Below are 55,208 nucleotides of genomic sequence, written 5' to 3' on the forward strand. Positions count from 1 at the left end.
CGGATCGTCGAGCTGATGAAGCGGTATCGGGCTCGAAAGCGGTAGTGGTAGTGGTGGTGGCGGCCACTCGGTCCAGTACGAGCATGGCGTGCTCGTCGTCGCCGTGCCGCACCGTTCCGGTGCGTTGGAAGCCGAGTTTCTCCAACAGCCGTACTGAGCCTGTGTTTTCGATGAAGGGGTCGGCGTGGAGAGGGCGTGCTCTCTCCCGTTGGAGGAAGAGGGTGAGGGCCTTGGTGCCTGTTCCCCGGCCCCAGTGCTGTCGGTCGAGCCAGTAGCCGATGAAGCGCCGGTCCCCTTCCCACCAGGCCACGATGTGGCCCGCCGGCTCGCCGGCCACGGTGACCGTCTGTACGAAGACGGTGTCGTCCGCCAGGATCTTCGTGGCCCAGTGGGTCATGAATCTCTCCCGCTCGCGCGGCGTGAACCTCGATCGGCGGACCGCCTCCGGGTCGTGCTCCTGCGTGAAGAAGACCTCCAGATCGTCCTCCTCGACATCCCTCAGCCGTACGTCCGGCCGCACGTCTTCGCCCATACGCCGAGTCTGGCACCCGGCACTGACACTCCCCATGACGAAGGGCCCCGGCGATCTCACCGGGGCCCTTCCTCGTCGTACGTTTTCAGCCGCACTGGCAGGGATTGCCGGACTGGCATCCGCAGCCGCAGCCCGAGCCGCAGCCGCATGCGCCGAAGAGCGGGAGGTTCTTGATCTCGGCGGGGCGGTCCGTCTCGCGCTCCTGCGTCGGGTCGGGTGTGCTGGGGGTTTCGGCCATGGGTCCTCCTGGAGGCTCGTGCCTTTGCCCATTGCATGCCCGTTCCGCCGGGCGCGTCAACGGCGCACGGGGGCGCCCCCTCCCGGACGCCCCACCCGCCGCGAGGCCTACGCCTCCTCGACCGCCGTCGCCGGCTGGATGTCCGGCTGGATGTCGGGCTGGAGGTCGTCCGCGTGTTCGCCGGTGACCAGGAAGACGACGCGCTTGGCGACGGCCACCGCGTGGTCGGCGAAGCGCTCGTAGTAGCGGCCGAGGAGGGTGACGTCGACCGCCGTCTCGATGCCGTGCTTCCAGCGGTCGTCCAGGAGGTGCTGGAAGAGCGTGCGGTGCAGCAGGTCCATCTCGTCGTCGTCCGACTCCAGCTGGAGCGCGAGGTCGACGTCCTTGGTGATGATGACCTCGGCCGCCTTCGCCATCAGACGCTGCGCGAGCTGGCCCATCTCCAGGATGGTCGCGTGCAGGTCGTGGGGGATGGCGCGGTCCGGGAAGCGCAGCCGGGCGAGCTTCGCCACGTGCTGGGCGAGGTCGCCCGAGCGCTCCAGGTCGGCGGACATCCGCAGCGACGTCACGACGATACGAAGGTCGGTCGCCACCGGCTGCTGGCGGGCCAGCAGGGCTATCGCCTTGGCCTCCAGGTCGTGCTGGAGCTCGTCGACCTTCTTGTCGCCCTCGATGACGCTCTCGGCCAGCTTCAGGTCGGAGTCGAGTATGGCGGTCGTGGCGCGCCCGATCGCCGAACCGACCAGCCGGGCCATCTCCACCAGACCGTCGCCGATCGAATCAAGTTCCTCGTGGTACGCGTCCCGCATCAGGGTTCCCTCTCGTACGTATTCTTCGGGGCTGCCGGGGCAGGGGCCCGTGCGTCAGGTTTCCGAAAACCGGCGCTTCGCACCCACGCTCCCACGATCTGGCTTGTACGCGTCCGTTTCCGCCCTCTCAAATGAATCACCCCTAGCTCCTAGGTGAACTCTGGGCGACGAGTGTTCGAGGTCGCACCTCGATGGCTGTGGGGATGTCGTACCGCATGCCTAACCTGGGTGCATGGACGTGAACGCGGCGGTCGCCGCAGCAGCAGCGATCGCCGGGGTGCTCACCGGCGTCATCGCCATGCTGGCGTTCCGCTGGAGCGAGCGGGAGCAGAAACGCCCCACTCGCACCTCTCTGCACACGGACCCGGTGCTTCCGCCGGGCGTGGACACCGTCCTGTCCGTGCTCCGCTCCTCGGCCGTCGTCCTGGACGAGGCCGACGCCGTCGTCAAGGCCAGCTCCGCGGCGTACGCCCTGGGACTGGTGCGCGGTGGCAGGCTCTCGGTCGAGCCGATGCTGCAGATGGCGCGGGACACCAGGAGAGACGGAGAGATACGGCAGGTCGAGCTGGATCTGCCCAGACGGGGCACCGGGCGGGGGGAGGCGCTCGCCGTCTCCGCGCGCGTGGCACCCCTCGGGTCGCGGCTGGTACTGCTGCTCGTCGAGGACCTCACCGAGGCCCGACGGATAGAGGCGGTACGCCGCGACTTCGTCGCGAATGTCAGCCATGAGCTGAAGACGCCCGTCGGCGCGCTCTCCCTCCTGTCCGAGGCCGTCATGGACGCCTCCGACGACCCGGAGGCCGTGGAGCGCTTCGCCGGGCGCATGCAGATCGAGGCGACCCGGCTGACCAACCTGGTCCAGGAGCTCATCGACCTCTCCCGGGTGCAGAACGACGACCCGCTGGAGGACGCCGAGCCGGTCCGGGTCGACGAACTGGTCGCCGAGGCCATCGACCGCTGCCGGCACGCGGCCGGCACCAAGCAGATCACCATGGCCGCCGGCGGCACCGCCGACCTGCACGTCTACGGGAACCGGGGCCAGCTCGCCGCCGCCCTCGGCAACCTCGTGGAGAACGCCGTGAACTACTCCCCGGCCCGCACCCGGGTGGGCATAGCCGCCCGCCGGGTCACCGCGCCCGGCGGCGACCACATCGAAGTGGCCGTCACCGACCAGGGAATCGGCATCACCGACAAGGACAAGGAGCGCATCTTCGAGCGCTTCTACCGGGTCGACCCGGCCCGCTCCCGTGCCACCGGCGGCACGGGTCTGGGCCTGGCGATCGTCAAGCACGTGGCCGCCTCGCACGGCGGGGAGGTCACGGTGTGGAGTTCTGAGGGACAGGGCTCCACGTTCACCCTGCGGCTGCCGGAGGCGGGGGCTGCCCGCGACCGCGCACAGCAGCACCCGGACCTCGACGACGAGGCCGGTCAGCCGGACTCACACCCAGAGTCATCCCCGTATGAACCGCTTCCCGCCCCGGAGGTCCTTCCGTGACCCGAGTGCTCGTCGTCGAGGACGAGGAGTCCTTCTCCGACGCCCTGTCGTACATGCTCCGCAAGGAGGGCTTCGAGGTCGCCGTCGCGACCACCGGGCCCGACGGACTCGACGAGTTCGAGCGCAATGGCGCCGACCTCGTCCTCCTCGACCTGATGCTGCCGGGCCTGCCCGGCACGGAGGTCTGCCGCCAGCTGCGCGGTCGCTCCAACGTCCCGGTGATCATGGTCACCGCCAAGGACAGCGAGATCGACAAGGTCGTCGGCCTGGAAATAGGAGCCGATGACTACGTCACCAAGCCCTTCTCGTCCCGTGAACTGGTCGCCCGTATCCGGGCCGTCCTGCGCCGCCGCGGCGAGCCCGAAGAGGTCACCCCGGCCGCCCTCGAGGCCGGTCCGGTCCGTATGGACGTGGATCGTCACGTGGTCACCGTCTCCGGCTCCAAGGTCGACCTGCCTCTCAAGGAGTTCGACCTCCTGGAGATGCTGCTGCGCAACGCGGGCCGAGTCCTGACCCGCATGCAGCTCATCGACCGGGTCTGGGGCGCCGACTACGTCGGCGACACCAAGACCCTCGACGTCCACGTCAAGCGCCTCCGCGCCAAGATCGAACCGGACCCGGGCGCGCCCAGGTACCTGGTGACGGTGAGGGGGCTCGGCTACAAGTTCGAGCCGTAGACCGACAGCTGTAAGCCGACGGCCGACGGACGGCAGCCGACCGCTGTCAGCCGTTTGGCCCAAGGCGTACGCCGTAAAGAGCGAAGGGCGGGTCCTCCCGGAGGAGGCCCGCCCTTCGGCGTACGTACGGACGGCTCAGTTGCCGGAGGCCGTCGCGCTGGCCGAGGCCGCGTCCGTCGGCGTGCCGCCCTCGGGCGTGGTCGCCGTCGCGCTCGCGGAGTCGGTCGGCGTGGCCGACGTGTCGTCGCCCGGCTTCGAGGTGGCCGAGTCCGTGGCCGTGGGCGTGGAACCGGGGGCCGAGGGGATCTCGGTCGGGCCCCACTTGCTGAAGTAGCTCTCGGCGGGCAGGACGAAGGCGCGCAGGCTCACGTCGCCGGTCGTGCTGAAGGTGAAGGTGACCTTCTGCGCGTTGCCGTCCTGCACGGACTCCCGGCTGCTGGCCAGGACCGCGGAGGCGTTGCCCTTGCCGCCGAGCACGATGTGGCCGCCGGCCGGGACCGTCAGCGGGCCGTTGCCCTTGGCCGGCTTGAGCTCGGCGGTCTTGCCGGAGCCGGGGAGGGTGATCGAGTCCAGGGTCTGGGCGGTACGGCCGTTGTTGAACAGGGTCGCGGAGATCACGGCGGGCCCGGTCGACTCGAGGTCGGGCTGGGTGATGACGACGGCGTTCTGGACCTTGATGTCGCCCACCGTCGTCGCCGCGTTGTCCGGCTTGACCTCCAGGGTCTGGGCGTCGTTGCCGGCGGCGCACGCGGCGAGCGAGGCGATCGAGAACGCGATGGCGGTGGCGGCGAGTGCGCCCCGTCGAAGGCTGCTGCTCACGGCGGCGGCAACTCCTTGACTCGAACGTGGCGGCCCATAAAGCCGCCCTAAGTGTCTGTCAGCGGGCTTAGGTTACCGAGCCGTTCCCACACCACCGCACCCGACCCTCCCCCGCGGAGCGTCGACGTCCCCCGGCAGGGGGTAGGGGCTGCCGTTTGGATCAGCCCGGCGTCGCGGGCCCTGGCACGCACATCTGCCGCGTTGTCGTCACTCGCCATGGCTCCGCCATGACTCCCTCCTCCGCCTTGCAGCTGCACGCACCAGACCCCGCTCGACCCGACCAAGACGCACCGAGCCTCACAGCCGGCCTGATCCAAACGGCAGCCCCTGGCCCGCACGTTCGTCCGGCATTCACATAAGCCGTTCCCGCGTTACGCCGGATACGCCAGAGCACGGCGCGCAAATTTTCCGTGAAGGAATAGACGGCGTGCCCGGAATTGATCACGTGAAGGATCTGGAGCGACGCAACAACCCGTCGATCAACCCGCCGTGAACCCACCCGTGAACCCACGCATGAACCCGCCATCAACCGACCGCACAGTCCGACCGTGATCAATTCCGGAATCGACGCGGAAGCGTCTCCCGCGCACCGAACGGAGTAGCGGAAGTCGCACACGTGGAACCGGACATATGGGGACGTTAGTCCACTTGGCGAGGGCTCCGGATGTGTGTAACGTGCGCGTTTCTCCTCGCCCGGAGAGCCGCTCCGACCTGCGAATACCTTCTTCCGCTCGGCCTCCGCAGCACGTTCCTGTTGCAGTTGTCAAGCCCCGAGATATGCCCTGACCTGCGAAAACGCCATTCAGAACCCGCCGTTTCCGTGTTACCCTGGATAGCCACGGAAGGGGTACCTGTCACATGACGTTCAAGGTTGGCGACACCGTGGTCTATCCCCATCACGGGGCCGCGCTGATCGAGGCTATCGAAACTCGCCAGATCAAAGGCGTGGACAAGACCTACTTGGTGCTGAAGGTCGCCCAGGGTGACCTGACGGTACGTGTGCCAGCGGACAATGCGGAGTTCGTCGGCGTACGTGATGTGGTCGGTCAGGACGGGCTGGACCGGGTCTTCGAGGTGCTGCGCGCGCCGTATGCCGAGGAGCCCACGAACTGGTCCCGTCGTTACAAGGCAAATCTGGAGAAGCTCGCCTCCGGCGATGTCATCAAGGTCGCGGAAGTCGTACGTGACCTGTGGCGTCGTGAGCGTGAGCGCGGACTGTCCGCGGGTGAGAAGCGGATGCTCGCCAAGGCCCGCCAGATCCTGGTGAGCGAACTCGCCCTCGCGGAGAACACGAACGAGGACAAGGCCGAGGCTCTGCTCGACGAGGTCCTCGCGTCCTGAACCGACTGTTCTGAACTGACGTAGGCGCAGGCCGACTTCAGCACTCAGTACACAGCGGTCAGTACATCGAAATGCCGCGGTGCCCGATGACGTATTAACTGTCGCCGGGCGCTGCGGCATGTTCATGCCCGAGCGCCTTCGCGTACCTCCGCATACGACTTCCGCGACTTCTTCCACGGCTTTCGTACGCCTGCGTACGTCCCACTCGGGGAGGTTCCCCCGATACTTGGCGTGCCGGGCCCGGGCAGCTGGCTCGACCGGGGTCACGGAAGGGTCCGGTCAGGGCCGTCGCGCCCGGCACTCCCCAGGCCATACCCACGTAGGCCGAGCACACAAACCTGACAGGAACCGATGTCTGACGATTCGTGCACTTCGCCCGCGGGAGCCCGGACGGCTGCCGTGATTCCGGCCGCCGGCCGGGGCGTACGCCTTGGTCCGGGCGCCCCCAAGGCGCTCCGTGCGCTGGGCGGAACCCCGATGCTCATCCACGCGGTGCGCGCGATGGCCGCGTCCCGCGCCGTCTCTCTGGTCGTCGTCGTGGCTCCGCCGGACGGCTCGCCCGAGGTCAAGTCGCTCCTCGACGCGCACGCGCTGCCCGACCGGACCGACTTCCTCGTCGTTCCGGGCGGAGAGAGCCGCCAGGAGTCGGTGAAGCTCGGCCTCGACGCGCTGCCGCCCGACTACGACATCGTGCTGGTCCACGACGCCGCCCGGCCGCTGGTCCCCGTGGACACGGTGGACGCGGTGATCGAGGCGGTACGGGCCGGCGCGCCGGCCGTCGTGCCCGCGCTGCCGCTGGCCGACACCGTCAAGGAGGTCGAGCCGGCCGGCACCCCGGGCGAGCCGGAGCCGGTCGTCGCCACCCCGGTGCGGGCCCGCCTGCGCGCGGTGCAGACGCCCCAGGGTTTCGACCGGGCCACGCTGATCCGCGCCCACGAGACGGTCACCGAGGACGTCACCGACGACGCGAGCATGGTCGAGAAGCTCGGCAAGACCGTCCTGCTGGTGCCCGGGCACGAGGAGGCCTTCAAGGTGACGCGCCCGCTCGACCTGGTCCTCGCGGAGGCGGTCCTGGCCCGCAGGAGGCTCAACGATGGCTTCTGAGACCACCCCGCTGCCGTACGTGCTGCCCCAGGTCGGCATCGGTACCGACATCCACGCCTTCGAGGAGGGCCGCGAGCTGTGGTGCGCGGGCCTGAAGTGGGAGGGCGAGGGGCCGGGCCTGGCCGGTCACTCCGACGCGGACGTCGTCGCGCACGCCGCGTGCAACGCGCTCTTCTCCGCCGCCGGCCTCGGTGACCTGGGACAGCACTTCGGCACCGGCCGCCCCGAGTGGTCCGGCGCCTCCGGTGTCACGCTGCTGACGGAGGCCGCCCGCATCGTCCGCGAGGCCGGCTTCCACGTCGGGAACATCGCCGTCCAGGTCGTAGGACCGCGTCCGAAGATCGGCAAGCGGCGTGACGAGGCCCAGAAGCTGCTGTCGGAGGCGGCCGGAGCGCCGGTCTCCGTGTCGGGGGCGACGACGGACGGGCTCGGTTTCCCGGGGCGCGAGGAAGGGCTGATGGCGGTGGCCACCGCCTTGGTGGTGCGCACCGGCTGAGTGTCGATCACCGGCGCCGGCCGGGTCGCTCGTGGGCGCGCGCGATGTTACAAGTCCGGTGCAACGCATCGCCTCCGGCCCACTACCCTGGAGTCGTGACTATTCGCCTGTACGACACCGGTGCCCGGCAGATTCGCGACTTCGTCCCGCTCACCCAGGGCTGTGTCTCGATCTACCTGTGTGGCGCCACCGTGCAGGCCGCCCCGCACATCGGGCACATCCGTTCGGGCCTCAACTTCGACATCATGCGCCGCTGGTTCGACTACCGCGGCTACGAGGTGACGTTCGTCAGGAACGTGACGGACATCGACGACAAGATCATCACGAAGGCGGCCGAGCAGGGCCGCCCGTGGTGGTCCATCGGCTACGAGAACGAGCGCGCGTTCAACGACGGCTACTCCGCCCTCGGCTGCCTGCCGCCCACCTACGAGCCGCGCGCCACCGGGCACGTGACCGAGATGGTCGAGATGATGCAGGGCCTGATCGAGCGCGGTCACGCCTACGAGGTGGACGGCAGCGTCTACTTCGACGTGCGCTCCTTCCCGGGCTACCTCCAGCTGTCCCGGCAGGAGCTCGACAACCTGCTCCAGCCCTCCGCCGAGGGCGAGACCGGCAAGCGCGACTCCCGCGACTTCGCCATGTGGAAGGCCGCGAAACCGGGCGAGCCGACCTGGGCGACCCCGTGGGGCCGCGGCCGGCCCGGCTGGCACCTGGAGTGCTCGGCCATGGCGCACAAGTACCTGGGCCCCGCCTTCGACATCCACGGCGGCGGCCTCGACCTGATCTTCCCGCACCACGAGAACGAGATCGCCCAGGCCAAGGGCTACGGCGACGACTTCGCGCAGTACTGGGTGCACAACGCCTGGGTGACCATGGCCGGCGACAAGATGTCCAAGTCGCTGGGCAACAGCGTCCTGGTCAGCGAGATGGTCAAGGCCTGGCGCCCGATCGTGCTGCGCTACTACCTGGGCACCCCGCACTACCGCTCGATGATCGAGTACAGCGAGGAGTCGCTGCGCGAGGCCGAGTCGGCGTTCGCGCGGATCGAGGGCTTCATGCAGCGCGTGGTGGAGAAGGCCGGCTCCGTCGAGCCGTCCGCCGAGGTGCCGCCCGCGTTCGCCGAGGCGATGGACGACGACCTGGGCGTCCCGCAGGCCCTCGCGGTCGTGCACACCACCGTCCGGCAGGGCAACAGCGCGCTGGCCGCCGACGACAAGGAAGCCGCCGTGGCCCGCCTCGCCGAGGTGCGCGCCATGCTCGGCGTCCTCGGCCTCGACCCGTTCGACCCGCACTGGGCCGGCGAGAGCGACCGCGGCGAGGACCTGCACGGGGTGGTCGACAGCCTCGTACGACTCGTGCTGGATCAGCGGGAGGCGGCGCGGGCCCGTAAGGACTGGGGCACCGCGGACGCCATCCGGGACCAGCTCGCGCAGTCCGGGCTGGCCATCGAGGACGGGCCGCAGGGCCCTCGTTGGAGCCTCGGCCCGCGCTGACGCGGCACCCGACCTCCCGACCGATCTCTTGATCGATTGTGCCGTCCGGGCCACCGGGCGGCACAATCCATATACGTACGTCCGCACGCTTCATACAGACAGGTAGGTCATGGCCACTAACAACCGCCGCATGTCCGGCAAGAAGGGCGCGCAGGTCGGCAGTGGTGGCCAGCGGCGCAAGGGTCTCGAGGGCAAGGGCCCGACCCCGCCCGCCGAGGCACGCAAGGGCCACAAGAAGAACCGCGTCGCCAACGCCAAGGCGAAGCAGGCCGTACGCCGTCCCACGGCGCGCGGCCGGGGCGGCCGGTCCACCTCCGAACTGGTCGTCGGCCGCAACCCGGTCGTCGAGGCGCTGCGCGAGGGCGTGCCCGCGTCCATGCTCTACGTCCAGCAGTTCATCGACAACGACGAGCGGGTGCGCGAGGCCCTCCAGCTCGCCGCCGAGCGCGGCGGGATCAACCTCATGGAGGCCCCCCGCCCCGAGCTCGACCGCATGACCAACGGCCTCAACCACCAGGGCCTGGTCCTCCAGGTCCCGCCGTACGAGTACGCGCACCCCGAGGAACTGGCGAACACCGCCTACGACGCCGGTGAGGACCCGCTGATCGTCGCCCTCGACGGCGTCACCGACCCGCGCAACCTGGGCGCCGTCGTCCGCTCGGTCTCCGCGTTCGCCGGCCACGGCGTCGTCGTACCGGAGCGGCGCGCGGCCGGGATGACGGCCGGGGCCTGGAAGACGTCCGCCGGCGCCGCCGCCCGTACGCCCGTCGCCCGTGCCACCAACCTCACCCGCGCCCTCGAGGCGTACAAGAAGCAGGGCATCGCGATCGTCGGTCTCGCCGCCGACGGCGAGCACGAGATCGGTGAACTGGCCGCCCTGGGCGGCCCGGTGGTCATCGTGGTCGGCAGCGAGGGCAAGGGCCTGTCCCGGCTGGTCGGCGAGACCTGCGACTACCGTGTCCGCATCCCGATGCCGGGTGGCGCCGAGTCGCTCAACGCCGGTGTGGCGGCGGGGATCGTCCTCTACGAGGCGGCGCGCCGCAGGGTCTGACGGCAGGCGGTCCGCCGGTTCCGAGCAGGCGGGCCGCAGGGCCTGAACAGGCGTGCCGCAGGGCCTGAACAGGCGTGCCCCTCCTCACCCTTGCGGGTCAATCCGGGCGAGGAGGGCAACCTTGACGGAGTCCGGACAGATCCGCCCCAGTCAAAGCAGTGTCCTAAACTCACGTCACTCGGTTAGATGAGTGTGGACACCAGAACACCCCGCACACCCACGGGGGACGGCCCGTCGGGATTCGACGACGCTCCCGCGCTGAGCATGGTGAAGGTGCCGAGCGATCCGGCGCAGGTCATCGTCAATCATGCGAGCTTCCGCGTGCAGTTGGGCGCCTCGACCCGAGGTCCCCAATCGCCGCGGATCGCACGGCACTTGGGCCCCGCCGACGACAACAACCGGATCCCCGCCGCAGGTCGCGCGCCGCGCCGCCGTCCCGTCGTGTGGAGCGGCAGCGCCGCCCCCGACGACACCGGCGCCCACCGCCTGCTCCAGGCCGTGCGCAGCGGCAGCGTCGGCCATCCGGACGAGTCCTCGGGCGACGCCGGAGCCACCCAGGTCATCCCCCGCGTGGACGTAGGCGGTTACGACGACGTCTACGACTCGCTCGACCAGACCGTAGAGACCCCGGTCGTCGGCGCCCAGCGCAGTCGCGAGGACACCGGCGGCACCCGCCTGTTGCCCGACATGCGGCCCGTCGGCAGCGCCTACGACGAGGAACCCGCCTACGGGGACGAGGAGTTCGAGGACTTCGAGGACGGCACCGGCGAGGGCCGCCCGGCCCGGCGCGGTGTGGACCCGGCGCGGCACGCCTACTACCCCGGCCGCCGCATGAACCTGGGCGTCGTCCTCCTCCCGATGCGCATCTTCCTCGGCTTCATCTCCATCTACGCCGGCATGGGCAAGCTGTGCGACCCCGTCTACTTCGACGGCGGCAAGCGCGGCTCCATGGTCAAGTGGCTCAACACCCTGCACCCGTGGGAAGTCGCCGAGCCACTGCGCCAGTTCGCCCTCCACCACCCGGTCGGCTCCGGCCTCGTCATCGCCTTCGCGCAGGTCGTCGTCGGCGTCCTGACGGTGCTGGGCTGCTGGCAGCGGGTCGCCGCCGTCTTCGGCGCGCTGCTGTCGGCCGCGCTCATCGTCACCGTCAGCTGGAAGACCGTCCCCGCCTACGACGCCCCCGACATCATCTACCTCGCCGCCTGGTCCCCGCTGATCATCGCGGGCGCCCCCGTCTACTCCGTGGACGGCCGCCTCGCGGGCAGTGCCTGGCGCCGCCTCGGACCCCGCGCCGACATCTGGGAGCTGCGCCAGTACGTGCTGCGCCGCGGCATCCTCGTCACCGCGATCGTCACCGGCCTCACCCTGCTGCTCGGCTCCCTGCTGGGCGGCGCGGTCCGCGACGCCGACCGCGTGGTCGTCCCCGGCCCCGGCGAGGCCCCGCGCAACGAACTGCCCGGCTCCCCGCTCCCGGAGAAGCCCGGCAAGAAGCACAGCGAGTCGCCGAAGGCCTCGACGACTCCCAGCCAGGCCGCCACCCCCGGCGCCACGCCGTCCGGCAAGGCGACCACCCCCGGCGCGACCCGGGGCACCACCGGTGGCGGCGCCCCGAGCCAGACCCAGGGCACCGGCGGCCAGGCCCCGCCCCAGCAGTCCTCGCCCGCCGGCGGCGGCGCCCCGAGCACCAGCTCAGGACCCACCTCCGGCGGCACCAGCGGCGGCACCGGCTCGACAGGCGGCACCGGCACCGGGGGCACCTCCTCCGGCCAACCGGGCCTGGTGGGCGGCCTGTTGGGGTAGCCGAGCCGGTGGGCAAGATCCTGGGCACGCCCGCCGGCTGAACGATCGCCCGCAGAACGGAAACACGAGGGGTCCCGCACCAAGTCTCAGGTGCGGGACCCCTTTTGGCTTCCTGGCTGCTGGCTCGTAGCTCGTAGCTCGTGGCTTACGTGGTCTCTCAGCGCCCCAGAGCGGCCAGCTCCTTCGCCGCCTCGGTCAGGTCCTTCGCCGTGTCGATGGCCCGCCAGTACGCCCCGTGCGGGATCGGGAACCCGGCCAGCCGCCGCTCGCGCGCCAGATGCGGGAACGTCGTCCGCTCGTGATCCCCGCGCTCCGGCAACAGCTCCGAGAACCCGGGCGCGAACACGTACACACCCGCATTGATCTCGTACGTCGTCGGCGGGGCCTCGATGAAGTCCGTGATGTGCCCGAAGCCGTCCGTCTTCACGGCTCCCCAGGGGATGCGGGGCCGGGCCAGGGCGAGGGTCGCGACGGCGTCGCGCTCGGCGTGGAAGTCCGCCATGTCCCGCAGGGAGAAGCGGGTCCAGATGTCGCCGTTGGTGGCGTACCAGGGCCGGTCGGGGTGGGGGAGATGCGCGGCCGCGTACTTCAGGCCGCCGCCCCGGCCCAGCGGCTCGGTCTCTATGACCGTCTTGACGTTCACCGGCAGGTCCGCGGTGGCCAGCCACTTCTCCAGGACGTCGGCGAGATGGCCGCAGCTGACCACGACGTCCGTCACGCCCTCCTCGGCCAGCCAGGACAGCTGATGGCCGATGATCGGAGTCCCCGTACCGGGGATCTCGACCATCGGCTTGGGCCGGTCGTCGGTGTACGGACGCAGCCGGGAGCCCTGGCCACCGGCCAGGACGACGGCTTGAACAGGGCGTACGGCGGCGTTCGGATCGGTCATGACTCGAACTGTACGACGCGCCCGGCGGGCGGCCGGAGTCGGCAACCGATCCGTGATGAGCCGTAGCCCTCCTCCGCACCTGACCGGTCCGGAGGAGGGCCGGGAACCCTCGTGTGCCTCAGCTGTGGACCGCGGCGACCCCCGAGGCGAAGGACGTGTCGCAGACGGGGCGGGCGTACGACTGCGCCTTGGAGGGCCCGTACACGCGCACCGCGGCCTTGCCGAGGGCGCGCGCGATGGACACGCAGTGCTCGGCGAGCGAGGGGCGCTCGGTGACCGCCTGCTGGAGGTGCGTCAGGACCTCGCCCGGGTTCTCCTCCTGGAGCTCGGCGAGGAGCTGGTCGCGCAGTACGTCCTGGGGGGCGCGGTGGACCGCCGCGGCGCCCTTGGCGTCGTCGATCGCGTCGGAGGCGGTGAGCACCGAGGACGAGGAGTTCCCCGACCAGTTGACTCGGGTGACCGCGAGGGTCCCGGAGAGCACCAGGACGACGGGCAGGACAAGGGCGAGCGTGCGGCCGATCCGGCGGGCGGGGCCCCGGCCGCGTCGCGTCTGTTGGTTAGTGGAGTGCTTCACGCTCGTGAGGGTAGCGCCCGGTGATGATTTGGCGACATTTAGTCACCGGTTCGGGGGATGAAGTGGTGCCTCTTTTTGGGTAACGGGTTGACGGGGCTGCTCGAAACGTCCGGAGTGCCGGGGTATCCGCGATGCGGGGGCCGGGGTGTCCGGGAGACGGGGCCGGGGTGTCCGGGACACGGAGAGGGGCCCTCGCGGTGCGCCCGCGAGGGCCCCTCTGCGTATCGCTGTCGGGTCAGTCGGTGAGGCGCTCGCCCGTGGAGGTCGAGAACACGTGGGTCTCGCCCGGCCGCGGGACCACGTGCAGCGTGGTGCCCTTCTCCGGGACGCGGCGGCCCTCGACGCGGACGACGAGGTCCTTGGTCTCGCCGCCGACCTCGGCGCTGCCGTAGACGTAACCGTCGGCGCCCAGCTCCTCGACGACGTTCACGGAGACCGCGAGACCGGCCGGGGCGTCCTCGGAGTGCTTCGTCAGGGACGAGGCGGCCTCGCCGCCTTCCTCGACGATGTCGAAGTGCTCCGGACGGACGCCGACGGTCACCGTCTTGTCGCCCTTGTCGGTGGCGGCCTTCAGGGCGTCACGGTTGACCGGGACGACGCTGTTGCCGAACTTCACACCGCCGTCGGTGATCGGGACCTCGACCAGGTTCATGGCCGGGGAGCCGATGAAGCCGGCGACGAAGAGGTTGGCGGGGCGGTCGTACATGTTGCGCGGGGAGTCGACCTGCTGGAGCAGCCCGTCCTTGAGGACGGCCACGCGGTCGCCCATCGTCATGGCCTCGACCTGGTCGTGGGTGACGTAGACGGTGGTGATGCCGAGGCGGCGCTGCAGCGAGGCGATCTGCGTACGGGTGGAGACGCGGAGCTTGGCGTCCAGGTTGGACAGCGGCTCGTCCATGAGGAAGACCTGGGGCTCACGCACGATGGCGCGGCCCATCGCGACACGCTGGCGCTGACCACCGGACAGGGCCTTCGGCTTGCGGTCCAGGTAGTCGGTGAGGTCGAGGATCTTCGCGGCCTCTTCGACCTTCTTGCGGATGTCCGCCTTGTTCACGCCGGCGATCTTGAGGGCGAAGCCCATGTTGTCGGCGACGCTCATGTGCGGGTACAGCGCGTAGTTCTGGAACACCATGGCGATGTCCCGGTCCTTGGGCGGCAGGTGCGTGACGTCGCGCTCACCGATGCGGATGGCGCCGGCGTTCACGTCCTCGAGCCCCGCGAGCATGCGGAGCGAGGTGGACTTGCCGCAGCCGGACGGACCGACGAGGACGAGGAACTCGCCGTCCCCGACCTCGATCTCCAGTCCATCGACGGCGGGCTTCTCGGTGCCCGGGTAGATCCGGGTCGCCTTGTCGAACGAGACAGTGGCCATGGTGAAGGCCCCCTTCTACCGGCAGGAACGTGCCGGACGATCCGTTGTAGGAAGGTGGTGTAGTCCACAAGAGCGGACTGAATCTGGACGGTACCTGGCGTTCGCCTGGCTGTCAGTACCTGTGGGCATGTGAACTTCGCGGAAATTTTCGACAGGGCGGTCCTGTGAGCTGGGTACACTGCACGGGCACGTACGCCTGTGGGCGCGTGCAGGCCTCCTTAGCTCAGATGGCCAGAGCAACGCACTTGTAATGCGTAGGTCGTCGGTTCGAATCCGACAGGGGGCTCCACGCATACGGGCGGGTCCTCTCGATGGGCCCGCCCTTTTCGCTGCCCGGAGACGCCGCGGCTCGAACCCGCGCTGCGGATCCTGCCCATGCGGTTCGCGGTCGACGACATCACGCTCCCCGACGGGCAGGTCATCGCCCGGGGCGAGGCGGTCCTCGCCTCCTACGGCGCCGCGCCCGGTCGCTTCCGGACACCGAGGACCTTCGTCGTCACGTTCACGCGCCCACGGTAGGCATCCCCGGCCAGGCGCACAGCATCCGTTCGTCGCACCCGGGGACGACGAAAGTCGCGCGGTTCGGGGGCCGGGCGGCATCGGCCCCTGCTACGTCTAAGCTCCGGGCCATGCGCGTATTGGTCTTGGAGGACGATCCCGAGCTGGGGCCCGTCGTCGCAGCTCAGCTGCGGGACGCGGGGTTCGCGGTCGACCTCGCGCGGACCCTGGCCGAGGCGGATCTCAAGCTCTCCGTCAACGGTTACGACTGTGTCGTGGCCGACCGCTCGGTACCGGACGGCGACTCGCTCACCCTGCTCGCCGCGCGGCGCCGGGCCGGATCGGTGCTGCCCTTCCTCCTCCTGACCGCGCTGGACGGGGTGAGCGACCGGGTGGCCGGTTTCGAGCACGGCGCGGACGACTACCTCGTCAAGCCCTTCGCCTTCGCCGAACTGGTCGTACGCGTACGGGCGTTGTGCCGCAGGCAGCAGCCCGCGCGCCCGCCGGTCCTGCGGGCGGCCGACCTGGAGGTCGACCTGCCGAGGCGTCGCGTGACCAGGGCCGGTGTGCTGCTCAGCCTGTCCGCCAAGGAGTTCGCGGTGCTGGAGGTCCTGATGCTGCGCGCGGGCGAGGTGGTGACCCGCGCCGAACTGATCGAGAGCTGCTGGGACGAGGCGAGCGAGCCGATGTCCAACGTGGTCGACGTCCTGATCGGCCAACTGCGCCGGCGACTGGGGCCGCCGGATGTGATCCGGACGGTGCGGGGGGTCGGTTACGTGCTGGGCGGAACGGATCCCGCGTCGGAGGAGGGGACGGGGACGGGGACGTGAGGCGCCTCGACGGCCGGAGCCTGGGACGCGGCGGCGTGGGCGGGCGACGGCGGGCGCGGAGGTCGGTCGCGGCAGTGGCCGTACGGGCGCGGGCGTCGCACGCGGGGACGCGGGCGCCGGACGCGAGGGGACGGGCGTGAGGCGCTCCGCTGCCGGCGTCGGCCCGTCGCCCGCCGTGGCGCGGCTGCGGCGGACCCGGCGGCTGATGACGTTGCTGTTCGCCTCGACCACCGCCGCCTGTCTCGTCGTACTCGCCACGGTCGCGATCCGTATCGATTCCGGATCCCGTCGCTCCGGCCTCGACCACGAGGTCGACAGCCGCGCGGCCGGTCTGTCGCGGGCGGTGTGGTTCGACGCGGGGGTGTTGCACCTGGAGCCGCTGCGGGAGGACGAACTCGCCCGGGGCGCCGAGGTGTTGGCCGTCCTGCAAGGGGAGGCGGGGGAGGCGCCGTCCGTGCGGAACGTCGTCCCCGCGCGGTCGGCGCTGCCCGCCGCCGACCGGCTGGACGACGTCTGGCGGAGCGTCCTGGACGAACAGGAGACCGTCGTCCTCAGCGCGCCCTCCGCGCACGGCGCGCGGTTGCGGTGGGCGGCGGCCCCGGTCTGGGACGACGACCGGATCGGCGCGGCCGTGCTGGTCGGCACGGAACTGGCGCGCAGCGAACACGACCACGACGTCCTCGTGCGCTGGCTGGCGCTCGGCTGCACGGCGCTGGTCTGCTGCGCCGCGGCCGTCGGCCATCTGCTGTCCGGCCGGGCGATGCGGCCGGCGCTGCGCGGGCTCGGTCAGCAGGAGCAGTTCCTGGCCGAGGCGGCACACGAGCTGCGTACGCCGCTGGCGACCCTGCGGCTCGTGGTGGAGCGGGGTGGTTCCTCCGACGAGGCGCTACGCCTGGTGGACCGGCTCAGTCGACTGGTCACCGGGCTGCTGGCCCGGGCCCGCCTGGAATCCGGCGCGCAGCGCGTCGAGTTGGTGCCGCTGCGTCTCGACCAGCTGGTGGAGACGACGGTCGAGGAGTTGCCGGACCACGAGAGCGTCACGGTGACGTCCGAGCCGGTGGTGGTGCTCGGGGACCCGGATCTGCTGGCGCAGGCGGTACGGAACCTGGTGGAGAACGCGCAGCGGCACGGCGGGCCGGCCGGTTCACCGGTGGAGGTGACGGTCGCGGCAGGATCGGTGACGGTGCGGGATCACGGGGCGGGGGTGCCGGTGGAGGACCGGGAGCGGGTGTTCGGGCGGGGGGTCACGGGGGTGTCCGGGGGAGGTTCGAGACGTGCTTCGGGGGGTGTCTCGGGCGCGGACGCCACCAGTACGAGCGCCACCAGTACGAGCGCTACAAGCACGAATGCCACCCGTACGAGCGCCGCAGGCACCGGTGCCGGGCTCGCCATCGTCCGTTGGGTCGCCGAGCTGCATCACGGCACCGCTCACCTCGCGGACGCGCCCGGCGGGGGCCTGCTCGCGGAGTTGCGGATCCCGACGCATACGACGTCGGCGTAGCCCTGGGGGTCCTGGTCCCCACCCGTCCTCACCCGTCCCCACCCGTCCTCATCGTCATCTCATGAAGCCCCCGGCACCGTGGGCGCATGAACTCTTTGCGCACCCCGGGGCTGGTGGTCACCGCCGCCGCAGGCCTGGGCACCCTGCTCGTCGCCGTGAACGTGTTCGGCATGCCCTTCGACGGCGCCCGCTCGCCCGCCTCGACCGATGTGGCCGTCCGGGTCGACCAGGTCGGCTATCTGCGCGGCGAGACGAAGCAGGCGTATGTGATGGGGTCCTCGAAGGCTCTCGCGGGCGCCCGTTTCAAGGTGGTCGACGCCGAGGACGAGGACAAGGTGGTCGAGGCGGGCCGGCTCGGTGCCGTGACCGGCCGCTGGAACGCCAAGTACCCCTCGGTGCGCACCGCCGACCTCTCCGCGCTCGACACCCCCGGCACCTACCGCATCGTCCTCACCGGCACCGCGGCCGGTCGCTCGCCCGCCTTCCGGATCGGCGGCGCCCGTGAGTTGATGACCCCGCTGGTCCGGGACAACGTCCGCTTCCTGCAAGCTCAGCGCGACGGAGCCGACGTGTTGCCCGGTGGCGCGCTTCCTGATGGTGCGCTCAAGCACGGCCCGTCCCATCTCGCCGACGAGGACGCGACCGTGTACGCCGATCCGGAGTACGACGAGGAGGGCAACGAGCTGCTCGACGAGACGCTGACCCCGACCGGGGACCGAGTCGACGTCTCCGGTGGCTGGTTCGACGCGGGGGACTTCCTCAAGTTCACCGGCACCACCTCCTACTCCGTCGCCGAACTCCTGCTCGCCCAGCGGGAGTTGCCCGACATGAAGGAGCTGTCGGCGGAGGCCACGCACGGGTTGGACTGGCTGGACAGGATGTGGGACGGGGACAGCGGGACGCTCTACGCCCAGGTCGGCATCGGCGCGGGCAACGACGCGGTACGGACCGATCACGACGTATGGCGGCTGCCGGAGGCCGACGACCGGCTCGACGTGTCACCCGGCGACCCGGACTACACGATCAAGCACCGCCCGGTCTTCCGCGCGAACGACCCGGGCGAGCCGATCACCCCCAGCCTGGCCGGCCGTGTGGCCGCGGTCTTCGCCCTCGCCGCGCAGCGGGTGGCCGACAGCGACCCGGACGAGGCGGAGGAATGGCTGGAGAAGGCCGCGGCCGTCTACGACCTGGCCGACACCGACCACGACCCCGACGAACCGCTCGTCACCGCGTTTCCGAGCGCCTTTTACCCCGAGGACTCCTGGCAGGACGACATGGAGTTCGCCGGTGCCGAACTGGCCCTGGCAGCAGAGAAGTTGGGGGACGACAGGGCGGGCGACTGGACGGCCGACTCGGCCCGCTGGGCCCGCGCCTACCTGGACTCCGACGTCAAGGGCACCCTCAACGTCGCCGACGTCAGCGCCCTGGCCCACGTCGACCTGGCCACCGCCCTGGACGGCGCACGGACGAACGGCATCGCGGCCGCGGACCTCCACAAGGACCTGCGCCGTCAGTTGGACGACGGCGTCGATCGCGCCGGGCACGACCCGTTCGGCGCGGGCGCGGTGTACGACGACTTCGACGCCGTACCGCACACCTTCGGTCTGGTGGCCACCGCGCGCCTCTACGCCAAGGCCACCGGGGACACCCGTTACGCGGCCTTCGCCGGGCAGCAGCGCGGCTGGGCGCTCGGCGCCAACGCGTGGGGCACCAGCTTCATGATCGGTGCGGGTGAGGTCTATCCGCACTGCCCGGAACACCAGCTGGCCAACCTCCGCGGCAGCCTCGACGGCAAGGGCGCCATCCTGCGGGGCGCGGTGGTCAACGGCCCCAACGCGGCGGACAGACTGACCGACTTGAACGGCTTCCCCACCATGAAGAAGTGCTCCGCCGGCCCGCCGGAGGGAGCCTGGACCGACTTCGACGGCAAGGGCGCGCGGTACGTGGACGACGTGGGCGCCTGGCAGACGGTGGAACCGGCGCTGGACTTCACGACGACGGCGCTGCTGGCCTTCGCGCTGACATAGCCGACGCGTACACCGCCCGCGCCAGTTCCGGTCGGGTCAGCACCTCCGCGTTGTCGACGAACTGGTCGACCGAGCCGACGAGTTGGAGCCGTTTGAGGGCCGGGTCGGTGATGCGGGCGGTGAGGGCGCGGGTGAACCGGTGCGGTGGGGCGGTCGGTTCGACGCGATCGGTCAGGCTGAGCTGGTTGTGCAGGCCGGCGACGGTCTCGTACGCGTGGCCCAGATGTTTCTCGCGGCCGTGCCGGTCGCCGGCCGTGACGGCGGCGGTCAGTACCGGGGTGAGGCGGTGGCCCGCGGAGGTGTGGACGAAGGCGGTGCCGAGCCATTTGCCGTACGGCGGATAGCGGCGGTCCATGAGGAGGCACAGGCGCATCAGGTCCCGTACCAGCCGGGCCGCCGCGACCGCGGAACCGATCTCGTCACCGACCTCGTCGCACCGCCCGACGAGGGCCTCCTCGCGGGAGACGCGCTGCCACTGGCAGGCCAGGACGTGCAGCCAGATGTCGTGCGGGTACCAGCGCAACGCGGCCCGGGCGCGGGCGAGTTCGCCCAGGCCGTCGTGGAAGACGGCGCCCGCGGTGACCTCGGCGAGCAGTTGGGTGGGGGCCGCCAGCCAGTCCTGCGGGGTGAGGTGCGCCGGGTCGAAACCGAGTGTCGCGGTGAACCAGGGTGCGGTGTGCGTGACTTCGACACCGTCGCGGACCGGGCGGCCGTGGAAGGTGTCCGGGAGATGCTCGGCGAGGACGTGTCTGATGCGGCCGGCGGTGCGGGGGACGTCGTGACGGTGGAGGAAGAGCTGCAGGCGGAGGGGGTGATCGCGGTGCGGGGAACGGGTGGTGGGGCCGGTCGTGTCGAAGCCGAGCACCTCGGAGCCGCTGCCCAGGCGGGCGGCGGAGTGGGGTGTCCCCGGGGCGGCTTCCTCGAGTAAGGGGCGTACGGCTTCGATGTATAAGCGCCGGGAGAGTTCGAGACCCGAAAGGAAGGGCGGCATGGGCGTGTTGCTCATGTCGGGGAGCCGTGCCCATTCCGTGGACGGGCATGCGGAACCTTCACATGGTCGTGCCCCGCGCGCCCAACTCCGCCAACGCCCCGTCCGTCAGCCGGTACACCGTCCACTCGTCCTGCGGCCGTGCGCCCAGGGACTCGTAGAAGGCGATCGACGGGGTGTTCCAGTTCAGGACGGACCACTCCAGGCGCTGGTAGCCGCGCTCGACGCAGATGCGGGCCAGTTCGGTCAGCAGGGCCTTGCCGTGGCCGGCGCCGCGGGCGGTGGGGCGGACGTAGAGGTCCTCCAGGTAGATGCCGTGGACGCCGCGCCAGGTCGAGAAGTTGAGGAACCACAGGGCGAAGCCGACCGGGTCGCCGGTCGTGTCGTCGACGGCGACATGGGCGTACGCGGCGGGCCGCTCGCCGAACAGCGCCTCGTGCAGCTGCTCCTGGGTCGCCTTCGCCTCGTGCGGGACCTTCTCGTACTCGGCGAGCTCGCGGACCAGGGTGTGGATGACGGGGATGTCGGCGGGGGTGGCGGTACGGATCATGTCTGAAGGCTAGAGCCTGCCACCGGCGAGGGGCGCTCGAAAATCGGTGGACCCTCGCCGCCGTACGCCCCTACCGTGCTGCCGGACCGAGTCGTCTGGGCAAGGACGTGCCGTTGTACACCGTGTGAGACCTCCCGAGCGCTGAATCGTCGCGCGTCGCGCAAGTGCGCCGCGCCCCTTTTTGCTGCGGACTTCTCACAGAGACGGTGTATCTCCGTGCTCGAAAACTGGGTGGTCGTGCCCACCTGCCTCCCGCTCGTCCTCCGCCGTTGCCACGCGTGCGTGTCCGGGACTTTCCGGACCGGCGGGAAATTCCGTGTCAACGCCCATCACAAGCTCATCGACGGCTGGCTGCTCGCGCTCTGCACGGGGTGCGGGGAGACCACGAAGCTCACGGTCCTGGAGCGGGCCAACGTGCGCTCCGTACGTCCCGAGCTGCTGGACCGGCTGCACGCCAACGACCCTGCCCTGGCAGCCGAGTTGCTCCAGGATCCGGTCGTGCTGCGCCGCAATCGCATCGCCTTGGACTGGACCGGCGCCTGGCGGCTCGACACCGGCGGCGGATCCGACCACCTCGACCGTGAGGCGGTCGACATCTCGGTCCGCTTCGCGGCCCGCATCCCGGTCCGGCCCGTGCGGCTCATCGCCGAGGGGTGCGGTCTCTCGCGGGCCGAGGTCGAGCGGCTGATCGAGGAAGGGAAGCTCGTCTCGGCGGTCCGGCTGACCGCCAGGACCACCGGCGACTTCACCTTCACGCTCAAACGCTGAGGCCGCGGGTCGGTCGGGGCGACCCCGGTCGTCCTAACCGACCCCGCCCCCCAGCAACCGCCGCCCGATCTCCAACTGCTCCTCCTCCAGCGGCCGTTCGTCCTCCACCTCCCACAGGCAGTTCTGGAGCACCCGCCCGAGCGTCCAGGCTTTGGCCCGCTCCCGGTCCAGGCCGAGTACGTCGGTCATCGCGTCGAAGCGCCAGTGGACCTCGGCCGGGTCGAAGCGGTTGTCGATCGCCGGGAGGAGGTCGAAGCCCGGGTCGCCGGCGAGCGGCTTGGGGTCGATGGCCAGCCAGGGCGCGCGATCGGCGCCGAGGACGTTCTCGAAGTGCAGGTCCCAGTGCAGGAGCCGGTCGCCGGGGGTGTCGGACACCTCACGCACGGCGGCCGCGCAGTCCGCGACCAGGCGGCGGTCGGCGGGGTCCGGGATCCGGTCCAGGGCCCAGGGTGTCAGCTCCAGCATCTCCTGTGCGACGGCGCCGAGGCCGCGCAGGCCAGCCGGGGCCGGGCCCGCGGTCAGGTGGGCCAGCAGACGCGCGATGACCAGGACGGCCTCACGGGAGTCGGGCAGGTGGGACAGCATGCGGGCCGGGTCGAGGCGCTCCAGGAGCATCGTGCCGGTGGACTCGTCGTGGTCGAGGAGCCGTACCGCCCCGTCGCCGTCCCACACCCGCAGCGCGACCGGCTCGCCCACGCTCTCCTCGTCGAGCAGTTGCAGCTTGAGCACGGCCGGGACGCCGTCCGACCGCACCACCGGCAGCACCAGCGCCGAGACGCCGTGCATCGCCGGGCCGTCGAGGCGCAGCCCCCACCGCTCCAGGAACGAGGCCGCCAGGTCCGGCAGCCCGGCCACGAAGTCCCGCCCCGCCGCCCCGTTGTACTTCTCCTGTGCCATCGCCAACCCGCCCGGAATGTCGATCACCCTCGCGACGATACTTGCGTGCGTGAATCGCTTCATGCGAATTGACCGGGGGCGAATCGACCGGGGGCTGAGGAGGGTGGGCGCGTACGTCCGCAGCGCACCCGGGACGTACGCCTGGCTGGCCATCCTGTTCGTCACGACGGTCGCCATGCACCACATGTCCCCGGAGTTCGAGCAGGAGTTCCTGCGGCAGCGGTCCACCAACATCAACGAGCTGTCGGACAACCCCGTGCGGGTGCTGGTGCAGAGCGCGATGTGGATCGACGGCGGCCGCTGGGTGCCGTACGCCGTCCTCTACACCGTCTTCCACGCGCAGGCCGAGCGCTGGCTCGGTACCCTGCGCTGGCTGACGGTCTGCGTGGCCGCGCACGTGCTCGCGACGCTGATCAGCGAGGGCGCGCTGCTGCGGGCGGTCAACGAGGGGATGGCCCCGCACTCGGCGCTCAACACCCTGGACATCGGCGTGAGTTACGCGCTGGCCGGGGTCGTCGCGGTGCTGACGTACCGGATCCCGGCGCCCTGGCGGTACCCGTATCTGGTGGTCGTCCTCGGCGTCTACTGCTACCCGCTGACCTCGTCGCCCACCTTCACCGATCTCGGGCACTTCGTCTCCGTACTGATCGGGCTCGGGTGTTATCCGTTGACCAGAGGGCGCGGAAAAACACGGAATCCGAAGGAGACAGGGGCGCCGGTCAAGGGTTAGCGTCGCTCCATGGGTACCTCGGCGACCGATATCGTCAACGGCGGCATTTCCTTCTGGTACGCGGACGACGGCCTCCCCGCGGTGCGCCCGCCGCTCGCCGGGGACGCGAGCGCCGACGTCGTGATCGTCGGGGGCGGCTACACGGGACTGTGGACCGCGTACTACCTGAAGAAGGCGGCGCCCGGTCTCCGGGTCACCGTGCTGGAGCAGAAGTTCTGCGGCTACGGCGCCTCCGGACGCAACGGCGGCTGGCTCTACAACGGCGTCGCGGGCCGCGACCGGTACGCGACCCTGCACGGCCACGACGCGGCCGTACGGCTCCAGCGGGCCATGAACGACACCGTCGACGAGGTCATCGCGGTCGCCGACGCGGAGGGCATCGAGGCCGACGTGCACAAGGGCGGGGTGCTCGAAGTCGCCCGCACACCCGCGCAGTTGGCCCGGCTGAAGGACTTCCACGCGCACGAGCTGGCGTACGGGGAGGACGACCGCGAGCTGTACGGCGCGACGGAGACCGCGCAGCGGATCACGGTCGCGGACGCCGTCGGCTCGTCCTGGACCCCGCACGGCGCCCGGCTGCACCCGGCGAAGCTGGCGAAGGGGCTGGCCGCGGTCGTCGAGGCCCTCGGCGTGACGATCCACGAGTCGACGCCGGTCACGGAGATCCGGCCGAAGCACGCGGTGACGCCGTACGGGACCGTCCGCGCGCCCTACGTCCTGCGCTGCACCGAGGGCTTCACCGCGAACCTCAAGGGGCAGAAGCGCACCTGGCTGCCCATGAACTCCTCGATGATCGCCACCGAACCGCTCACGGACGAGCAGTGGGCCGCGCTCGGCTGGGCGGGCCGCGAGACGCTGGGCGACATGGCGCACGCGTACATGTACGCGCAGCGCACCGCCGACGGCCGCATCGCGCTCGGCGGGCGCGGGGTGCCGTACCGCTTCGGATCCCGCACCGACCACGACGGGCGGACGCAGGAGGCGACGATCGAGGCGCTGCGCGACCTCCTCGTCCGCTTCTTCCCCTCGCTCGCCGGAGTCCGTGTCGCACACGCCTGGTCGGGCGTCCTCGGGGTGCCGCGCGACTGGTGCGCGACGGTGACGCTGGACCGGGCGACCGGGCTCGGCTGGGCGGGCGGTTACGTCGGCTCGGGCGTCGCCACCACCAACCTCGCGGCCCGCACGCTCCGCGACCTCGTGCGGTCCGACTCCGGCGAGAGCGGCCCGACCGAGCTGACCGGACTGCCCTGGGTGAACCACCGGGTACGCAAGTGGGAGCCGGAGCCGCTGCGTTGGCTGGGCGTGCAGGGCATGTACGCCACCTACCGGACGGCCGACCGGCGCGAACTGACCACGCACAGCGCCGAGTCGTCGCGGCTGGCCCGGCTGGCGGACCGGGTGTCCGGACGTCACTGAAGCGCTTTCCGAGGCGGCCACCGGTGTAGGGCAAACCTCCTGGATCACACGTGTACGTTGTCGTACCCCTGTGCGATCATCGCCTCAACGGCCGTTGATCCTGGGGGGAATTCATGTCCGACGCCGCTTCCTGTCCGAGACCGGGGTACAGACGCCCGACCGCTCTCGTCGTCCTCGTCGCACTGCTCACCGCACTGCTCTCGCTGACCGGAACGGGCGCCGCCAGTGCCGCCGACCCCGCCTGCTCGCCGCTCGCGGTGTCGTCGTTCGGCGACCAGAAGGGCGCCGTCGACCGGATCACGGTCTATCCCGAGTCCTACGGGTGCTTCACCTTCGAGGCCGAGGCGCCGGGCCCGTACCTGGTGACGACCACGGACGCGCCGCTGGCCTACGTGCACATGGTGGACGCGGCCGGCCGCGAGATGGCGTGCCAGAACGACGGCGTCTGGTTCGCCAAGCTCTGTGACGCGCCCGCGGCGGGCACGTACACGGTGAAGATCTTCAGCTACAGCGTCTCGGAGATCCACGTCTACGTGAACGTGGTGGCCACCGCCTCCACGCGCGGCTGCGCCGAGCCGGTCGGCACCCGCTGGGACCAGCCGGACGACGTGCGCACCACCACCGAACTGGAGGTGGACTGCGCGCCGTTGGACGCGAAGCCGGGCGAGCGCATCCGCTTCACCCACGGCCCCCGCCACTACGGCGAGTCCCGCGCCTGGATCACCGACACCACCGGCAAGCCGCTCTGCACGCAGGACGAAACGGCCCAGGACGGCTGTGTGCTGCCCGGCGACGGCCCCTACCGGGTGATCTCCCGGGTGCTGACCGTGGAGTACGGCTTCCCCGCCGAGTACGCGGTCAAGACGCGCCGGCTCGACGACCCGCAGGGCTGCGTCACCGCCCCCGTCCGGCCGTTCGGCGTATCCGCGCCCTCGGACCTCAGCACCAACGCCTGTTACACCTTCACGGCCGACGCGGCGGGCCCGTACACCGTGAACTCCGTCGACGAGGACGGCGACATCGGCGCGGCCCGGATCTACGCCGCCGACGGCACGCTGGTGTGCGCCTCCACCGCCTCCGCCGCGCCCTGCCGGGTGCCGCGCCCGGGCACGTACACCGCGGTCCTCGACGCCCTCTACCCCTACGTCGGCAAGCCCTTCTACGACGCCCGGACATCGCTGGTCGTCCTGGACCGCTCCTCCGACGCCGGGTGCGTGCCGATCGAAGCGGGCCTGTACGAGGGCGAGTTGACCACGCCGGGGCGGTACGACTGCCTGAAGCTGGACATGCCGCAGGGCGCCGCGCTGGCCGCGCTCACCCCGCTCGACGACTCCGGCGTCGACCCCCAGGTGACGGTCGTCGACCGGACCGGCGCCGTCCAGTGCGACGCCGACGAACTGGCCGCGGGCGACTGCGCGCTCACCGGCACCGCGCCCTTCCGCGCGCTGGTCCACGCCTCCGAGGACGCGGACGGGGCCACCGGCGCGTACACGGTGGCCTTCCACCGCACCGACGCGGCGAGCGGCTGCCCGGTGCTGCCCGCGGGCAGCTTCGCGGCCGACGGCGCCGAGGCCGCCTTCGCCACCGGCGACGGCGTCTTCTCGCAGTGCCTGACGATCCCCGCCGACGCCCACACGGGCGCGGAGCTCTTCCAGCTGATCGGCACCTCCGGCGGCGTACCCGCGCAGTTCTCCGTGCTGGACGCCACCGGCAAGAAGGTCTGCGACCGCGTCGCCACCACCAACGGCTGGAAGGTGTGCGCGCTGACCCCGGGCGTGGCCCACACCGTGCTGGTCACCGGCCGCGACCTGCCCGCCGGCTACACCCTGACCCGGCGTGACGTGACCGCGACCGCCTCCTCGGCGGGCTGCACGCCCACGGCCGCGGCCAAGGTCGGCGGCCCGTCCGTGGCCGGCGCCTCCGACGGGCCCGGCACCGTCACCTGCCACCAGATCACCACCGCCGCCGCCACCGACGTCCTGCACGTCAACGTGCGCGACGCGCTGGGCACGGCCAACATCGCCGTGTTCGGCGGCGACGGCGGCGCCGAGTGCTCCTACCGCAACAGCCCCTGCGCGGTCACCGGGTCCACCACCCACCAGGTGCTCGTCCAGACCCCGGACAACCTGAAGGCCGCGCCCGCGTACCACCTGGACGCCCTGCGCGTCGCGACCGCCGCGGGACCCGCGCCGGAGTGCACCAGGGTCCCGTCGGTCTCCTACGGCTACGGGCCGGTCACCGGCACCCTCGACGAACAGCACAGCGCGGTGTGCGCGGTGCTGCCGACGGCCGGGTTCGACCACTTCTACGCGCAGATCAAGGACACCACCGGCGCCACCGACACGGCGGTGCCCGCGCTCTACAACGCGAAGTGGGCCAACGGCTGTTTCTGGACGAGCTCCGGCTACGAATGCGGGGTCGGCGGCCCGGCCTTCGAATCCGCGCCCACGCTGCTGGTGCTCGGCCTGCCGGAGAAGACGTCCACCACCGCCTACAGCGCCAGGCTGGCCTGTGCCGCGACGCTCTGCGGCCCCGACAAGGTCGGCGTCACGGCAGTGAGCCCCGGCACCGGCGTGGCGGGCACGAAGGTCACCCTCACGGTGACCGGCACCGCGCTCCCCGCGAACGCCACGGTCCGGCTGACCCAGGACGGCCAGACCCTCACCGCCACCACCGACTCGGTCTCCGCGGACAACCGCACCCTGAAGGCGACCGTCGACCTGACCGGTGCCGCGTTCGGCACCTGGAACGTCAGCGTGTTCGCCGGGTGCTGCGAGTTCCAGCGCGGCACCTTCACCGTCACCCTGCCCCAACTGACCAACACGGCCCCGCCCAAGGTCACGGGCACGGCCAAGGTCGGCGCCAAGGTGACGGCGGCGCCCGGCAGTTGGTCGGCCGCGCCGTCGTCGTACACCTACCAGTGGAAGGCGGACGGTACGGCGATCAGCGGCGCGACCGCGTCGACGTACACCGTCCCCGCCTCGCTCGTCGGCAAGAAGCTGAGCGTGACCGTCGTCGCGGTCAGGAGCGGTTACCAGAGCGGCTCGGCGACCTCGGCGGCCGTGACGGTCGCCAAGGGGGACGCGCCCAAGGCGAGCAAGGTGCCGGTGATCAGCGGGACGGCGAAGGTCGGCAGGACGCTCAAGTCGACCAAGGGGACCTGGAGTCCGAGCCCGACGACGTACTCGTACCAGTGGTACGCGAACGGCAAGGCGATCAGCGGCGCGACCAAGACCTCGCTGGTGCTCAAGGCGGCCCAGAAGGGCAAGAAGATCACCGTGAAGGTCGTCGCCCACCGCACCGGTCACAAGGACGGGTCGGCGGTGAGCAAGGCGACGAAGGCGGTGGCCAAGTGACCTAGTGGGGGAGGGGTGAGGGGGCCGCGTGGAGCGCGGCCCCCTTTTCCCATGCCACCGTTCTCATGCCACCGGCTCGGGCACGGCCGCCTCCGCCGGCGCGCCCTGCCTGGGCGGCTTCGCCGTGACCATCAGGCCCGCGACCAGGCCGGCGAGGAGCATGATGCCGACGGCGCACCAGATGGCGACCGTGTAGCCGTGCACGATGCCCTCCCTGGTGACCAGGGCACGCTGGGCGGGGTTGTGGAGATGCGCGGCGATGTAGGTCGTACCGCTGGTGGTGGCGATGGTGTTGAGCAGCGCCGTGCCGATCGAACCGCCCACCTGCTGCGAGGTGTTGACGGTCGCCGAGGTCACGCCCGCGTCCTGCGGGGCGACACCGGCGGTGGCCGTGGAGAACACCGGCATGAAGGTGAGGCCCATGCCCAGGCCCATCAGGATCAGGGCGGGCAGGATCTCGGTGGGGTAGTCGGAGTGCACGGTCATCTGGGTGAGGATCAGCATGCCGCCGGCGGCCAGCACCATGCCCGGGACCATCAGGGCGCGCGGCGCGACACGGGTCAGCAGCCGGGCCGAGATCTGCGTGGAGCCGATGATGATGGCGACGGTCAGCGGCAGGAAGGCCAGGCCGGTCTTCACGGGCGAGTAGCCGAGGATGACCTGGAGGTAGTAGGTCATGAACAGGAACAGCCCGAACATGCCGATGACGGCGAGTCCCATGGTGAGGAAGCACCCGGCGCGGTTGCGGTCCTTGACGATGTGCAGCGGCAGCAGGGGCGACGGCGCCCGCGTCTGCCACCACACGAACGTGACGAGGAGGACGACCCCGCCGATGAGCAGCCCAAGGACCAACGGGTCGCTCCAGCCCCGGGGTTCGGCCTCGCTGAACCCGTAGACGATCGCGACCAGACCGCCGCAGCCCAGCAGCACACCGGGCACGTCGAGCCGGGCGCCGGTGTGTCCGGGCCGGTCGTGCAGCAGCGCGAAGGCGCCGAAGACGGCGACGACCGCGATCGGCACGTTCACGTACAGGCACCAGCGCCAGTCCAGGTACTCGGTGAGCAGCCCGCCGACGATGAACCCGATCGCCGAGCCGCTGCCGGCCAGCGCTCCGTAGATGCCGAAGGCCTTGCCGCGTTCCTTGGGGTCGGTGAAGGTCGTCGTCAGCAGGGACAGCGCGGAGGGCGCGAGGACGGCGGCGAAGACGCCCTGCAGCGCGCGGGCGCCGAACAGCATGCCCGAGGTGGTGGCCGCACCGCCCAGCGCGGAGGCGGCGGCGAAGCCGATGAGCCCGAAGATGAACGTCCGTTTGCGGCCCAGCAGGTCGGCGATCCGGCCGCCGAGCAGGAGGAGCCCGCCGAAGGCCAACGTGTAGGCGGTGATGACCCATTGGCGGTTGCCGTCGGACATGTGCAGATCGGTCTGCGCGGACGGAAGCGCGATGTTCACGATGGTCGCGTCGAGCACCACCATCAGCTGCGCCAGCGCGATGATCACCAAGCCCCACCAGCGGCGGGGATCGGCGTCCACGGGCGGGCCGTTCTCACCTGTCCGGGTGCCACTCATCTGGCCAGAAGACCATGAACGGGGGCCGGTCGCATCTTCGGGTGCGGACTTGCTGGTCATGGCTCCAGTACCACCTTTCCGGTCGTCGCGCGCGTCTGGAGCGCGCGGTGCGCGGCGGCCGCCTCGGCGAGCGGGAACCGCTGCACGGCGGGGGTCAGTCGGCCCTCGGCGGCCTCGGCGAGGGCGCGCAGTTCGAGCGTGCGTACGGGGTCGGGGCCGCCGGCCCGCCGCATCATCACGGGGCCCAGGACCTGCTCGGAGACCCCTTCCACGAGGTAGGGCGCGCCGCCTCGGATGCCCTCGGCGGACCAGCCGAAGACGAGGTGCCTGCCGCCGGGCCCGAGCAGCCCGACGGCCTCGCGCGCGACGTCCCCGCCCACCCCGTCGAAGACGACGGTGGCGGCCCGGCCGCCGAGGAAGGCGCGCACCTTCTCCGCCCACCCCGGGTCCGTGTAGTCGACGGCGAGATCGGCGCCATTGGCCTGCACGCGCGCGACCTTCTCGATTCCGCCGGCCAACCCCACGACGACGGCACCGGCGTGCTTGGCGTACTGCACGAGGAGCGTCCCGATCCCGCCCGCGGCGGCCGGGACCACGACGACCGAGTCGCCGCCCAGCTCGACGAACTGCAGGATCCCCATCGCCGTACGCCCCGTCCCGATCATGGCGACGGCCTCGCCGAAGTCGAGGTTCGCGGGGATCTCGTGCACGCGGTCGACATCGGTGACGGCGAGTTCGGCGTACCCTCCCGGGGCGAAGCCGAGATGAGCCACCACCCGCAGGCCCAGCCACAGCTGGGCGACCCCCTCGCCGAGCGACTCGACGACCCCGGCGACCTCACGGCCGGGCACGGTGGGCAGCACGGTCGGTCGGGGCAGCGGCCCCTGGTCGCCCTCGCGCAGGGCCGTGTCCAGCAGGTGCACGCCGGCGGCCTCGACGGCGATACGGACCTGGCCCGGGCCCGGCAGCGGGTCGGGGACCTCCTCGTAGGTGAGGTTCTCGGCCGGGCCGAAGGCGTGCAGACGGATGGCGTGCATGGTGGTTCCCCCAGCTGTCGGTGAGGCCTCCTGGCCTGTGCGGCCCACTCTTCAACCTCAGGCTTGCTTGAGGTCAAGGGCGGCATGGCCACGCGCGCCGAGGGCGAGGGAGACGGCGGTCAGCGCGCTGTTGAAGGAGACCTCGGACAGCACACCGGGCACCGCGACCTGGTCGCCCGCGAGATAGACGCCGTCGCCCCGGTCGACGGCCGGCCGCTCCCGCCAGCTGGTGCCGGGCAGGTCCACGGCTCCCGTACGACCGTTGGCGGTGGCCTCGCGCCGCCAGGTCACACGCTCGCGCCAGCCCTCGAACCCGAGGTCGAGGAGCTGTTCGGCGCGGGCGACACCGTCGGCCCGGCGCTCGTGCGGAGCGATCGGGATCTGCCCCTGGAGGAGCTGCTCGCCTGCCGGCGCGAGGGACCGGTCCTGCGCGGTGAACCGCTCGATCCAGCCGGGCGAGTCCAGGTCGGACACCGCGAAGGCGTCCCCGCGCCGGGTCCGCAGGGCGAGGTCGAGGAGTGCGGTACGGCCGCTCGGCCAGGTCAGCGAGTCGTCCCCGAGCAGCCGCCGGGCCGCGTCGAGGGAGGTGGCGACGACGACCGGCGCATCGGTCGGCAGGGTGTCGACGCGCGCCAGCGTCTCCATCCGCACGCCCAGGTTCCAGGCCCGCGCGGCCATCCGGTCGATGACGGTCGCCCAGCCGCCGCGCGGATAGTGCGCCTCGGGCGGCAACCGGGTGGCCCGCCGCAACCGCTCCTGCACGAACGCGGCGGACAGCGCGCCGGGATCGTGGTGGAACAGGGCCACGGCCGAGTAGTTGGCGGCGGCCCGCGCCCCCTCCTCGCCGGCGATGCCGGTCGCCCAGGTGCGGAAGTCGACGTCCACGGGCGCCTGTTGGACACCGGGCCGCAGCAGCTTGAGCATCGCGAACGGCGGGGTCCGGCGCAGCACGCCCTGGTGCCGCACCCGCATCCGGGCCGCCTCCAACGGCGGCACGGGCGCGAGCGGCCCGATCAGATCCCGCTGCTTCAGCCAGGTCCAGTGCGGGCCGCCGCTGTAGAGCGCGTGCGGCCCTTCGTTCGTCCCATACGGCCCCTCGGCGGTCCGCGCCCGCCCGCCGAGGGTGTGATGCGCTTCGTACACGGTCACCTTGGCGCCCGCCTCGGCAGCGGTGACGGCAGCGGTCAGTCCGGCGAATCCGCCGCCGATGACGGTGATGCGGTGCATGGGTGGCTCTCCCTCGGATCGGGTCTCGTTCGGTACGGCCTTTCTCCCTGTACGACTGATCGGGGCCCGGAAATGTGACATGAGCGTGCGTAGTCGCTGGTCAGGGGCCCGCCCCGGGGAATGTCAGTGGCGGGGTGCAGGATGGGGCCATGGCGAGTAAAGCGACGAGTGCCACGGCGGTGAAGGCGGCGCGCCGCCCCGAGATCCGGCTGCCCGCGCTGGAGCCCTTCGGGGACGGGGAGTTGATGCCGGACGGGGACTACGACGGCCTGGAGCTGCGGGAGTTGGACTTCGCGGGGCAGGACGGCGGGGGTGCCCGTTTCATGGACTGCGCGCTGACGGGATGCGCGCTGGACGAGACGAGACTGCATCACGCACGCGTCCTGGACTCCGTCCTGACCGGCCTCCGGGGAGTCGGCACCGACCTCGCCGAGTCCACGTTCCGTGACGTCGAGCTGATCGACGCCCGCCTGGGCGGCACCCAGCTGCACGGCGCCGTACTGGAGCGGGTGGTGATCCGCGGCAGCAAGATCGACTACCTCAACCTGCGCACGGCGAAGCTCAAGGACGTCGTCTTCGAGTCCTGCGTCCTGGTGGAACCGGACTTCGGCGGCGCCCGCCTGGAGCGCGTGGAGTTCGTGGACTGCGCGCTGAGACAGGTGGATCTGACGGGCGCGGTCCTGAAGGACGTGGACCTCAGAGGCGCGGCGGAGCTGGACATCGCACGGGGCGTGGACCGGCTGTCCGGGTCGGTGATCAGTCCGGCCCAACTGGTGGATCTGGCGGCGGTGTTGGCGGGGGAGCTGGGGATCAGGGTGGAGGGGTGAGAGGGCTCACCGGGTGTGTCCTCACGGGGCGTGCCCTCACCTCGGCCGTGTGGTGCCGTACCTCTTCAGGACCTGGAACTGCTCCAGGGCCGCGGAGCCGCCGAAGCTGCCGTAGCCGCTCTGCTTGACCGGTGTTCCGGCCAGCTGGGACGTGGTCATGCCGTGCGCGTTGAACCAGACCTCGCCCATCCGCAGTTCGCGGCCGACCCGGCGGGCCCGGAAGTCGTCGGCGGTGAACACCGAGGCGGCCAGGCCGAAATCGGTGGCGTTGGCCCGCCGGACCGCGTCGGCCTCGTCCTCGAAGACCTCGAAGGTCTGCACCGGGCCGAACACCTCCTGCTGGACGACGGGCACGTCGACGTCGTCGGTCTCGATGAGGGACGGCCGGTAGAACGCGCCGTCGCGCAGCTCGGGCTCGTCCGGGATTCCGCCGCGGACCAGCACCTTCGCGTAGTCGGCGGCCTCCTCCACGAGGCGGTCCACCCGGGCGACGGCGGCCTTGTCGATCAGCGGGCCGAGCTGACTGGCCGGGTCGTCGGCGGGGCCGACCCGTACCGAGTTCAGCGCGTCGGTGAGCTTGGCGCGGAGTTCGTCGGCCACGGCCCGGTGCACCAGTACACGCGACCCGGTGGCGCAGTACTGACCGTTCATGAGGGTGGCGGCCCGGACCACGACCGGCACGATCGCGTCGATGTCGACGTCGTCGAATATCAACAGAGGTGTCTTGCCGCCGAGTTCGAGCGTCGTCCGCTTGACCCGGGCCGCCGCACCGGCGGCCACCAGCCGGCCGACCCTGGTGCTGCCGGTGTAGCTCAGCACGTCGACCTCGGGCGAGTCGACCAGCAGCGGCGCGACCTCGTTGCCCGCCTCGGTGAGGAGGCTGAGCACCCCGGCCGGCAGGGAGACGGTCTCCGCCACGGCCTCGGCCAGCAGTGTGTTGGTCAGCGCCGTCTGTCCGGGCAGCTTCACGACGGCGGTGCAGCCCGCCGCCAGCGCGGGCCCGATCGCGCGGACGGCGAGCAGGACCGGGCCGTTCCACGGCACGATGATCCCGACCACGCCGGCCGGTTCCGGTACGGCGTGCCAGTACGTCTCCGGCGCCTGATCGAGGGCCTGCCCGCCGGTCCGGACCCGCGCCCGGGCCGCGTTCAGGCGCAGCAGGCGCGCGGCCATCTCGGCTTCCATCCGGGTCTCCCACAGGAGCCTGCCGGTCTCCCGGGAGAGCATGTGCCCGAGTTCGTCGGTCCGGCGCTCCACGCGGTCCGCGAACTCGTCGAGCGCCCGGGCCCGTGGTTCGGCCAGGCGCGACCAGTCGGTGGTGTCGAACGCCCGCCGCGCGGCCGTGATCGCGGTCCGCGCCTCGGTGTCGCCGGCGGAGCAGAAGGTGCCGATCGCCTTGCCTGTCGAGGGGTCGACGGACTCGTGGATCTTGCCGCCGAAGTCCCAGCGACCGTCGATCCAGTTCCCCGCGGGGGTGGATGTGTTCATGGTGACCCTCTCCTCATCCAACAAGCGGATAATTATCCGCTCTGGTTCTCGGAACGTACCGGATAATTATCCGCTCGGCAAGAAAGTAGCCTGTGACCATGACAACGGAGCCCATCAGCTCGCGCCGGGCGGACACCCGACGCAACCGCGAGCGCATCCTCGCCGCCGCCGAGCGGGCGCTGGCCGAGTCGGGCGAGATCTCCTTCAACGCCATCGCGAAAGCTGCCGGAGTCGGCGTCGGCACGATCTACCGGCACTTCCCGACCTCCGAAGCGCTGGTCCTCGCGGTCTACCAGGCCGAAGTACGGAACCTGATCGAGATCGTGCCGACCCTGCTGGACTCCCACCCGCCCCAAGAGGCCTTCCGCGTCTGGGTCACTGACCACCTGGCCCACTACATGGCGACGAAACGGGGCCTGGGCGACGCGCTGCGCGCCGCGGCGACCGGCGGCGAGGTCTACAACCGGGCCTACGAGGAGGTCACCGTTGCGCTGGCCGCGCTGGTGCGGGCCAACGTCGAGGCGGGCACCGTGCGCGCGGACCTGGACCCGCGCACGGTCATGCGGGGTCTGGGCGGGCTGCTCCTCCTCGACCCGGCAGGTGACCAGGGGGCGCAGATCGCGGATCTCACGGATCTGCTGTGGCGGGGGATGCGGGCGACTCCCAGGACCTCCGAGGGGCCCGAGGACCCCTCGGACCCTAAAACCAGCTGACTACTAGGCCGGCTTGGTCTCCGCTTCCACCGCCGCCTTGATCCGCTGCCCGAACGCGGGCCCGTCCTTGCGGGCCGCGGCCGCCGCGAAGCCCACCAGCAGCTTTCCGATGCCGTGGCCTTCGAGGACGTTGAAGATCCGCACGCGGGTGGTGTCGGGACCGGTGGACTCCAGGTCGTAGCCGCCTCGGTCCGCCGTCACCGCGTTCTTCGAGGTCTCCGCCCAGCGGATCCGGTGGGGTGCCTCGAACTCGGTGATCCGGAACGTCCGGCCGGTCTTCATGCCGGCGTCCTTGACGGTGCTGGTGAAGACGGTGCCCACGGCCGTCGGACCCTCCGGGGTCTTCGTGATCGACTGGACCCGCGGGCTGAACTTGGGGTCGTTCGTGCCCTCGGCGAGGAAGGCGAAGACGTCCTCGATGGAGCGGTTGATCTCGGTTGTCGCCTCGAACTGGCCGGCCACGGTTCCTCCTGTGCTGCGATCGCGGAAGCTCCTGCGGAGTGCGCACTGGTATTCCGAGCGTCTTCATTTCCGAGCGTTCTCAGCCTATCGGCGGGACCCCGTCCCTGCCCCTCGTGCGTCAGTTCACCCGGGGAAACTTGGCCTGCAGGGTCCAGATCGCCGGATTCTCGCCAAGGTCCTCGTGCAGGTCCACCAGGTCGGCGATCAGGTCCTGGAGGAAGTCCCGTGCCTCGCGCCGCAGTTCACTGTGGGAGAAGGACAGCGGTGTCTCGTCGGCCGGCATCCAGTCCGACTCGACGTCCACCCACCCGAACCGCCGCTCGAAGAGCATGCGGTCGGTGGTCTCCGTGAAGTCCAGCTCCTCCCGCTGCGGACGCGCGGCGCGCGATCCCGCCGGGTCCCTGTCCAGCCGTTCCACGATGTCGCACAACGCCCACGCGAAGTCGAGCACTGGCACCCATCCCCAGGCTGTGGACAGTTCCCGGTCGGCCTCGGTGTCGGCGAGATAGACGTCCCCGCAGAACAGGTCGTGCCGCAGCGCATGGACGTCCGCACGGCGGTAGTCCGTCTGGGGCGGGTCGGGGAAGCGGTTGGAGAGGGCGTAGCCGATGTCGAGCACGTATGCGATGGTGTCACGCCGCCGTAAGATCATCGACGTGTCCCGATCTGTCCCCGTCGCCCCGGCCCACCTGCTGCTCGCCGTTTTCCTGGTCGGGTGCGGTCTGGTCGGATGCGACGGCGGGGTCAAGGGCACACCGGGCGGCTCCGGCCTGCGGGACCCGTACTTCCCCCGGGCGGGCAACGGCGGTTACGACGTCACGCACTACGACCTGACACTCGCGTACGACCCGAAGGGCGGCGGGCAGCGGGGCACCCGGCTCACCGGCGAGGCGACCATCACCGCCCGCGCCACCCATGACCTCTCCGCCTTCGACCTCGACCTCAGGGGCCTGGACGTGACGGACGTCATGGTCGAGGGCCGGTCCGCCCGCTGGAACCGCGCCGGTCAGGAACTCACCGTCCGCCCCCACGACGACCTCGACAAGGGCGAGACCTTCCGAACCACCGTCCGCTATCACGGCATCCCGCAGACGATCACCGACCCCGACGGCTCCAAGGAGGGCTGGCTCCCCACGGAGGATGGCTCCCTCGCCCTCGGTGAACCGATCGGCTCCATGACGTGGTTCCCCGGCAACCACCACCCGTCGGACAAGGCGACGTACGACATCGCGGTCACGGTTCCGAAGGGCCTCCAGGCAGTCTCCAACGGCGAGTTGACGGACGAGACGAGCACCGGAAGCCGCACGACCTTCAGGTGGCACACCGCCGAACCGATGGCGAGCTATGTGGCCGCGGTCGCGGTGGGCCACTACGACATCAGCCGCTCGACGACGCCGGACGGCCTGCCGGTGTACGTGGCCGTGGACCCGACCCAGACGGCGGCAAGCCGCAAGGTACTGGCCCGACTCCCCGAGATCATGGACTGGGCGCAGTACAACTTCGGCCCGTACCCCTTCACTTCCACCGGGGCGATCGTCGACCGCCCGGACGACGCCGAGTACGCCCTGGAGACCCAGAACCGCCCCGTCTTCCCCGGCGCCCCCGACACCGAGACCCTCGTCCACGAAATCGCCCACCAGTGGTACGGCGACTCCGTCACCCCGAAGACCTGGCGCGACATGTGGCTGAACGAGGGCTTCGCGACGTACGCGGAGTGGCTGTGGGACGAGGACCACGACGGCGACACGGCGGAGCAGACCTTCAACTCCCTCTACTCGCACGGCGAGGACGACTACGAGGACCTCTGGGCCTTCCCACCGGCCCGCCCGAGCGGCCCCGGCCGCATCTCCGACACCCCCGTCTACCTGCGCGGCGCGATGGTCCTCCACAAGATCCGCCAGGCGGTCGGCGACGACACCTTCTACGACATCGTCCAGGGCTGGGCAGCCACCCACCGCCACGGCAACGCGAACACGGCCGACTTCACGGCGTACGTGGAGAAGCAGGCGCCGGACAAGGACTTCACGGGGATCTGGAAGGACTGGCTGTACGGGGACGGCAAGCCGGACCACCCGTGAGGCTCAAGCCCGCCCCTGACCGCCTAGTTCCTTGCGCAACACCGAGCAGGGCCGGGCGAGTTGGAGGTCGGCCCGATGCCCGATCACCTCGTATCCCAGGGCCGTCCGGAAGGCGAGCCCGTGGGGATTGGCGTCAAGTACGGCCAGCCGCACGGCGGTCCGCCCGGCCGCCCGGAACCGGTCCTCGACGAGGCCGGCCAACTGCCGCCCGTACCCCTTCCCCTGGGCCTCGGCGTCGATGAGCAGCAACCCGATCCACGGGTCGGGATCGGCCGGGTCGGGATGTCGGTCGAGGGTGATCGCAACCCCGACCAACCGCCCCGCGCTTCGCGCCAGCAGCACCTCCGCCTCCGGATTCGCCAACTCGTCCGCCAGCGCGACCGCGACCTGCTCGGGCCGGATGTCGTCCGGGTTCGGGAAGTCGCCGCTGAGCGCGTGGAACTCCCGGTTGGAGGCGTAGAGGGCGGTGAGCTCGGTGAGGAGGGGGGTGGGGATGTCGTGGTCGGGGGTGACGGCGAGGGGAGTCAGCTGCATGGCTGGGAATTTATCGGGGAGCGGCCGGCCGGGAGCCCCGTGGATTGCCCTATTGCTCGACCCATGGCCCCCGTATTTTCGTCTCACCAAACGCCGGAGCCCCCGGTCCCGAACGGTGACCAGGGGGCTCCAGTTCAACTGGCGGTGGCTCAGACGCTCACGCCGAAGTCCTGCGCGATGCCCACCAGGCCCGAGGCGTAGCCCTGGCCCACCGCGCGGAACTTCCACTCGGCGCCGTTGCGGTAGAGCTCGCCGAAGACCATCGCCGTCTCCGTGGCCGCGTCCTCCGAGAGGTCGTAGCGGGCGATCTCGGCGCCGCCTGCCTGGTTGATGATGCGGATGTAGGCGTTGCGGACCTGGCCGAAGTTCTGCGAGCGGTTCTCGGCGTCGTAGATGGAGACCGGGAAGACGATCTTCTCGACGTCGGCCGGGAGGCCCGCCAGGTTGACGTTGATCGCCTCGTCGTCGCCGTCGCCCTCACCCGTGCGGTTGTCGCCGGTGTGGACGATGGTCTGGTCCGGGGTCTGCTTGTTGTTGAAGAAGACGAAGTGACCGTCCGAGTAGACCTTGCCCTGCGGGTTGACCGCGATCGCGGAGGCGTCGAGGTCGAAGTCCGTGCCGGTGGTGGTGCGGACGTCCCAGCCGAGGCCCACGGTGACGGCCGTCAGGCCCGGGGCCTCCTTGGTGAGCGAGACGTTGCCACCCTTGGACAGGCTTACAGCCATTGTTGGGAGTCCCTTCCCTCGTTACGTCGTACGGGCTTCGCACCGTGGACGAAGCTACCGTCACCCGTATGAACGCCGCGGGGGGTCCCCAAGGTTCCGCACCCCTTTACCTTTTTTACCAACCGTTCGGCGGCTCGCCCGTGAAAACGGGGTGACGTGGACCGGACAGACCCGCGACCATGGAGTCATGTCCGGTCCCTATGCCATCCGCGGCTCCGTCTCGCTCCCCGAGGCCGAGCTCATCTGGCGTTTCTCGCGCTCCTCCGGACCCGGCGGGCAGCACGTCAACACCACCGACTCCCAGGTGGAGCTCCGCTTCGACCTGGCCAAGACCGAGTCGCTGCCCGAGGTGTGGAAGGCACGCGCGCTGGAGCGGCTGGCGGGGCGGCTCGTCGACGGCGTGATCAGCGTCCGTTCCTCCGAGCACCGCTCCCAGTGGCGCAACCGCGAGACCGCCGCCGTACGACTGGCCGCGCTGCTCGCCGAGGCCACCGCGCCGCCGCCGAGACCGCGCCGGGCCACCCGCATCCCGCGCGGGATCAACGAACGCCGGCTGCGCGAGAAGAAGCAGCGCTCCGACACGAAGCGGGGCCGGCAGGGGCGGGACTGGGGCTGACGGTCCCGGTTGCCCCCTGGCCCTGGCGCATCCCCTATATACACAGTCGTAGAACGTCCTTTGTTTGCAGCGTCCCTCCACCGCCCGTCACATCTCCCCTCCGCCGTCCGTCATGTCGTCGACGACGACGGACACCGGACGACGGGCAAGGGGCTGTGGCCATGGACGCGAACGAAACGGAATTCCTCGCCCTGCGATTCGAATCGCACCGAAGTCATCTCCGCGCCGTCGCCCACCGCATGCTCGGCTCGCTCGCCGAGGCCGACGACGCGGTGCAGGAGGCCTGGTTCCGGCTCGTGCGCACCGACGCCCGGCAGGTGGAGAACCTCGGGGGCTGGCTGACGACCGTCGTCGGGCGGGTCTGCCTGGACATGCTGCGCTCCCGCCGGTCCCGCGCGGAGGAGCCGTTGGAGGTTCACGCGCGCGTGCCGGCCGCGGCCGGCGCCGATCCCGAGCAGGACACGCTGCTCGCCGACTCGGTGGGCGTCGCGCTGCTCGTCGTACTGGAGACGCTGTCCCCGCCCGAGCGGCTCGCGTTCGTGCTGCACGACCTGTTCGGGGTGTCGTACGAGGAGATCGGGACCGTCGTGGGGCGCTCCCCGGTGGCCGCGCGGCAGCTGGCCAGCCGGGCCCGGCGCCGGGTGCGGGGCGCCGAGGCGCCCGGCGCGGAACGGGCCCGCCAGGCTCGGCAGTGGCAGGTCGTGGACGCCTTCCTGGCGGCCACGCGGGACGGCGACTTCGCGGCCCTTGTCGAACTGCTCGACCCGGACGTCATCGCCCGCGCCGACACCGGAGTCACCTCGGGCGCGACGGCGGTGGCCGAGGGCGCGAGGGCTTACGGACGCTACGCGCGCGTGACGCGACCGGCACTGGTCGACGGCGTCCCGGGCATCGCCGCGTTCGTCGACGACCGCGTGGAACGCACGCTGACCTTCACCTTCGTACGGGACCGGATCGCCGTGATCGACATCGTGACCGCCCCCGACCTGGTCGCCCGCCTCGACGTCCGGCTGCGCTAGACGTCAGGGTCCGTCGAGGTCCAGCACGCCCACCGTCTCGCCCTCGGAGAGCTCCCCGTTGGGGCGGAAGCCGAGGCGGAGGTAGAAGTTCTCGGGGCCGTGCTCGCCGGGGTGCCAGGTGACGTACAGCTCCTTTCCGCCCCGGCGGCGGATCTCGGCGGCGACGGACTCCACGGCGAACCGGCCGTATCCGCGGCCCTGTTCGTCGGCGGCGATGTTCAGGCGCCACAGGCCGGAGCGGAAGAGGCTGCCGTCGGTGTGCCAGTCGATGTCGAAGAACGCCATGAGGAAGCCGACCGGACGCTCGCCGTCGACGATCAGCCGCGGCCAGGCGACCCCGGCGGGATGGACGTACGCCTCGGCGAGCGACTGCATGACCGGCGAGACAGCGAACTCCTGCTCCGGGCGGACCCGGATGCCGGTCGCGGCCTCGAAGGTGCGCGGGGTGATCTCTTCGAGGTGCAGCCATGGTGCCGTCGTCGCCATGCGCGCACCCTAGGCAGGCACTACGCGCGCGTGCCACGCAATTTCCCGCGGCCGGGGCTCAGCCCAACTGCCGGTACCGCCCCCGGAAGTACGCCAGCGGGCCCCCGTCCGCGCTCGGCACCGACGCCGTCAGGACGTGGCCGATCACCAGGGTGTGGTCGCCGGACGTGATCCTTTGTTCCGTCCGGCACTCCAGGGTGGCCAGGGCGCCGCCCACCAGGGGTGCGTCGGTGGCCTTGCCGCGGGTGTAGGGGATGTCCTCGAAGAGCAGGCGGTCGCTGATGCGGCCCTTCATGGCGAACCGGCCGGCGATGTGGCGCTGGCTCTCGGTGAGGACCGAGACCGCCCACAGGGGCTGCTCGGCGAGCAGGTCGTCCATGCGGGAGCCCTCGCGCACGCTGACCAGGACCAGGGGTGGGTCCAAGGAGACCGAGAGGAAGGCCGTGGCCGTCATGCCGACGTCCTCGCCGGGCGGCGCCGACGGGTCGTCGGGGTCCAGCGAGGGCTCCTGTGCGGTCACCAGCACCACGCCCGCGGTCAGCCGGGACATGGCGGCGCGGAACTCGTCATTGCTCACGCCCTCAGGATGCCGGGCGGCGGGCAGGGAGAGCGGCGGGGAGGTGGCGGCGGGAGTGTTCGGCACGTACGAAACGCTAATGTCCTCCCTGCGCGCCGGCATCGGGCCCCGGTCCGAGGCGGGTCCTAGGACCAAGGTCGGACCAGCGACGGAGGGGCGACGGATGAGTGGCAGAGGCCTGCACATACGTACAAAGATTGCGTTCAGCGAACGCACAGTGAAAACGCAGAAACTCCACACAATTGTTCATGTTTAGCTGTGACTTGAGTCACAAGGGGTACTAATTGTTGACCCTGTGTACCGAGTGGGCAGCGCGCTGTGATTCAGTGGCGGGGAAAGCTGCCAGAACGATACGCCGATGAGCACCCTTGATTCGCGCCGAGGACTCGGGGGGAGGGCGATCATGGAAACCGAGTCGGAGCCCTACGTCCGCCTCGCGTCCCTGCGACAACTGCACCAGGTCATGGCGGACATGAACACCGCGCGCAGCCTGGCCGACACGCTCCAGACCGTGGCCGACGGCGTCGTCAACGGCCTCGGCTACGAGCTCGCGTGCGTCAACCTGGTCCGCCCCGACGGCGATCTCGTGGTCGCCGCCTTCGCGGGCAACCCCGCGGCCGAGGCACTGATCACCGGCCGTGTCGGCTCGCGCGACTCCTGGGAGCGCCGCCTCGGCATGGGTGAGCACTGGGGCGACCTGGTCTTCATCCCGCACACCGAGGGCTGGATCCTCGACGACGACGACGTACCGCAGTGGTACACGGACGGGCCCGCGCCCCGCTTCGAGGATGAGTGGCACCCCTCCGACCGGCTCTTCGCGCCCCTGTTCACGCCGGGCGTGAACGGCGGCGCGTGCGGCGAACTGATCGGCGTGCTCTCCGTGGACCGCCCGCGCAACGGCCGCCGGCCGGGCGCCTGGGGTCGCGAAGCGCTTCAGATGTACGCGTTCCAGGCCGCGATAGCGATCAGCAACGCGCGACTTCGCGCCAATATGCAGCGCGCCCTGGTCAGGCTCGAAAGGGAGCAGCAGGCGCTGCGCGCCAGCGAGGAGAGCTTCCGGCAGGCCTTCGAATACGCTCCCTCGGGCATGGCCATCGCCGAGATGGGCGGCGACCAGCACGGCCGAATACTGCGCACCAACGACGCCCTGTGCCGCCTCCTCGGCCGGCCCGCCTCCGCGATGCGCCGCTACGCCTTCTCCGACCTGGTCCACCCCGAGGACATCGGCACACTGCTGAGAACCTCCGCCGAGGGTGGCCGCGCCGAGCTGAGACTCGGCCGCCGCGACGGCACCTACGTCTGGGTCAGCCTGCGCAACTCGGTCGTCGCGGACGCCGCCGACGGCCCGCGCTTCCTGCTCACCCACGTCGAGGAGATAGAGGAGCGCAAGCGCCGCGAGCTTCAGCTCGCCCACCGCGCCTCCCACGACTCCCTCACCGGCCTGCCGAACTCGGCCGAGCTGCGCTCCCGCCTCTCCAGTCGTCTCTGTCAGCGCGCGACCACGCCCGGCGCCCTGGAGACCCTGGACGCGGCGGCCTACGGACACCAGGCCTACGACGCCAACGGACACGGCTTCGACTACCGGCCCGGCGGCGGCCTCGAAGTCATCGGCGGCTCCGGCGCACTGGACGGTTTCGACGGGTTCGACCACCACGTGCACACCGTCGCCCCCGAGGGCGAGGGCGAGCGGGACGACGGCAGCAAGGGGCTCGCGGTCCTCTTCTGCGACCTCGACGGCTTCAAGTCGATCAACGACCGGTTCGGGCACAACTCGGGTGACGCGGTTCTCATCGAGGTCGCCCGGCGGCTGTCCCGGGGCGTGCGCGACGGGGACACCGTCGCCCGGCTCGGCGGCGACGAGTTCGTCGTCCTCGCCGACGGCCTCGGCCGCGCGGACGCCCAGGACCTGGCGGTACGGCTGCGCAACGAGATCATCCAGCCCATCCGCGTCGACGGCCGCGCCATGCGCGTGGGCGCCAGCTTCGGCATCGGGTGGGCGCACTGCGGGATGACCGCGGACGAGGTGCTGAAGTCCGCTGACGAGCGGATGTACGTAGAGAAACGATCTCGTCCCAAACAGCACAGACGGGCCGGATGATCTCCAGGTCAGGAGCCGGGTCCGCCGGTCGATGCGATCCGAGTCACCCGTTTGGGTCATCGGGAGCGGGTAGGCTCGCCATTCTGACTCCACGTATCGCATCCGACCCGCACCGCTGAGGAGTACCTAGGGATGACGTCCGGCAACAACGGCGCCAGTACGCCCGAGGACGACGACCCGTTCGGCTACCTCTACGCCGACGGACAGGCCAAGGGAGCCCAACCGCCGTCCGGCGGTGGCTACGGCTACCCGAACTCGGTCAACCGGCAGCGTGCCGTCGGTCAGCGGCAGTACGGCGGCCAGCAGCAGGCCCCGGCCGCCGCGACCGCCCCGTACGCCCAGGTCCCGCAGCAGCCGGGCGCCTACCAGCAGCCGAACTCGCACTACGCGGCGCCGGAGACCTTCCCGGGCGGCGCGCCCACCAGCCAGCAGCAGTCCTTCCGCAGCGACGGCGGCGGCCGGGGCCGGGGGCCCAACACCAAGGGCCTGCTGATCGGCGCGATCGCGGTGGTCGCCGCGGTCGTCATCGGCATCGGCGTCGCGATGATGAACGGTGACTCGTCGGACGACAAGGCCAGCGACGATGTCAGCACTGCGCCCTCAGCGTCCGGCAGCACCGAGCCCAGCAAGTCCGCCGACAACAGTGCGGCGCCCGCGGACTTGCCGACCATCGACGCGAAGGCGCTGAACCTCGGCACCGGCGTCTCGACGGCCTCGGACGTCAAGGGCGCCGCCTCCGACGGCGGCGTCTACGTCACCGGCCTCAATCAGCCCGGCGCCTCGGTCACCTGGACGGTCAACGGCATCCCCAAGGGCGGTGTCTACACGGTCTTCGCGACCTACAGCACCGCCGACGAGGACCAGGAGATGACGCTCACCGTCAACGGCAAGACCTTCGGGTCCAAGTTCAACTTCGGCAACTTCGCGCACGCCAAGGACGGCGACTTCTCGAAGGGCTGGACGAAGACCTACGCCTGGCCGAGCCTGAACAAGGGCACGAACACGATCTCGATCTCCTGCCAGGACGGCGACAAGTGCAACGTCCTGCTGGACCAGCTGTCGCTGAAGGAAGGCCAGGTCAAGAACTGACCTGGGTCAACAGGGTCTAGGCCGCGGTGACTTCCACGGTCACCGCCACTCGCCCCAGCAACTCCTCGTACGCCCCCCGGTCGAACTCGCCCGCCACCGGCGCCAGTACGGTCGCCGCCGACAGCGCGATCGCGCGGGTCAGGCGGTCCGGCCAGGGGAGTTGGTCGACCAGGCCCGACAGCAGACCCGCGACCGCCGAGTCGCCCGCGCCGGTCGGATTGCCGTGCACCCGGGCGGGCGGGGCGGCCCGCCAGCGCCCCTCCGGAGCGACCGCCAGCAGCCCCTGCGCGCCCAGTGAGGCGACGACGGCCCGGGCGCCCCGTCTGCGGGCGTCCTGCGTGGCACGCAACGGCTCGTGGGAGCCGGTGAGTTCGGCCAGTTCCTCGGCGTTCGGCTTGACGATGTCGGGGCGGGCGGCGACCCCGCGGCGCAGCGGCTCCCCGCTGGTGTCGAGCAGTACCGGGACTCCGGCCGCCCGCGCGGACCGCACCAGCCCGGCATACGCCCCCACCGGCACCCCCGGCGGCAGACTCCCGCACAGCGCCACCGCCGAGACCCCGCCCAGCAGATCCTCGTAGGCCTCCTGGAAGGCGGACCACTCGGCCGAAGTGACCGTCGGGCCGGGCTCGTTGAGCTGGGTCGTGTCGCCGGTCCCCTGGTCCACCACGGCGATCGTGCGCCGGGTCGCCCCGGTCACCGGCACGAGCGCGTCCACGACCCCCGCGGTGGCGGTCAGTTGCTCCTGCACGACCCGTCCGGTCGCGCCGCCCGTGAAGCCGGTGACCGTCACCTCGTGGCCGAGGGCCGCGAGCACGCGGGCCACGTTCAGGCCCTTGCCGCCCGGCCGTTCGGTCACCTCGGTGACCCGGTGGGAGGCGTGCGGGCGCAGACCCGGTAGGCGGTAGGTGATGTCGAGAGCGGTGTTCAGCGTGACCGTGAGGATCACCTGGGCCGACCTCCCCCCGAGAAGGCGCACATTGAACGGCGGCCGCCCCAGTGTTCCAGGACGGCCGCCGCCTCAACAGCGGGACAGATCAGCCCAGTTGGGGATCGACCACCCATTCGCCGCGCCGCATGACGCCCTTGAGGTCGAAATGACGGTCGAGAAGGACCAGGTCGGCGTACTTGCCGGGCTCCAGGGAGCCGATCTCGCCGTAAGACCCAAGGAGCCGGGCCGGGTTGGCGGACAGAGCGGCGACCGTGTCCTCGACGGACAGCCGGTCGATCGTCACCGACCGCTTGAACGCGCGGTCCAGCGTGAGCGTCGACCCCGCGATCGAACCACCCTCCACCAGCCGTGCCACACCCTCGCTGACCTCGACCGCCAACGGGCCGAGCATGTAACGGCCGTCACCGAAGCCCGCCGCGTCCATCGCGTCCGTGATGAACGCCACCCGGCCCGCGCCCGCGTGATGGAACGCCAACTCGAGGGAGGCGGGGTGCAGATGCGTGCCGTCGTTGATCAACTCGACGGTGATACGGGGGTCTTCGAGGAGCGCGACGATCGGACCCGGGTCGCGGTGCCCGAGCGGCGGCATCGCGTTGAACAGGTGCGTGGCCACGGTCGCGCCCGCGTCGATCGCCTCCACCGTCTGCTCGTACGTCGCGTCCGTGTGGCCGATCGCCGCGATGACGCCGTGCTCGGCCAGCAGGCGTACGGAGTCGAGGCCGCCGGGCAGTTCGGTGGCGAGCGTGACCATCTTCGCCCGGCCGCGCGCCGCGTCGATCAGCTTGCGCACGTCCGCCGGGTCCGGGTCGCGCAGGAGCTCCTCGGAGTGGGCGCCCTTGCGGCACGGGGAGATGAACGGGCCCTCGAAGTGGATCCCGGCGAGGTCGCCCTGCTCGGCCAACTCCGAGAGGATTCCGGCGCGTTGGGCGAGGAAGTCCATGTCGCCGGTGACGGTGGAGGCGACCAGGGTCGTCGTGCCGTGCAGGCGGTGGGTGTGGATGCCCTTGAGGACGTCGTCGACTGTGCCGGAGGTGAAGGAGGCTCCGCCGCCGCCGTGGTTGTGGATGTCGACGAAGCCGGGTACCAGCCAGTGGTCGGTGACGTCGATGACCTGGGCGTTCTCTGGGGCGGCTCCGGCGATTCGAGGGCCGTCGACGATCACTCGGCCGGCCTTGACCGTTCCGGTGGGGAGGACCACGTCGGCACCGGACAGGATCTGCGGCGCATTGCCGGACGCGGGCCTCGCGTCGAGGGTGGCTGGTCGCGCAGTTCCCCGCGCCCCTGGGACGATGTCCATCAGGCGGTTTCCTCCGTACGGTCGGATGAGTCCAGGAGATCCCAGGCCAGCAGGCCCGCACCCAGGCATCCCGCTGTGTCGCCGAGGGCCGCCGGGACGATGGACGGCAGTTTCTGGAAGGTGACCCGTTGCCGGACGGCGTCCCGCAGCGGTGTGAACAACGTTTCCCCCGCCTCCGCCAACCCGCCACCGATGATCAGCGTGCGCGGGTCCAGCAGGGTGAGGGCGGTGACCAGGCCGTCGGCGAGGGCGTCGATGGCGTCCTGCCAGACCCGTACCGCGTTCGGGTCCCCGGACTCGACGGCCTTCGCGCAGTCCGCCGCGTCCGCCTCCCCGTCCCCCGTGACCGCCGCCCACGCCTCGCTGACGGCCGCCGCGGAGGCGTACCGCTCCAGGCAGCCGATCTGGCCGCAGGGGCAGGGGGTGCCGCCGGGGCGTACGACGATGTGGCCGATCTCGCCGGCGAAGCCGTGCGCGCCCGCCTCGACCCGGCCCGCGATGCCGATGGCGCCCGCGATGCCGGTGCCGAGGGGGACGAAGAGGAAGCGGTCGGCGCCCTGGCCCGCGCCGATCCGGCCCTCGGCGAGCCCGCCGGTGCGCACGTCGTGCCCGAGGGCGACCGGGACCCCGCCGAGCCGTGCGGCCAGCAGGTCGCGCAGGGGTACGTCCCGCCAGCCGAGGTTGGCGGAGTAGGCGGCGATGCCGGCCGGCTCGTCGACTATGCCGGGGACGGCGAGACCGGCCGCGGCGGCGGGCTCGCCCAGGTGCTCGGCGCCGTACGCGCGCAGGTCGGCGGCGAAATCGAGGATGCCCTCGACGACGGCGTCGGGACCGCGCTCGCGTCCGGTCGCCCGGCGGGCCTGGTGGAGCAGTGCGCCGTCCGCGCCGACCAGGGCGGCCTTCATCCCGGTGCCGCCCACGTCGAGGGCGATGACATGTCTCACAGGGGACAGTGTGACGCCCCGACCCATGAGAGGTCTAGTCCACTTACGTGGTGTAGACCTATTGGGTCCTTTTATTGAACGGCGAGACAGCAGGGTGGGAGCAACAGCGGTGCAGCGGCGGCAAGAGCGCCAGGGGCGCAGGACAGGAACGATCGCGGTGGGTTCCGCGCTGGGCATGACGGCGGTACTCGCCGGCTGTGGCCTCACGGGAGACTCCGGGGACGTCACCCTGAGACTGGTCGCCGCGGAGTACGGCGACTCGGCCGCCAACAGCTCGAAGAAGTACTGGGGCCGGCTGGTCGAGGAGTACGAGCGCACGCATTCCGATGTGAAGGTCGAGGTCAGCGTCTACTCCTGGAACGACGTCGACCGCAAGGTCAAGGAACAGGTCGACGCCGGCAAGGCCCCCGACATGGCCCAGATCGGCGCGTACGCCGACTACGCGGACGCCGGTCTGCTCTATCAGGCCGACGATCTGCTCTCCATCCGCACCCAGGCCGATTTCGCCGCGCAGTTCTCCACGGCCGGCCAGGTCAAGGACGTGCAGTACGGCATGCCGTTCGCCGCCTCCACGCGGCTGCTCTTCTACAACAAGACCCTCTTCAAGGAGGCCGGCCTCACCGCGCCGAAGACCTGGGCCCAGCTCGCCGCCGACGCGGCGGCCCTCAAGGAGCGGGGCGTGACCTACCCGTACGCCCTGCCGCTGGGGCCCGAGGAGGCGCAGGCCGAGACCATGCAGTGGGTGCTCAGCGGCGGGGGCGGCTACACCGACAGCTTCGGGACCTACGCCCTCGACTCCGCCGAGAACGTCGACACCTTCACCTGGCTCAAGGACGACCTGGTCGACAAGGGCCTGACCGGTCCCGTCGCGCCCGGCGAGCTCAACCGCGCCGCCGCGTTCGCCGCCTTCGCGTCCGGTGACGTCGGCATGCTCAACGGACACCCCTCGCTGATGAAGATCGCCGAGAAGAAGGGCGTGAAGTTCGGCATGGTGCCGATGCCCGGGGTGAACGGGCCGACCAAGTACTCCATGGGCGTCGCCGACTGGATGACGGCCTTCAAGCAGGGCGGCCACGCCGAACAGGTCGGCGACTTCCTCGACTTCGTCTACAGCGAGAAGAACGTGCTGGCCTTCTCCCGCGAGTACGACCTGCTGCCGGTCACCAACTCCGCCTCTCAGGTGATGACCACGGCCGACCAGGACACCGACCTCAAGCCGTTCCTCCAGGAGCTGCCCCAGTCCGAGTTGTACCCGGTCGGCAAGACCTCCTGGGCCACGGTCAGCGCGGCCGTCAAGGAGGGCATAGGCAAGGCGGTCGCTCCCGGCGCCCGCCCGTCGACGGTCCTGGGCCGGCTGGAGTCGACGGCGGTGAAGGAGGACCGGTGACGGGAGGCGGTCGGCAACAGCCGGTGACTTCGGGGAGGCCCGCGTTGTCAGTGGCGAGGCCTACCGTTGAGGTCATGGAGCACGAGCAACTGGGGGAGCGTGAGCGGGCCGTCCTCGCCCTGGAGCGCCGGGGGTTCACCGGCCCCGGCGCCAAGGAGCGGGCGATACGGGAGGAGCTGGGCCTGGCCCCGGTCCGCTACTACCAGCTGCTCAACGCCCTCCTGGACGACGAACGGGCCCTCGCCCACGACCCGGTCACGGTGAACAGACTGAGACGGATCAGGGACCGACGCCGGTCGGACCGCTGAACGGACGCGGGGCTCACCTGGACAGGGCGCGGGATCTGCCCGGAGTGGGTGCCGGGCCCTGCCGGGACTGGGCGCGGCACCTGCGGGGAGTGGGTGCTGAACCTGGCGAGACAGGGTGCGAAGCCCGCCGAGATGGGGTGTGGAATCCGGCCGGAGTGGGCGCCGGGCCCTGCCGGGACTGGGCGCGGGATCTGCCCGGAGTGGGTGCTGAACCTGCCGGGACACGGCGCGAAGCCAGCCGAGACAGGGTGCGGAATCCGGCCGGAGTGGGCGCCGGGCCCCGCCAGGACAAGGCGCGGCTCCTGCCGGGACAAGGCACGGTGCCCCGCCGGGACAGGGCGCGGTGCTCGGCCGCGCGCTCCCCTGAGCCATGGGTGCGTCCGGCCCCGCCCGGTTAGGGTCACCGTATGGGCATCCCTGCGGACACGGACTCGACGCACTCCATGGAACCCCTGCCGACCCCGGCCACGCAGGCCGGTCGTCACGGGCTCGCCGCGATCCTGCGGCGGCCGGCCGGGACGGTCGTCGGCCTCGACTTCGACGGCACCCTCGCCCCGATCGTGCCGGACCCCGAACAGGCCCGCGCCCACCCCGACGCGCCGGCCGCGCTGGCCGCGCTCGCGCCGAAGGTCGCCTCCGTCGCCGTGATCACCGGCCGCCCGGCCGGCGTCGCGGTCCGGCACGGCGGCTTCGCGGGCGTGCCGGGACTCGAGCACCTGGTCGTCCTCGGCCACTACGGCGCCGAGCGCTGGGACGCGGCCACCGGCGAGGTCACCGCGCCCGCCGCGCACCCCGGCGTGGCCGCCGTCCGCGCCGAACTGCCCGGGTTCCTCGACCGCATCGGCGCCTGGCAGGGCACCTGGATCGAGGAGAAGGGCCGCGCGGTCGCCGTCCACACCCGCCGCGCCGCCGACCCCCAGGCCGCCTTCGAGGCCCTCCGCGAACCCCTCACCGACCTCGCCACCCGCCACGGCCTGGTCGTCGAACCGGGCCGCCTGGTCCTGGAGTTGCGCCCCCCGGGCATGGACAAGGGCGTCGCCCTCCTCGACCACGTCCGCCGACTCTCCGCCGAGGCCGTCCTCTTCGCCGGCGACGACCTCGGCGACCTCCCCGCCTTCGCGGCCGTCGACAAACTCCGCTCCGACGGCGTCCCCGGCCTCCTGGTGTGCAGCGGCAGCGACGAGGTGACGGAACTGCGGGAGCGCGCGGACCTGGTGGTGGACGGCCCCGAGGGGGTCGTACGACTGCTGCGGGCGCTGGCGGCTCAGCTCGCCTGATCCCGCAGCGCCTCCAACTGCTCCAGGAACCACTGCGCCGGCGGCAACGCCGTCGCCGCCGCGGCCAGCCTCTTCGTCCGTTCCGCGCGCTCCTCCACCGGCATCGACAACGCCTCGTGCAGCGCTCGCGCCGTCCCGATCACGTCGTACGGGTTCACCACGATCGCGTCCTTGCCCAGCTCCTGGAACGCCCCCGCCTCCCGGGACAGCACCAGCGCGCACCCCTCGTCCGAGACGACGGGCACCTCCTTGGCGACGAGGTTCATGCCGTCCCGGATCGGGTTGACGAGGGCCACGTCGGCGAGCCGGTACGCGGCCAGGGAGCGGGCGAAGTCGTCCTTCACATGGAGGACGACCGGGGTCCAACCGGGCTTCCCGTAAAGGGAGTTGATCTCGTCCGCGACCCGCTGCACCTCGGCGGTGTAGTCCCGGTACACGGCGAGGTCCTGCCGCGAGGGGTAGGCGAAGGCCACGTGCACGACCCGCTCGCGCCACTCGGGGCGGTCGTCGAGCAGCTGCCGGTACGCCAGCAGCCCGCGCACGATGTTCTTCGACAGCTCGGTCCGGTCCACGCGGACGATCGTCCTGCGCCCCGCGCCGATCTCCTCGCGCAGGGCCGCCATCCGCTCCTCGACGTCCGCCTCGTGCGAGCGGGCGTGCAGGAACTCGGCGTCCGCACCGAGGCCGTGGACACCGATCAGCGTCCGGCGGGTGATCCGCTCCTGGTGGGTGGTCCCGTCCTGCTGAAGGTGCTCGATGGCCCTCGGCGCGCCCGACGGCCACGTGGAGAGCCAGCGGTCGGTGTCGACCGCGCCCGCGCAGTTCTGGAACGCCGTCGCCCAGCGCCAGGTCAGGAATCCCACCCGGTCCGCCCCGAGCATGCCCTCCATCAGCCGCGCCTGGATGTCGTCGGGCAGCATCTGGAAGTAGTCCACCGGCGCCCACGGCGTGTGCGAGAAGTGCCCGATCCGCAGGTCGGGGCGGAGTTCGCGGAGCATTCCCGGCACCAGACACAGGTGGTAGTCCTGCACCAGCACCGCCGCACCCTCGGCCGCCTCCTGGGCCAGCGCCTCGGCGAAGGCGCGGTTGTACGTCTCGTACGACGCCCACTGGCGCCGGAACTCCGCGTCGAAGACCGGCTCCAGCGGCGTCTGGTACAGCATGTGGTGCACGAACCACAGCACCGAGTTGGCGATGCCGTTGTACGCGTCCGCGTGCACGTCGGCCGGGATGTCCAGCATCCGCACGCCGTCCTCGCCGACCCCGCGCCGCACGGCCTCGCGGTCGCCGTCGGACAGCGCCGAGCACACCCACAGCGCGCCCGCGTCCGGCCCGATCGCCGACAGCCCGGAGACCAGCCCGCCGCCACCGCGCCGGGCGGCCAGCGAGCCGTCGTCCCGGACGTCGTAGGAGACCGGGCCGCGGTTGGACGCGACCAATACCTGGGCAGCGCCCTGCGTGGAAGCCGTGGAAGCCATACGCCACAACCTAGCCCGGCCGGGAAACGCTCAAACGTGTGAGCGCACCCGCGAGCAGGCCGTATACGGCGGGTGACCTGCTGTCGTCAGGCGACTCCCGCTGTCCTCGGGCGACCCCGCCGACGTCAGGCGACCTTCCGCTGCGCGTACTCCGCGATCTCCACCATCGGCGGCCGCTCCTCCGTGTCCACGGAGTAGGTGCGCGGCTCGAAACCGTCCGCGCCCCGCTCGAACTGGGTCAGCGAGGGGCGGATCAGGTGCCCGCGGGCCAGCCGGAGCTGCGCGGTGCGGTAGATCGCGGCGGACATCCGGCCCAGCGCCTGCCCGTCCTGGTGCCGGTGCTTGCGCACCCCGACGTCCACCTGGGCGAGCGCGTCCAGGCCCACCAGATGCAGGGCGTCGACCAGCATGCCCAGCTCGACGCCGTACCCGACCGGGAACGGCAGCTGTTCCAGCAGACTGCGGCGGGCCGCGTACTCGCCGCCCAGCGGCTGCACGAAGCCGGCCAGCTGCGGCCAGTGCATGTTCAGCAGCGGGCGGGCCATGAGTTCGGTGACGCGTCCGCCCTGGCCCGCGGCACCGCCGAGCGGGCGGTCGTACATCGCCTTGACGAGGTCGACGCCGGGGTCGGTGAGCAGCGGGCCGACGATGCCGGAGACGAAGTCCGAGGAGAACTCCTTCAGGTCGGCGTCGATGAAACAGACGATGTCCCCGGTGGTGACCAGGAGCGAGCGCCACAGCACCTCGCCCTTGCCGGGCACGGGCGGGATGTGCGGCAGGATGTCGTCGCGGTGGACGACCCGCGCGCCGGCCGCCGCGGCGACCTCGGACGTGCGGTCGGTGGATCCCGAGTCGACGACGACGATCTCGTCGACGAGCGGGACCTGCTGCATGAGGTCGTGACGGATGACGGCGACGATGTCGCCGACGGTCTCCTCCTCGTTGAGCGCGGGCAGCACGACACTGACCGACTGGCCCGTGCGGTGCTTCGCGGCCAGAATCTTGTGGAGCGGGCGATCGGTCACGGACCAGGAGCGGGTGCTCAGCCAACGCTCGACTTCGTTCAGCACAGTGCGCGGCTCCTCTGCGATCTCTCGGCGAGTGGATCTTGTGTGATCCATCTCGCGGTTCGGACGGCTAGCTCAACTGTCCTGGCCTTCGGTTACAGTCTTGAACAACGCTGATGACCATCGCATGTCGAGGGTCGGAGGCGCCCACAACCGCTCATACAACTGCATACCGCTCATCCAGAGGGGCAGAGGGATACGGCCCGATGAAGCCCCGGCAACCCTCCAGCCGGTCTCGTAGATCAATGTTGATCATTACGCGAGGCTCCCGGCTAGGGAAGGTGCCAAATCCGTCTCGTGGCGAGATGCGTCGCGAGGAAGATGAGGAGAAAGGGCCTCGCCTCCATGGCTGTGCAGACTGTTGCAAGCACCACCGACTCCACCGTAGACCTCGGCCCGGCCGCGGCGCTTTCGTGCCGCGAGTGTGGCCACCGGGTACCGCTCGGACCGGTCTTCGCGTGCGAGGAGTGTTTCGGCCCGCTCGAGATCGCGTACGACTTCTCGGCCTACGAAACCGAGGAGCTCCGCAAGCGGATCGAAGCGGGTCCCGCGAACATCTGGCGTTACGCGCCGCTGCTGCCGGTCCCCGCGGACGTGGCGACCAAGCCGAACATCAACCCCGGCTGGACCAAGCTCGTCCAGGCCGACAACCTCGCGCGCGAGTTGGGTGTCGACGCCGGCAAGCTCTTCGTGAAGGACGACTCCGGCAACCCGACGCACTCCTTCAAGGACCGGGTCGTCGCCCAGGCCATCGAGGCCGCGCGCGCGTTCAACTTCACCACCCTCTCCTGCTCCTCCACCGGCAACCTCGCGGGCGCGGTCGGCGCCGCCGCCGCGCGCGCCGGTTTCCGCTCGTGCGTGTTCATCCCGCACGACCTGGAGCAGGGCAAGGTCGTCATGGCCGCGATCTACGGCGGCGAGCTCGTCGGTATCGAGGGCAACTACGACGACGTGAACCGTTTCTGCTCCGAGCTGATCGGCGACCCGGCCGGCGAGGGCTGGGGCTTCGTCAACGTCAACCTGCGGCCGTACTACGCGGAGGGCTCCAAGACCCTGGCGTACGAGATCTGCGAGCAGCTCGGCTGGCAGCTGCCCGATCAGCTGGTCGTGCCGATCGCCTCCGGCTCGCAGCTCACGAAGATCGACAAGGGGCTCCAGGAGCTGATCAAGCTCGGGCTCGTCGAGGACAAGCCGTACAAGATCTTCGGCGCCCAGGCCGAGGGGTGCTCGCCGGTGTCCGTCGCCTACAAGGCCGGTCACGACGTGGTCCGCCCCCAGAAGCCGAACACCATCGCCAAGTCGCTGGCCATCGGCAACCCGGCGGACGGTCCGTACGTGCTCGACATCGCGCGCCGGACGGGCGGTGCGGTGGAGGACGTGAACGACGAGCAGGTGGTCGACGCGATCAAGTTGTTGGCGCGGACCGAGGGCATCTTCGCGGAGACCGCCGGTGGCGTGACCGTCGGCGTCGCGAAGAAGCTGATCGAGAACGGTCTCCTGGACCCGACGAAGACCACGGTGGTCTTGAACACCGGTGATGGTCTGAAGACGTTGGACGCGGTGGCCGGTACGGGCTTGACCGCGACGATTCGGCCCAGCCTCGATTCGTTCCGTGAGGCAGGGCTGGCGTAAGTAGGTAGTTGTTCGTCTGCGGACCGCGGGGGCTGGTCGCGCAGTTCCCCGCGCCCCTTACGGGGCGCTGTCCCTG

Annotated in this window: 52 protein-coding genes, 1 tRNA gene, 1 pseudogene and 1 riboswitch (2 of these 55 only partly in view); of the genes and pseudogenes, 29 read left to right on the top strand and 25 right to left on the bottom strand. The window is 71.0% G+C overall.

Annotated features, from left to right (window positions below; translation table 11 throughout):
* Window positions 1-45 carry the end of a hypothetical protein gene (locus ACIP6U_RS12990; protein ID WP_401715778.1) on the top strand. Its footprint begins 144 nt before the window's first position, so the window shows 45 of its 189 coding nt (coding positions 145-189); the start codon falls outside the window, past its left edge; its stop codon occupies window positions 43-45.
* Here ACIP6U_RS12990 and ACIP6U_RS12995 read toward each other — a convergent pair.
* The 3 genes from ACIP6U_RS12995 to phoU all read right to left on the bottom strand — a co-directional run.
* Window positions 1-532, bottom strand: partial view of a GNAT family N-acetyltransferase gene (locus ACIP6U_RS12995; protein ID WP_401715781.1) — the 5' portion only. It extends 23 nt beyond the left edge of the window; only the first 532 of its 555 coding nucleotides appear in the window; the start codon lies at window positions 530-532; its stop codon lies beyond the left edge, outside the window. The two genes, ACIP6U_RS12990 and ACIP6U_RS12995, sit on opposite strands and share 68 nt — an antisense overlap.
* 85 nt (window positions 533-617) lie before the next feature.
* Window positions 618-770, bottom strand: a complete 153-nt coding sequence (locus ACIP6U_RS13000; protein WP_401715784.1) for a hypothetical protein — start codon at window positions 768-770, stop codon at window positions 618-620.
* Between the two features lie 107 nt (window positions 771-877).
* A complete protein-coding gene (gene phoU, locus ACIP6U_RS13005; protein ID WP_401715786.1) occupies window positions 878-1,579 on the bottom strand; it encodes a phosphate signaling complex protein PhoU in 702 nt (233 codons plus the stop codon).
* A gap of 232 nt (window positions 1,580-1,811) precedes the next feature.
* Here phoU and ACIP6U_RS13010 point away from each other — a divergent pair, with 232 nt between their 5' ends.
* A complete protein-coding gene (locus ACIP6U_RS13010) occupies window positions 1,812-3,074 on the top strand; it encodes a cell wall metabolism sensor histidine kinase WalK (RefSeq protein ID WP_280879344.1) in 1,263 nt (420 codons plus the stop codon).
* Window positions 3,071-3,751, top strand: a complete 681-nt coding sequence (locus ACIP6U_RS13015) for a response regulator transcription factor (protein ID WP_015659563.1) — start codon at window positions 3,071-3,073, stop codon at window positions 3,749-3,751. The genes ACIP6U_RS13010 and ACIP6U_RS13015 overlap by 4 nt, the downstream gene beginning before the upstream one ends.
* Window positions 3,752-3,886: 135 nt before the next feature.
* On the opposite strand, the gene ACIP6U_RS13020 is transcribed toward ACIP6U_RS13015, so the two are convergent.
* Window positions 3,887-4,570 (bottom strand): DUF461 domain-containing protein, encoded by a 684-nt coding sequence (locus ACIP6U_RS13020; protein WP_401715788.1) that lies wholly within the window; start codon window positions 4,568-4,570, stop codon window positions 3,887-3,889.
* 858 nt (window positions 4,571-5,428) lie between these two features.
* Here ACIP6U_RS13020 and ACIP6U_RS13025 point away from each other — a divergent pair.
* The 6 genes from ACIP6U_RS13025 (at window position 5,429) to ACIP6U_RS13050 (ending at window position 11,855) form a co-directional block, all read left to right on the top strand.
* Window positions 5,429-5,911 carry a CarD family transcriptional regulator gene (locus tag ACIP6U_RS13025; protein ID WP_003953493.1) on the top strand — a complete coding sequence of 161 codons (483 nt, stop codon included), beginning with the start codon at window positions 5,429-5,431 and terminating at the stop codon, window positions 5,909-5,911.
* A gap of 351 nt (window positions 5,912-6,262) precedes the next feature.
* Window positions 6,263-7,015 (top strand): 2-C-methyl-D-erythritol 4-phosphate cytidylyltransferase, encoded by a 753-nt coding sequence (gene ispD / locus ACIP6U_RS13030; RefSeq protein WP_280879342.1) that lies wholly within the window; start codon window positions 6,263-6,265, stop codon window positions 7,013-7,015.
* Window positions 7,005-7,511 carry a 2-C-methyl-D-erythritol 2,4-cyclodiphosphate synthase gene (gene ispF / locus ACIP6U_RS13035; RefSeq protein WP_401715791.1) on the top strand — a complete coding sequence of 169 codons (507 nt, stop codon included), beginning with the start codon at window positions 7,005-7,007 and terminating at the stop codon, window positions 7,509-7,511. The genes ispD and ispF overlap by 11 nt, the downstream gene beginning before the upstream one ends.
* Before the next feature lie 95 nt (window positions 7,512-7,606).
* On the top strand, window positions 7,607-9,004 hold the full coding sequence (gene cysS, locus ACIP6U_RS13040; RefSeq protein ID WP_401715793.1) for a cysteine--tRNA ligase: 1,398 nt from the start codon (window positions 7,607-7,609) through the stop codon (window positions 9,002-9,004).
* Window positions 9,005-9,113: 109 nt separating this feature from the next.
* The gene (gene rlmB / locus ACIP6U_RS13045) at window positions 9,114-10,055 is read left to right on the top strand and encodes a 23S rRNA (guanosine(2251)-2'-O)-methyltransferase RlmB (RefSeq protein WP_401715796.1); all 942 of its coding nucleotides are present in this window, start codon (window positions 9,114-9,116) and stop codon (window positions 10,053-10,055) included.
* Between the two features lie 186 nt (window positions 10,056-10,241).
* Complete coding sequence (locus ACIP6U_RS13050) at window positions 10,242-11,855, top strand: DoxX family membrane protein (RefSeq protein ID WP_401715799.1); 1,614 nt, start codon at window positions 10,242-10,244, stop codon at window positions 11,853-11,855.
* Between the two features lie 157 nt (window positions 11,856-12,012).
* Here ACIP6U_RS13050 and ACIP6U_RS13055 read toward each other — a convergent pair whose 3' ends face one another.
* From ACIP6U_RS13055 to ACIP6U_RS13065, 3 genes are all read right to left on the bottom strand, one after another.
* On the bottom strand, window positions 12,013-12,744 hold the full coding sequence (locus ACIP6U_RS13055; protein ID WP_401715801.1) for an NDP-sugar synthase: 732 nt from the start codon (window positions 12,742-12,744) through the stop codon (window positions 12,013-12,015).
* A 118-nt stretch (window positions 12,745-12,862) separates the two neighbouring features.
* On the bottom strand, window positions 12,863-13,318 hold the full coding sequence (locus ACIP6U_RS13060; RefSeq protein ID WP_401715803.1) for a hypothetical protein: 456 nt from the start codon (window positions 13,316-13,318) through the stop codon (window positions 12,863-12,865).
* A 235-nt stretch (window positions 13,319-13,553) separates the two neighbouring features.
* Window positions 13,554-14,690, bottom strand: a complete 1,137-nt coding sequence (locus tag ACIP6U_RS13065; protein WP_401715805.1) for an ABC transporter ATP-binding protein — start codon at window positions 14,688-14,690, stop codon at window positions 13,554-13,556.
* 212 nt (window positions 14,691-14,902) lie between these two features.
* Between ACIP6U_RS13065 and ACIP6U_RS13070 the strand changes: the two genes are divergently transcribed.
* The 5 genes and pseudogenes from ACIP6U_RS13070 (at window position 14,903) to ACIP6U_RS13090 (ending at window position 19,546) form a co-directional block, all read left to right on the top strand.
* A tRNA-Thr gene (locus ACIP6U_RS13070) sits at window positions 14,903-14,979 on the top strand.
* 47 nt (window positions 14,980-15,026) lie between these two features.
* Window positions 15,027-15,152: pseudogene (locus ACIP6U_RS13075) on the top strand (cytochrome P450); the annotation flags it as partial.
* 167 nt (window positions 15,153-15,319) lie between these two features.
* Complete coding sequence (locus tag ACIP6U_RS13080; RefSeq protein ID WP_401715808.1) at window positions 15,320-16,018, top strand: winged helix-turn-helix domain-containing protein; 699 nt, start codon at window positions 15,320-15,322, stop codon at window positions 16,016-16,018.
* 136 nt (window positions 16,019-16,154) lie between these two features.
* A complete protein-coding gene (locus ACIP6U_RS13085; RefSeq protein ID WP_401715811.1) occupies window positions 16,155-17,519 on the top strand; it encodes a sensor histidine kinase in 1,365 nt (454 codons plus the stop codon).
* Between the two features lie 86 nt (window positions 17,520-17,605).
* Complete coding sequence (locus ACIP6U_RS13090) at window positions 17,606-19,546, top strand: glycoside hydrolase family 9 protein (RefSeq protein ID WP_401715813.1); 1,941 nt, start codon at window positions 17,606-17,608, stop codon at window positions 19,544-19,546.
* Here the strand turns inward: ACIP6U_RS13090 and ACIP6U_RS13095 are convergent.
* Both ACIP6U_RS13095 and ACIP6U_RS13100 read right to left on the bottom strand, forming a co-directional pair.
* Window positions 19,509-20,552, bottom strand: a complete 1,044-nt coding sequence (locus ACIP6U_RS13095) for a DUF4037 domain-containing protein (RefSeq protein WP_401715815.1) — start codon at window positions 20,550-20,552, stop codon at window positions 19,509-19,511. The two genes, ACIP6U_RS13090 and ACIP6U_RS13095, sit on opposite strands and share 38 nt — an antisense overlap.
* A gap of 43 nt (window positions 20,553-20,595) precedes the next feature.
* Window positions 20,596-21,084, bottom strand: a complete 489-nt coding sequence (locus ACIP6U_RS13100) for a GNAT family N-acetyltransferase (protein ID WP_401715817.1) — start codon at window positions 21,082-21,084, stop codon at window positions 20,596-20,598.
* Window positions 21,085-21,300: 216 nt separating this feature from the next.
* Here ACIP6U_RS13100 and ACIP6U_RS13105 point away from each other — a divergent pair, with 216 nt between their 5' ends.
* Window positions 21,301-21,852 carry a DUF1062 domain-containing protein gene (locus ACIP6U_RS13105; protein WP_401715820.1) on the top strand — a complete coding sequence of 184 codons (552 nt, stop codon included), beginning with the start codon at window positions 21,301-21,303 and terminating at the stop codon, window positions 21,850-21,852.
* 33 nt (window positions 21,853-21,885) lie between these two features.
* Here ACIP6U_RS13105 and ACIP6U_RS13110 read toward each other — a convergent pair whose 3' ends face one another.
* Window positions 21,886-22,812: an aminoglycoside phosphotransferase family protein gene (locus tag ACIP6U_RS13110; RefSeq protein ID WP_401715821.1), complete on the bottom strand. Its 927-nt coding sequence runs from the start codon at window positions 22,810-22,812 to the stop codon at window positions 21,886-21,888.
* On the opposite strand from ACIP6U_RS13110, the gene ACIP6U_RS13115 reads away from it, so the two are divergent.
* The 3 genes from ACIP6U_RS13115 to ACIP6U_RS13125 all read left to right on the top strand — a co-directional run bounded on the left by ACIP6U_RS13115 (window position 22,811) and on the right by ACIP6U_RS13125 (window position 28,251).
* Window positions 22,811-23,479: a rhomboid-like protein gene (locus ACIP6U_RS13115; RefSeq protein ID WP_401715823.1), complete on the top strand. Its 669-nt coding sequence runs from the start codon at window positions 22,811-22,813 to the stop codon at window positions 23,477-23,479. The two genes, ACIP6U_RS13110 and ACIP6U_RS13115, sit on opposite strands and share 2 nt — an antisense overlap.
* Window positions 23,480-23,488: 9 nt before the next feature.
* Entirely contained in the window at window positions 23,489-24,895 is a 1,407-nt protein-coding gene (locus ACIP6U_RS13120; RefSeq protein ID WP_401715826.1) for an NAD(P)/FAD-dependent oxidoreductase, read from the top strand.
* A 113-nt stretch (window positions 24,896-25,008) separates the two neighbouring features.
* Window positions 25,009-28,251, top strand: coding sequence for a Tat pathway signal protein (locus ACIP6U_RS13125; protein WP_401715829.1), 3,243 nt, complete (start codon window positions 25,009-25,011; stop codon window positions 28,249-28,251).
* Window positions 28,252-28,314: 63 nt separating this feature from the next.
* Here ACIP6U_RS13125 and ACIP6U_RS13130 read toward each other — a convergent pair whose 3' ends face one another.
* Genes ACIP6U_RS13130 through ACIP6U_RS13140 form a run of 3 tightly spaced genes read right to left on the bottom strand, consistent with a single transcriptional unit; the run spans window position 28,315 to window position 32,081 of the window.
* Window positions 28,315-29,817 (bottom strand): MFS transporter, encoded by a 1,503-nt coding sequence (locus ACIP6U_RS13130; RefSeq protein WP_401715831.1) that lies wholly within the window; start codon window positions 29,815-29,817, stop codon window positions 28,315-28,317.
* A gap of 56 nt (window positions 29,818-29,873) precedes the next feature.
* Window positions 29,874-30,854: a zinc-binding dehydrogenase gene (locus tag ACIP6U_RS13135; protein WP_401715832.1), complete on the bottom strand. Its 981-nt coding sequence runs from the start codon at window positions 30,852-30,854 to the stop codon at window positions 29,874-29,876.
* Between the two features lie 57 nt (window positions 30,855-30,911).
* The gene (locus tag ACIP6U_RS13140; RefSeq protein WP_401715834.1) at window positions 30,912-32,081 is read right to left on the bottom strand and encodes an NAD(P)-binding protein; all 1,170 of its coding nucleotides are present in this window, start codon (window positions 32,079-32,081) and stop codon (window positions 30,912-30,914) included.
* A 149-nt stretch (window positions 32,082-32,230) separates the two neighbouring features.
* On the opposite strand from ACIP6U_RS13140, the gene ACIP6U_RS13145 reads away from it, so the two are divergent.
* Entirely contained in the window at window positions 32,231-32,908 is a 678-nt protein-coding gene (locus tag ACIP6U_RS13145; protein ID WP_401715836.1) for a pentapeptide repeat-containing protein, read from the top strand.
* Between the two features lie 36 nt (window positions 32,909-32,944).
* Here ACIP6U_RS13145 and ACIP6U_RS13150 read toward each other — a convergent pair whose 3' ends face one another.
* Window positions 32,945-34,396: an aldehyde dehydrogenase family protein gene (locus ACIP6U_RS13150; RefSeq protein WP_401715838.1), complete on the bottom strand. Its 1,452-nt coding sequence runs from the start codon at window positions 34,394-34,396 to the stop codon at window positions 32,945-32,947.
* A 98-nt stretch (window positions 34,397-34,494) separates the two neighbouring features.
* Between ACIP6U_RS13150 and ACIP6U_RS13155 the strand changes: the two genes are divergently transcribed.
* Window positions 34,495-35,109 (top strand): TetR/AcrR family transcriptional regulator, encoded by a 615-nt coding sequence (locus ACIP6U_RS13155; protein ID WP_401715840.1) that lies wholly within the window; start codon window positions 34,495-34,497, stop codon window positions 35,107-35,109.
* A 3-nt stretch (window positions 35,110-35,112) separates the two neighbouring features.
* On the opposite strand, the gene ACIP6U_RS13160 is transcribed toward ACIP6U_RS13155, so the two are convergent.
* Complete coding sequence (locus ACIP6U_RS13160; RefSeq protein ID WP_401715843.1) at window positions 35,113-35,571, bottom strand: SRPBCC family protein; 459 nt, start codon at window positions 35,569-35,571, stop codon at window positions 35,113-35,115.
* 118 nt (window positions 35,572-35,689) lie between these two features.
* Complete coding sequence (locus ACIP6U_RS13165) at window positions 35,690-36,190, bottom strand: hypothetical protein (RefSeq protein WP_401715846.1); 501 nt, start codon at window positions 36,188-36,190, stop codon at window positions 35,690-35,692.
* 7 nt (window positions 36,191-36,197) lie between these two features.
* On the opposite strand from ACIP6U_RS13165, the gene ACIP6U_RS13170 reads away from it, so the two are divergent.
* Complete coding sequence (locus ACIP6U_RS13170) at window positions 36,198-37,649, top strand: M1 family metallopeptidase (RefSeq protein WP_401716960.1); 1,452 nt, start codon at window positions 36,198-36,200, stop codon at window positions 37,647-37,649.
* Window positions 37,650-37,652: 3 nt separating this feature from the next.
* On the opposite strand, the gene ACIP6U_RS13175 is transcribed toward ACIP6U_RS13170, so the two are convergent.
* Together ACIP6U_RS13175 and ACIP6U_RS13180 are read right to left on the bottom strand one after the other, a co-directional pair.
* Complete coding sequence (locus tag ACIP6U_RS13175; RefSeq protein ID WP_401715849.1) at window positions 37,653-38,183, bottom strand: GNAT family N-acetyltransferase; 531 nt, start codon at window positions 38,181-38,183, stop codon at window positions 37,653-37,655.
* A gap of 149 nt (window positions 38,184-38,332) precedes the next feature.
* Window positions 38,333-38,908: a TerD family protein gene (locus tag ACIP6U_RS13180; RefSeq protein WP_401715850.1), complete on the bottom strand. Its 576-nt coding sequence runs from the start codon at window positions 38,906-38,908 to the stop codon at window positions 38,333-38,335.
* Between the two features lie 187 nt (window positions 38,909-39,095).
* Here ACIP6U_RS13180 and arfB point away from each other — a divergent pair, with 187 nt between their 5' ends.
* Both arfB and ACIP6U_RS13190 read left to right on the top strand, forming a co-directional pair.
* The gene (gene arfB / locus ACIP6U_RS13185) at window positions 39,096-39,524 is read left to right on the top strand and encodes an alternative ribosome rescue aminoacyl-tRNA hydrolase ArfB (protein WP_401715853.1); all 429 of its coding nucleotides are present in this window, start codon (window positions 39,096-39,098) and stop codon (window positions 39,522-39,524) included.
* A gap of 161 nt (window positions 39,525-39,685) precedes the next feature.
* Complete coding sequence (locus ACIP6U_RS13190) at window positions 39,686-40,543, top strand: sigma-70 family RNA polymerase sigma factor (RefSeq protein ID WP_401715855.1); 858 nt, start codon at window positions 39,686-39,688, stop codon at window positions 40,541-40,543.
* 3 nt (window positions 40,544-40,546) lie between these two features.
* Here the strand turns inward: ACIP6U_RS13190 and ACIP6U_RS13195 are convergent, their stop codons facing one another.
* Both ACIP6U_RS13195 and ACIP6U_RS13200 read right to left on the bottom strand, forming a co-directional pair.
* Complete coding sequence (locus ACIP6U_RS13195; protein WP_401715858.1) at window positions 40,547-41,029, bottom strand: GNAT family N-acetyltransferase; 483 nt, start codon at window positions 41,027-41,029, stop codon at window positions 40,547-40,549.
* Window positions 41,030-41,087: 58 nt separating this feature from the next.
* On the bottom strand, window positions 41,088-41,672 hold the full coding sequence (locus ACIP6U_RS13200) for a flavin reductase family protein (RefSeq protein ID WP_401715861.1): 585 nt from the start codon (window positions 41,670-41,672) through the stop codon (window positions 41,088-41,090).
* 337 nt (window positions 41,673-42,009) lie between these two features.
* Between ACIP6U_RS13200 and cdgB the strand changes: the two genes are divergently transcribed.
* Together cdgB and ACIP6U_RS13210 are read left to right on the top strand one after the other, a co-directional pair.
* Window positions 42,010-43,704, top strand: a complete 1,695-nt coding sequence (gene cdgB, locus ACIP6U_RS13205; RefSeq protein WP_401715864.1) for a diguanylate cyclase CdgB — start codon at window positions 42,010-42,012, stop codon at window positions 43,702-43,704.
* Between the two features lie 132 nt (window positions 43,705-43,836).
* On the top strand, window positions 43,837-44,793 hold the full coding sequence (locus ACIP6U_RS13210; protein ID WP_401715866.1) for a carbohydrate-binding protein: 957 nt from the start codon (window positions 43,837-43,839) through the stop codon (window positions 44,791-44,793).
* A 16-nt stretch (window positions 44,794-44,809) separates the two neighbouring features.
* On the opposite strand, the gene ACIP6U_RS13215 is transcribed toward ACIP6U_RS13210, so the two are convergent.
* The 3 genes from ACIP6U_RS13215 to ACIP6U_RS13225 all read right to left on the bottom strand — a co-directional run bounded on the left by ACIP6U_RS13215 (window position 44,810) and on the right by ACIP6U_RS13225 (window position 47,983).
* The gene (locus ACIP6U_RS13215; RefSeq protein WP_401715869.1) at window positions 44,810-45,739 is read right to left on the bottom strand and encodes a 1-phosphofructokinase family hexose kinase; all 930 of its coding nucleotides are present in this window, start codon (window positions 45,737-45,739) and stop codon (window positions 44,810-44,812) included.
* Between the two features lie 88 nt (window positions 45,740-45,827).
* On the bottom strand, window positions 45,828-47,039 hold the full coding sequence (gene nagA / locus ACIP6U_RS13220) for an N-acetylglucosamine-6-phosphate deacetylase (RefSeq protein WP_401715872.1): 1,212 nt from the start codon (window positions 47,037-47,039) through the stop codon (window positions 45,828-45,830).
* The gene (locus ACIP6U_RS13225; RefSeq protein WP_401715875.1) at window positions 47,039-47,983 is read right to left on the bottom strand and encodes an ROK family protein; all 945 of its coding nucleotides are present in this window, start codon (window positions 47,981-47,983) and stop codon (window positions 47,039-47,041) included. The genes nagA and ACIP6U_RS13225 overlap by 1 nt, the downstream gene beginning before the upstream one ends.
* 175 nt (window positions 47,984-48,158) lie before the next feature.
* Between ACIP6U_RS13225 and ACIP6U_RS13230 the strand changes: the two genes are divergently transcribed.
* The 3 genes from ACIP6U_RS13230 (at window position 48,159) to otsB (ending at window position 50,955) form a co-directional block, all read left to right on the top strand.
* On the top strand, window positions 48,159-49,370 hold the full coding sequence (locus ACIP6U_RS13230; RefSeq protein WP_401716962.1) for an ABC transporter substrate-binding protein: 1,212 nt from the start codon (window positions 48,159-48,161) through the stop codon (window positions 49,368-49,370).
* Window positions 49,371-49,444: 74 nt separating this feature from the next.
* The gene (locus tag ACIP6U_RS13235; protein WP_401715877.1) at window positions 49,445-49,678 is read left to right on the top strand and encodes a DUF3263 domain-containing protein; all 234 of its coding nucleotides are present in this window, start codon (window positions 49,445-49,447) and stop codon (window positions 49,676-49,678) included.
* A 407-nt stretch (window positions 49,679-50,085) separates the two neighbouring features.
* Window positions 50,086-50,955: a trehalose-phosphatase gene (gene otsB / locus ACIP6U_RS13240; RefSeq protein WP_401715880.1), complete on the top strand. Its 870-nt coding sequence runs from the start codon at window positions 50,086-50,088 to the stop codon at window positions 50,953-50,955.
* Here the strand turns inward: otsB and ACIP6U_RS13245 are convergent.
* Window positions 50,943-52,433, bottom strand: coding sequence for a trehalose-6-phosphate synthase (locus ACIP6U_RS13245; RefSeq protein WP_401715883.1), 1,491 nt, complete (start codon window positions 52,431-52,433; stop codon window positions 50,943-50,945). The two genes, otsB and ACIP6U_RS13245, sit on opposite strands and share 13 nt — an antisense overlap.
* A 125-nt stretch (window positions 52,434-52,558) precedes the next feature.
* A complete protein-coding gene (locus tag ACIP6U_RS13250; RefSeq protein ID WP_401715885.1) occupies window positions 52,559-53,503 on the bottom strand; it encodes a glucosyl-3-phosphoglycerate synthase in 945 nt (314 codons plus the stop codon).
* A gap of 170 nt (window positions 53,504-53,673) precedes the next feature.
* Window positions 53,674-53,828: riboswitch (SAM riboswitch) on the top strand.
* Window positions 53,829-53,845: 17 nt separating this feature from the next.
* Between ACIP6U_RS13250 and thrC the strand changes: the two genes are divergently transcribed.
* On the top strand, window positions 53,846-55,132 hold the full coding sequence (gene thrC / locus ACIP6U_RS13255) for a threonine synthase (protein ID WP_401715887.1): 1,287 nt from the start codon (window positions 53,846-53,848) through the stop codon (window positions 55,130-55,132).
* The last annotated feature ends 76 nt before the right edge of the window (window positions 55,133-55,208 follow it).

Origin of the sequence: Streptomyces sp. NPDC088794, assembly GCF_044750545.1 — a bacterium.
Taxonomy (GTDB): Bacteria; Actinomycetota; Actinomycetes; order Streptomycetales; family Streptomycetaceae; genus Streptomyces.

Bases quoted from the DNA above. Each gene is read 5' to 3' on its own strand.
- ACIP6U_RS13000 (WP_401715784.1), bottom strand. From the start codon at position 770: ATGGCCGAAACCCCCAGCACACCCGACCCGACGCAGGAGCGCGAGACG.
- phoU (WP_401715786.1), bottom strand. From the start codon at position 1,579: ATGCGGGACGCGTACCACGAGGAACTTGATTCGATCGGCGACGGTCTG.
- ACIP6U_RS13010 (WP_280879344.1), top strand. From the start codon at position 1,812: ATGGACGTGAACGCGGCGGTCGCCGCAGCAGCAGCGATCGCCGGGGTG.
- ACIP6U_RS13025 (WP_003953493.1), top strand. From the start codon at position 5,429: ATGACGTTCAAGGTTGGCGACACCGTGGTCTATCCCCATCACGGGGCC.
- ispD (WP_280879342.1), top strand. From the start codon at position 6,263: ATGTCTGACGATTCGTGCACTTCGCCCGCGGGAGCCCGGACGGCTGCC.
- ispF (WP_401715791.1), top strand. From the start codon at position 7,005: ATGGCTTCTGAGACCACCCCGCTGCCGTACGTGCTGCCCCAGGTCGGC.
- rlmB (WP_401715796.1), top strand. From the start codon at position 9,114: ATGGCCACTAACAACCGCCGCATGTCCGGCAAGAAGGGCGCGCAGGTC.
- ACIP6U_RS13050 (WP_401715799.1), top strand. From the start codon at position 10,242: ATGAGTGTGGACACCAGAACACCCCGCACACCCACGGGGGACGGCCCG.
- ACIP6U_RS13055 (WP_401715801.1), bottom strand. From the start codon at position 12,744: ATGACCGATCCGAACGCCGCCGTACGCCCTGTTCAAGCCGTCGTCCTG.
- ACIP6U_RS13065 (WP_401715805.1), bottom strand. From the start codon at position 14,690: ATGGCCACTGTCTCGTTCGACAAGGCGACCCGGATCTACCCGGGCACC.
- ACIP6U_RS13080 (WP_401715808.1), top strand. From the start codon at position 15,320: ATGCGCGTATTGGTCTTGGAGGACGATCCCGAGCTGGGGCCCGTCGTC.
- ACIP6U_RS13090 (WP_401715813.1), top strand. From the start codon at position 17,606: ATGAACTCTTTGCGCACCCCGGGGCTGGTGGTCACCGCCGCCGCAGGC.
- ACIP6U_RS13095 (WP_401715815.1), bottom strand. From the start codon at position 20,552: ATGAGCAACACGCCCATGCCGCCCTTCCTTTCGGGTCTCGAACTCTCC.
- ACIP6U_RS13100 (WP_401715817.1), bottom strand. From the start codon at position 21,084: ATGATCCGTACCGCCACCCCCGCCGACATCCCCGTCATCCACACCCTG.
- ACIP6U_RS13115 (WP_401715823.1), top strand. From the start codon at position 22,811: ATGCGAATTGACCGGGGGCGAATCGACCGGGGGCTGAGGAGGGTGGGC.
- ACIP6U_RS13110 (WP_401715821.1), bottom strand. From the start codon at position 22,812: ATGAAGCGATTCACGCACGCAAGTATCGTCGCGAGGGTGATCGACATT.
- ACIP6U_RS13120 (WP_401715826.1), top strand. From the start codon at position 23,489: ATGGGTACCTCGGCGACCGATATCGTCAACGGCGGCATTTCCTTCTGG.
- ACIP6U_RS13125 (WP_401715829.1), top strand. From the start codon at position 25,009: ATGTCCGACGCCGCTTCCTGTCCGAGACCGGGGTACAGACGCCCGACC.
- ACIP6U_RS13130 (WP_401715831.1), bottom strand. From the start codon at position 29,817: ATGAGTGGCACCCGGACAGGTGAGAACGGCCCGCCCGTGGACGCCGAT.
- ACIP6U_RS13135 (WP_401715832.1), bottom strand. From the start codon at position 30,854: ATGCACGCCATCCGTCTGCACGCCTTCGGCCCGGCCGAGAACCTCACC.
- ACIP6U_RS13140 (WP_401715834.1), bottom strand. From the start codon at position 32,081: ATGCACCGCATCACCGTCATCGGCGGCGGATTCGCCGGACTGACCGCT.
- ACIP6U_RS13145 (WP_401715836.1), top strand. From the start codon at position 32,231: ATGGCGAGTAAAGCGACGAGTGCCACGGCGGTGAAGGCGGCGCGCCGC.
- ACIP6U_RS13150 (WP_401715838.1), bottom strand. From the start codon at position 34,396: ATGAACACATCCACCCCCGCGGGGAACTGGATCGACGGTCGCTGGGAC.
- ACIP6U_RS13155 (WP_401715840.1), top strand. From the start codon at position 34,495: ATGACAACGGAGCCCATCAGCTCGCGCCGGGCGGACACCCGACGCAAC.
- ACIP6U_RS13170 (WP_401716960.1), top strand. From the start codon at position 36,198: ATGGTGTCACGCCGCCGTAAGATCATCGACGTGTCCCGATCTGTCCCC.
- ACIP6U_RS13175 (WP_401715849.1), bottom strand. From the start codon at position 38,183: ATGCAGCTGACTCCCCTCGCCGTCACCCCCGACCACGACATCCCCACC.
- ACIP6U_RS13180 (WP_401715850.1), bottom strand. From the start codon at position 38,908: ATGGCTGTAAGCCTGTCCAAGGGTGGCAACGTCTCGCTCACCAAGGAG.
- arfB (WP_401715853.1), top strand. From the start codon at position 39,096: ATGTCCGGTCCCTATGCCATCCGCGGCTCCGTCTCGCTCCCCGAGGCC.
- ACIP6U_RS13190 (WP_401715855.1), top strand. From the start codon at position 39,686: ATGGACGCGAACGAAACGGAATTCCTCGCCCTGCGATTCGAATCGCAC.
- ACIP6U_RS13195 (WP_401715858.1), bottom strand. From the start codon at position 41,029: ATGGCGACGACGGCACCATGGCTGCACCTCGAAGAGATCACCCCGCGC.
- cdgB (WP_401715864.1), top strand. From the start codon at position 42,010: ATGGAAACCGAGTCGGAGCCCTACGTCCGCCTCGCGTCCCTGCGACAA.
- ACIP6U_RS13210 (WP_401715866.1), top strand. From the start codon at position 43,837: ATGACGTCCGGCAACAACGGCGCCAGTACGCCCGAGGACGACGACCCG.
- nagA (WP_401715872.1), bottom strand. From the start codon at position 47,039: ATGGACATCGTCCCAGGGGCGCGGGGAACTGCGCGACCAGCCACCCTC.
- ACIP6U_RS13230 (WP_401716962.1), top strand. From the start codon at position 48,159: ATGACGGCGGTACTCGCCGGCTGTGGCCTCACGGGAGACTCCGGGGAC.
- ACIP6U_RS13235 (WP_401715877.1), top strand. From the start codon at position 49,445: ATGGAGCACGAGCAACTGGGGGAGCGTGAGCGGGCCGTCCTCGCCCTG.
- otsB (WP_401715880.1), top strand. From the start codon at position 50,086: ATGGGCATCCCTGCGGACACGGACTCGACGCACTCCATGGAACCCCTG.
- ACIP6U_RS13245 (WP_401715883.1), bottom strand. From the start codon at position 52,433: ATGGCTTCCACGGCTTCCACGCAGGGCGCTGCCCAGGTATTGGTCGCG.
- thrC (WP_401715887.1), top strand. From the start codon at position 53,846: ATGGCTGTGCAGACTGTTGCAAGCACCACCGACTCCACCGTAGACCTC.